Source organism: Kribbella koreensis (assembly GCF_039525325.1).
Taxonomy (GTDB): domain Bacteria; phylum Actinomycetota; class Actinomycetes; order Propionibacteriales; family Kribbellaceae; genus Kribbella; species Kribbella koreensis.
Window position 1 is genome coordinate 194,157 of record NZ_BAAAHK010000022.1, and the last position, 54,804, is coordinate 248,960.

A 54,804-nucleotide genomic window follows, 5' to 3' on the forward strand; every position below is an offset into this window, starting at 1 on the left:
CGCGGAGCGCGCGGCGGCGTCCAGGTCTTGTACTGATGTCGAATTCACCGCGATCAGCTACCGGTGCCGATCGACGCGGCCTTGGTCTGGATCGCCTTCGCGGTGTCCGCGGGGGACTGGCCGGACTTCGCCATCTTCTCCACCTCGGCATCGAACGCGGTGGCGACCTGCTCCCAGTTCACGATCGCCGGCGGCGCCTTCGCGTCCTCGAGCTGCTTACCGAAGACCGGCAGCAACGGATCGCTCGCGATGCTCGGGTCCTCCCAAGCGCTCTTCACAGCCGGCAGATCCGTCGACAACTTGAACCACTGCGCCTGCGTCTTCGCGTCGGACAACCACTTGACCAGCTTCCAGGCGCTGTCCTTGTTCTTGCTGTTCTTGAAGACCACGAAGTTGCTGCCGCCGACGAACGAGGTCGCCGTCTTGTTCTTCGGCAACTGGAAGACCCCGATGTTCGGCTTGATCTTCTCGCCACCGAGCTTGGCCACCGACCCGGCCATCCACGGCCCGGAGATGAACATCGGCACCTGACCGCTGACGAACTGCGCCTCGGTCTGGTTCGGCGGCAGATCGGTCCCGGCCAGCTTGTCGGTGAAGAAGCTCTGGTAGTACTTCAGCCCCTCCTGCATCTGCGGGGTGTCGAAGGTGAACTCCTTCTGATCGTCCCCGGTGATCGCCGCACCCGCCGACCACGCGAACGGCATCACGGTCTGCCAGGACCCGGTACCACCAGGCTGCAGGTTGATCCCGTACTTCGCGCCCGCCTTCTCCTTCATCGCCTTGGCCATCGCCTTGAGCCCGTCCCAGTCGGTCGGGGGAGTGGTGATGCCGGCCTTCGCGGCGAGATCTTTGCGGTAGTAGACCAGCCGCGTCTCGACGTACCAGGGCACGCCGTAGCTGGTGTCGCCGACCTTGGTCGTCTCGTTGGCGCCCTCGAAGAAGCCGCTCGTGTCGATGCTGCCCGGCGTCGGGTCGAGCGCGCCCAGATCGGCGAACTCACCCATCCAGGTGGTACCGACCATCGCCGCGTCCGGCACCGTCTGCGCGGTGATCGCGGTGGTGAACTTGCTGTGCGCGGCGTCCCACGGGATCGGCGTGACCTTCACCTTGACGCCCGGGTTGGCCTGCTCGAACGCGGCGGTCAGCTTGGGCAGGTTCTCACCCTCGGTGCCCATCGCCCACACGGTCAGGTCTCCGGTGGCCGGCCCGTCGCCGATGCTGGTGGTTGCCTTGGGCGCCGAATCGCCGCTGTCCGCGGAGCGACCACAGCCTGTCAGTGCCAGAGCGGTCGCGGTCAGTGCCGCACCGCCGATCACCAGTCGGCGGCGGGTGGTGTGGGTGAACATCAGTTGTTTCTCCTCAACCGGTTGATCGTGTTGCCTTTGTTTCCCCCGGTCCTGTGCCGCAGCTGCCCCGCAGCACAAGTTCAGTCCCCAGTACGTCGTTACGCGCCCGCGTCCGCTCCCCGGTGATCCGCTCGTGCAACCGCTGAGCCGCCAACCGCCCCAGCTCAGCCATCGGCTGCCGCACGGTCGTCAACCCCGGCCTCACGTACCGAGCCGCCATCACGTCGTCCCACCCGGTCACCACGACGTCATCAGGTACGACGACGCCCCCGTCCCCCAGCGTGTTGAGAATCGCCAGCCCCAACTCGTCGTTGGCGCAAACCAGGCCGTCGACCCGAATGCTTGCCTCAAGCAACTTATTGGCATACGCCTCGCCGGCCGTCTCCGTCAGCGGCACCCGCTCCGGCTTCGGTACCTCCAGTCCGCGAGACCTGAAGGCGGCGGAGAATCCCACGTAACGTTCGGAAACGTCGTACGAGCTGTCTGGATCACCGACGAACAGCAGTTTCGGCCGCCCGTGCTCGAGCAGCCGGCTCGTCAACTGCTCGGCACTGGAGGCGCTCTCGGTGCGGACCGAGTCGCAGCCGGTCACCGGCGGATGCGCGACCAGCACGATCGGAACATTGGCCCGCCGCAGGTCCTGCACCACGGCAAGCTCGAGAGCATTGCCATGGACAACGATTCCGTCCACCCGGCCGGCCAGGTCGCGAATGGTGCGGGACGGATCGGGGTTGCCGTGTGTGACGGTCAGGATGACGCTCTGCCCGTGTTCGCCGGCCCAGCGTTCGTACCCCATCAGCAGGTCCCCGTAGAACGGGCCGGCCAGGTCGGGCAGCACGAGCCCGTGCGCCTCATGACGTTGCACCGCGAGGCTTCGGGCGGCTCGCAGTGGCACGTAGTTCAGCTCGTGCGCCGCCTGGTCGACCCGGGCCCTGGCCTTCGCCGATACCGGCCCGGTCCCTTGCAGGACACGTGAAACCGTCGCGATCGACAGCTTCGCCAGCGCCGCGACGTCATAGATCGTCGCGGGCCTGCCGGTCGGTCCGGACCCCATCCGTCGGTCTCCTCGAGTCAAAATGGAAGCGCTTACAGTTTCCGACCCTGCCTTGTGCCGGTGCTGTTGGTCAAGGGCTCGCGGTGGGTGGATCGGCTTTTCTGCGACGATGTCCGGGTGAGCACACACGCAGAGTCAGCGGAGCGGAAGGACCGGCTCTGGCTGGTTCGCCACGGCGAGACCGAGTGGAGCAAGTCGGGGCGGCACACGTCCACGACGGACCTGCCGCTGACCGCGGAGGGCGAGCGGATCGCGGCGTCGCTGGCCGAGCGGCTGACCGGCCACGACTTCGACCTCGTCCTCACCAGCCCGCGGCAGCGGGCCCGGCGTACGGCAGAACTGGCCGGCTTCCCGAAGGCCGAGGTCGATGACGACCTGGTCGAATGGGACTACGGCGACTACGAAGGCATCACCACCGCGGACATCCGCAAGACTGTCCCCGGTTGGACAGTCTGGGCAGACCCCGTACCCAACGGCGAAACCCCCGCCCAGGTCTCATCTCGCCTGGACCGAGTCAACGCCCGCATCGCCGCGGTGGACGGCGACGTCCTGGTCTTCGGCCACTCCCACGCCCTACGCGCCCTGACCGCCCGCTGGCTGGAACTGGACGTCACCGAAGGCCGCCACTTCGTCCTCAACACAGCCACCATCTCCATCCTCGGCTGGGAACGAGGCTCCCCAGCCATCCACCAATGGAACGCCTGACCGCTCAGCCCCCGGGCCCGATGTCAGTAGCTGCAACAAGGCCACCCAAGCCTTGTTGCGGCCGCCCGAACCCGCCTACTGTCCCCGCACGCCGAGCGTCGTGGGGGAACGATGAACCTGTCCCGCTGCACCACCATCCTGGCCGCCACCTTGTTGGTGGCGGTAGGCATCGACCTACCAACCACCGCCCCTGCCACCGCAACCCGAAGCAGCACGCCATCGCCCGCAACCGCAGCAACTCCCACTGCCGGTCAGCGGGCCGCGGTCGGGTCAGCTGAGGGTGAACCTGAGGTCGCGGTCGGCATTGCGGTCGACGCTGACCAACGGACCTATCGGCTGCGAATCACTCCCCGCCGATCAGTCCCGGCCGCCGACGTCACGCTCCGGATCTTCAGTGGCGACAAGATCGTCTTCACCCGCAAGACCGGCCTCGGCGCCCTCACCGCCGGTCACGCGATCACGAAGCTGCTCCGCGCCGGCGCGCCGCCCTCACCCACCTTCACTGTCACCGCCGAGATCACCAACTCCCAGAGCGCCGTAGCCGGCGGAGCGTCGGTCGTGGCAGGCAAGGTCCGAACCACCCTCCTGACGGCGGCAACCTCCGAACTGCTGGAACAGACGAAGATCGAGTACGCCGTACGCCGCGGCTGGCTCACCAAGCCCGCCGGCGACGAACAACTGGCCGCCATCCGCAGAGCGCGAGGCAAGTCAACGCCTGGCAAGGTCGCGCAGACCGCGGCAGCCGGCATCACTGTCTCTGGAACGGCGAAGTACACCGACGGTCGCGGAGTCCAACTGCCGGTACGTAATGCTCCGATCCAGCTCTGGCTGGGCTCCGCCCTCCGCGGAACCACCCGCTCGTCGTCCACCGGCGCCTACTCGATCTCGCTGTCCACCGCGACGACCGGCACCTACTCGGTCCGGATGGTCGCCGACATGGGCAACGGCGGCGTCACCTACCCCGACAACCGGCAGTACGTCGCCGTCGGCCCGTCCAAGAGCCTGTCCGACGGCATGTCGTGGACCGGGGCGAACGTGCTCTCGGACCGCGATTCCGACACCGGGCACGCATTCGCCGCGCTGGACGCGTTGAAGACCATGTCCGACTACTACCTGAGCAAGAAGCCGGGGGGCTGGGAGGCGGGCCTCATCATCCGCTATCCGAGCGGCGACGACCGGAGCTATACGTCGGGTCTGGACAACACCATCTACATCGGCGGCGGAAATGTGCGCTGCGGTACCAGGTGGTGCGAGGAGGATGCCCTCGACTGGGACGTGATCGCGCATGAGGTCGGGCATGTCGTCGCCCATCGAGCTGACATGGACAGCTCGCCGGCCTTCGGTCACTACGTCTGCGAGGACGCCTGGACAGCCGGCGTGTCCAAGCCGGACGCGGCGCGGCTGGCCTGGAGCGAGGGATGGGCGAGCTTCTGGGGCCAGGTCGCCTTGCACGACGTCGCGAAACCGGCCGGTGTCGCCCCCGACATCGGCGATGGCCGGTACGACGACAAGTCGTGGCCGCCGAACAGCGCGGGCGGCTCGTTCAGCTACTCGATGGAAGACGGCGGAGCAGCGTACTGCGGGAGCGTCGGCCTGCCGAAGCCGCAAGGCGAGACCAGCGAGATGGCTGTTCAGGCCGTGCTGTGGGATCTGTGGGACAGTCCGGTCGACGGCGAGTCCGCGACCTGGGCCGCGACCCGGATCTACTCCACCCTCTGGTCGGCGAAACCCAAGACCCTCACGCCTGCACTGCAAGCCTTGCTGGCCGGTGCTTCGTCGACCGAGCGTGAACTGGCCGCCTCGGCCCTGCAACTCAGTGGACTGACCCCGCTGATCACCTCCCACACCTCAGGTCCGGCCAGCGCGTCGACAGCGCCCGAGTTCCGATGGGCACCCGGTGGCGCCGCCGGCCATCTGTACGACGAGTTCTCCCTGGTGATCCGCCACGTCGGCCAAACGGCAGCGCTGGCGAACATCTATCTGGGTAACAAGACCAAGTTCCATCCGGCCGACGAGGACTGGCAGTTGTGGGCGGCCGGTGGTCCACTCGCCATCGAGGTCGAGGGTGGCGACTCGGATGCTCCCGCGACCGGTCCCTTCACCTCGCCGCCGGTCAAGCTGACCTTCTCGACCACTGTCACCAAGGTGATGGTGGTCGGGGACTCGATCAGCCAGGGACACGAGGGCGACTACACCTGGCGCTACCGGCTGGCGAACCATCTCCGGCAGGAGGTGGACTTCGTCGGGCCCTGGAGCGGTACGACGAACCTGCCGGCGACCCTGCCGGACGGCTGGCCGGACGTGCCGGTCCCGCCGGCCTATGAGGGTTCTTACCGGCCGGGCATCAGCTTCGACAGCGAGCACTACGCCCGCTGGGGTCGTCAGCTGGCCGAGGCGAAGGACAACATCCGCGCGACGGTCGCCGCGCAGAATCCGAAGTACATCCTGCTCGAGCTCGGCTTCAACGACCTGGGCTGGGGGATCTCCGATCCGAATGGGCTGTGGACCAACCTCCAGACCTTCATCCGGGAGGCACGGGCCGCGCGGCCGGACCTCAACTTCCTGGTCGCGAACGTCACCCAGCGCACCCCGCTCGGCAGCAATCCGGGACTGCCGGCCGCCATCTCGTCGTACAACTCGATCTTGGCCAACTCACTGAGCACCTTGAGCACGGCCGGATCGACGGTCGCGCTGGTGGACATCGACGGGCCGATGGGAGTCGCCGACACCTACGACGGGCTGCACCCCAACGGGGTCGGCGAGTACAAGATCGCCAAGGCCTTCGCCACGGTGCTGTCGTCCCGGTTCGGTCTGGGCGGGGCGTTCCCGGCGATCCCCGCGACGGTGACGGATCTGACGCCTGCCGCTCCGACCGGCGTCCAGGCAGTGGCTACCGATGCCGGCATCACGATTTCGTGGAACCACAGTTTCGGCGTCAGCGGCTACTGGCTCTACCAGCGCAATGTGACGGTCAACGGCGCCTGGGAGCGCTCAGCGATCCAGATCCCGGCGGACACTTGGAAGATCACCTGGGTCTTCCGCAGCCATACCTATGAGTTCAAGGTGGCGGCGGCGCATGGCGACTACGAGTCGGGGCCGTCGCAGACCGCTTCGGCTGTCGCGAATCCGAAGACGGCGAACGGTCCGAACGTGACCAAGGTGCTGCCCGGCTCGAACTTCGTCGACCTGACCTGGACGCGACCGACCGGCGACTACAGCGAGACCGTCTCGTCATTCATCGTCTACGCGGTGGACGAGAACGTCCCCGGCGCCTGGCTGACCGCCTACAAGACCCCGGCGACGAACTACAGGATCACGAATCTGATTCCGGGGCATCGCTACAACCTCGCGGTCGCATCGGTCAACTACTACGGCGACGGCCTGCCCAACGGCGCGATGCCGGTCGTCCCCGGAGCCGGTACGCCGGGTGTCCCGGCCAACTTCACCGCGACGATTCCATCGGACAACGTGTACGCCGCGACGATGTCCTGGTCCGCGGTGAGCGGTGCGGCGGGCTACATCGTGCAGTACCGCAACTGGGTCCGGAACGAGCCGTACCACGATCTGTTCTTCCCCGTCGTCGGCCGGACCACAGAGCGGGTGGACATGCTGTATCCGGATGGAGCCGCGGCTCATACCTTCTGCGTGAAGGCCTTCAACGGAACGCTGTCCTCGGCCTGGTCCAACTGCGTGACCCCGGCCAACCCAGCACCCCTCGTCCCACAGCAGCCGTCCGTCCTCTCGCGGCAACAGCAGTCGCCCGTGCCTGTTCGGCAACTGCCGACGTATCCGCGGCAACTACCTTCGCCGCGCTGGGACAGCCTGCGCCTGCAAACCGTCCGATTGCCCTCAGGCGGAGAGTCGGCTGGGCTCGGCCGATGACCTGGATCAGCTGGTGACCCGGGTCAGCCGGTGACCCGGGTCAGCCGGTGACCCGGGTCAGCCGGTGATCAGGGCGATCAGGTGGTTGACTCGGTGGTGCTGGTGATCCGGGCGGAGACGGGAGCCTGCTTGCAGGGTGGCCAGGCCGTGGAGTGAGCTCCAGAAGAGTTCGGTGAGGGTTTCGGCGTCGTCCTTGGCGAAGGGGGTGACGCCGGCGCGGAGGGACGCGAAGGCTGCGCGCAGGGCGGGTGGGATGTCGCCGGTGGCGAAGGTCAGGTCGGTCGGGCGGACGAACATCGCTTGGTACACAGCGGGATGGTCGGCCGCGTAGGACAGGTAGGTGTCCGCCAGACCGCGAAGGCCGGTGGCCTTCGACAGGAGGCCGCCGAGTTCTTCGATTCCTTCGAGGGCGACCGCGGCGGCGATCGCGTCCATGTTCTTGAAGTGGCTGTAGAGGACGGGCTGGCTGTACTCGACCTTGTCGGCGAGTTTGCGGGTGGTGACTGCCTCCCAGCCCTCGGCCTCGGCCAGCTCGCGGGCGGCCGCGACGATCAGGCGGCCACGCTCGTGGCGGGCCTTCGCTTTTCTCTGCTCTGCTGGCATGAGTTGATGCTAGCACTGCTAGACAATCTAGCGACGGCAGTGTTAGCGTTGCTAAGAAAGCTAGCAACGCTAGAAATTGGAGTCCGAAATGAACCTTCGCCGCATCACCACCATCCTCACCGTCCTCCTCGCGCTGGCGCCGATCAGCTTCGGGCTGAACTTCCTGTTCAACCCGCTGGGCGCCGCGAGCGGATTCGGCATCGACCCCTGGCCGACCGGCAACGCGGGCGGCTACTACCTGGTCAAGGCCGGTCGCGACCTCTTCCTGGGGCTCAACCTGCTGGTTCTGCTCGCGCTCGGTCAGCGCCGGGCGACCGGCATCGCGATGGCCCTCGTCACGATCGTCCCGGTCTTCGACATGGTCGCCGTCCTCACCCACGGCGGCTCGGTCGCCACCGCCCTCGGCATCCACGGCCTGACCGCCGTCATCGTCGCGGCGGTCGCGGTTCTACTCCTCCGGGAGCGCCCACTCGTACAGGTGAACGGCGCAGAGCTCCCGAAATCCGAGGCGCGCATAAATTGACCGGCCGGCAGGGGAGGCGCCCAGTACGGCGTACTCGACGCCTGAGTGCCGCGCTTCCCGTAGTACGGCGGCCGTGATCGCAGCGCCGATCCCGCGCCGCCGGGCCTCGGGCACGGTCATCACGAAGTACAACCCAGCGACGCCGGCCGCCAGCAAGACGGTCGCGGTGGCAACCGGTTCATCGTCGAGATAGCCGACGTAGTGCCGCCACGGATCGGCAAGCCCGAGCTGCCTGTACACGGAGGCCACCCACTCCGCTTCCTTCACACCTTCGCCGAAGCCCCGACCAAGTGTCTGAGCCCAGACCTCCAGCTGATCGACCTCTGTGAGCCGCTCGATCCGCAGCCCGTCCGCCTCGGCCTCGCGCAAGTCAGCGAGCCGAACCGCCATACCGGGCTCAGGCCCGCCGTACGAGAACCCAGCGGCCAGGAGACGATCGCCAAGATCCAACGGCCGCATCGACGGCCCCACATGCCAACACCCCGGTACGCCGGAATCCCTCAATTCCTGCAGGGATTCCGCAACCACCCGATCCGCCGCAGCGCCGTCCTCGACCAAGCACCCGACCACCGCGTTGTGATAGTCGAGCGGCGACCCACCGATACTCCACAGCACCCCATCGGAGCGTTGACGGCCGCCGCCGGCCTCGCCCATTGTGAGCAGCAGTTCGGCTGTGTTGTCCTCGATCGCCCGGATCAGCTCCGCGTCGTCCATGCCCGCCAGTCTCCGCCAGCCCGTCGCCAGGGTTCGACCTAATTAACCCGGCAGCGCGTTCCACTGGGCCAGGGTGGAGGCGAGCAGCGTCGAGGTCGGGAGGTTCTCGAACTCCTCGCGGTTCACGAAGCGCGCGTCCAGGGCGTCGTCGCCGGCCGTCAGGGTGCCACCGACCGACTCCGCCTGGTAGTCGCGGATCACGTACAGCTTGCCGTTCGGGGCGTCCCGTTCGACCTCGCCGACGAACTCACCGACCTCGACCCGCAGCCCGGTCTCCTCGGCGACCTCCCGCGCCACCGCGGTCGGATCGTCCTCACCCGGCTCGACCCGCCCACCAGGCAACGACCACAGCCCGCGGCCGGGCTCGTTGGCCCGCTGAATGACGAGCAGCCGGTGCTGTTCGTCGTACACAAGAGCCCCGACACACTCGACCCGTTCGGTCTCTGGCGGCTGTTCCATGTGGAAAACGATAGGGCTGAGGGCAAGCACCGATAGCATCACTGCTGACAGTTGTCCAGAGAAGGGATCCCGATCACTCGTGCGCATCGACCTGCACACCCATTCGAACCGCTCGGACGGCACCGACCCGGTCGACGTCCTGATCGCACATGCGAAGCGGGACGGCCTGGACGTGATCGCGCTGACCGATCACGACACGGCCGACGGCTGGGGCGAGGGCCGCCGTGCCGCCGAGGACCTCGGGATCGGTTTCGTGCCGGGCATCGAGATCTCCTGCAAGCTGAACGGCATCAGCGTCCACCTCCTCGGGTACCTCCCCGACCCGTCGTACCAGCCGCTGGCCGCCGAGCTCGCCACGGTCCGCGACGGCCGTACCGACCGGATCCCGTCGATCGTGGCCCGGCTCAACGGCATGGGCGTCGCGCTGACCGTCGACGAGGTGCTTGCCCAAGCCACCGGTACTCCGTCGGTCGGCCGCCCGCACGTCGCCGACGCGCTGGTCGCCAACGGCACGGTCGCGAACCGGAGCGAGGCCTTCGACCGATTCCTGGCCGACGGGCGTCCGGGGCACGTGTCGCACTACGCGATCGAGCCGGGTCACGCGATCGACCTGGTCCGCGAAGCCGGCGGCGTACCGGTGATCGCCCATCCGTGGGGCCGTTCCAGTTACAAGGTGATGGACGCCGAGCGGATCGCTCAGCTCGTCGCCGACCACGGCCTGGCCGGCATCGAGGTCGACCATCAGGACCACTCGCCCGAGTCCCGTACTGCGTTGCGCGCGATCGCCAACGACCTCGGCATCATCTACACGGGCTCCAGCGACCACCACGGCATCGGCAAGATCGACCACGACCTGGGTGTGAACACGACCGAGCCGGAGCAGTTCCAGCGACTCCTCGACGTCGCCAAGTCGAACGCGGCGGCTGCCCCCGGCGCGACGGTGCCCGAGGCCTACCTGCCGTGAACAGCATCATCAACCTCTCGCTGCTCAGCTCGGTCTTCGTCACGCTGTTCGTGATCATGGACCCGCCGGGCACCGTCCCGGTGTTCATCTCGCTGACGGCCGGGCAGTCGCGCGCGGTCCGGAAGAAGGCCGCCTGGCAGGCGGTTCTGGTCGCCTTCGGCGTGATCGTCGCGTTCGCCGCCTTCGGCCAGCAGATCCTCAGCCACCTGGGCATCTCGCTGCCGGCCCTGCAATGCGCGGGCGGTCTGCTGCTCCTGCTGATCGCGCTGCAACTGCTGACCGACACCGCCGAGGACCCGGTCCAGACGAAGAACGTGAACATCGCCTTCGTCCCACTCGGTACGCCGCTGCTGGCCGGCCCCGGCGCGATCGTCGCCACCATGGTGTTCGTCCAGCAGGCCGACGGCAGGCTGCGGGACGTGGTCGCGATCTCGGTCGGGATCGTGCTGATCCACCTGGTGATGTGGCTGACGCTGCGGTTCTCCGGGCTGATCATGCGGGTGCTGGGAGAGAACGGGGTCTTGCTCGTCACCCGGATCGCGGGTCTGCTGCTGAGCGCGATCGCCGTACAGCTCGTGGCGGATGCGGTGACCGACTTCATCAAGGCGGGTTGATGAGCGACACCCTGCCGGGGATGCCGACGAAGCTGTTCGTGGCGACGCCGACGAAACTGCTCAACTTCGCCGACTGCAAGCGGAAGTACCGGTACACGTATCTCGAGACGCCGCGCCCGCCGAAGGGACCGCCGTGGGCGCACAACACGGTCGGCGGGATCGTGCATGAGGTGCTGGCCGAGTTCTTCGGACGATGGCCGGCGTCCCGGCGTACGCCGGACGAGGTCGTCGCCAAGATCCGCTCGAGCTGGCGGCAGGAGGGATTCCGCGACGAGCAGCAGGCGCTCACCTGGCGCGAGCGCTCCACGGAGATGGTCCTCGGCTACCTCCGAGACAGCGACCCGTACTACGAACCGCTCGGCGTCGAGCGCACTGTCGCCTTCACCACGGAGCGCGCCAGCCTGCGCGGCCGCGTGGACCGCATCGACGAGCGCCCGGCCCGCGACGGCAGCGGCGGGACCGAACTGGTCATCGTCGACTACAAGACCGGCCGCCACCCGCTGACCAGCGCGGACGCGCGATCGTCCCTCGCCATGGCGCTCTACGTGCTGGGCGCTCGTCGTGTCCTGCGCCGGCCGTCGACGCGGGTCGAGCTGCATCACCTGCCGACCAACACCGTCGCCGCGGCCGACCATGACGACGCGTCGCTGGCTCGTCACCAGCGTCGCGCCGAGTCGATCGCGGACGACGCCGCGGCCGCCGAGGCGCGGTGGCACAGCGGGCTCACGCCTGCCGAGGCCGACGAGTACTTCCCGCCAGAGCCGTCCGCGTTGTGCGGCTGGTGCGACTTCGCCCGGATCTGCCCGCAAGGCCGCCGGGTGGCCGCCCCGCGAGACCCCTGGGCCGCGCTCGAAGGCCCCGACGCGGACTCGGATTCGGCGGACGGCGCCTCGGGGGACGCCGCTTAGGGAGGCGCTGGCACGGTCGGGCGGCTCATGCCAGCCGGATGTGCGCGGCGTACCAGCGCTGTTCAGCAGTCTGTAGTCACCACCTTTTCGAAGCGAGGGTGGCTGCTGATCCGAGGGGTGACTGGATGACCGTGAAGACCGTCGGCCGGGTGGCTGTGCCCGGCGCCGCGCTGTACTACGAAACGACCGGCACCGGCCCGGTCCTGCTGCTGATCGCCGGGGGCGGTACCGACGCGGCGGTGTTCGACGGCATCGTGCCGCAGCTCGCGGCGCAGTACACGGTCGTCGCCTACGACCCGCGCGGCAACTCGCGCAGCCCGTACGACGGTGAGCCGGCCGACGAACGCGTCGACGTCGCCGCCGAGGACGCGCTGGCCGTGCTCGACGCGGTCGCCGGGTCGGAATCGGCGTACGTGTTCGGCAGCAGCTCCGGAGCGATCACGGCGATGGAACTGCTGATCCGCCACCCGGACCGGATCCGGCTGGCGATCGCGCACGAGCCGCCGGCCGTCGAACTGTTGCCGGACGCAACTTCAGCGCGGGCGTTCTTCCGGTCGGTCTACGACACGTACCGGCGGGACGGCCGGCTGGCCGCCGACAAGCTGTTCCTCGGTGGGATCGGGATCGACGAGGACGACCAGTTGCCGCCGACCGAAGACCTGCCGCCGGAGTTCCGCGAGGTCGCCGAGCGGATGGACGCCAACAGCGAGATCTTCTACGCCCACAAGCTTCTGCCGTTCACGAGCTGGGTTCCCGACGTCGCCGCGCTGGTAGAGCTCGAAGACAAGCTCGTACCGGCCGTAGGCAGCGAATCGTCGAAGGTCCTCCCGGCCGAACCCATCCTCGCCCTGGCCGACCGCGTCGGCTGGGATGTCGTCGCGTTCCCTGGCGGGCATGGCGGCTATGCCAGCGACCCCTTCGAATTCGCCACGCTGCTGCAGCGCGTACTGACGGGATCCCTGCGATGACCGCCCGCACCTTGAACCGACTCCCCGTCCCCGGCGCCACCCTCCACTACGAGGTCACCGGCACCGGTCCTCTACTCCTCCTCATCGCCGACGGAGACAGCGACGCAGGCGCCTTCGACAGCATGATCGACCTGTTGGCCGCCACCCACACAGTCGTCGCCTACGACCCGCGTGGCAACTCCCGCAGCCAGTACACAGCCGAGCCAACCGGTGACGCAGTAGCAACCTCAACAGCCGATGCTCTGGCCCTCATAGACCTACTGTCTCCGAACGCCCCAGCCTTCGTCTTCGGCACCGGAACAGGCGCCATCACCGGCCTCGACCTGATCACCCACCACCCGGACCGCGTCCGCATGCTCGTAGCCCACGAGCCGCCCTGCATCGAACTGTTGCCAGACGCAACCGACGCCCGCGCGTTCTTCGAAGACGTCCACGAAACGTACCTCCGAGAAGGCGCCCCGATGGCCCAACTTCTCTACGCCGGCGGCACCGGCCTGGACGAAGACGACCTCCCCGCCCCCGAAGACCTACGCCCCGAATACCGAGACCTCCTGGACCGCACCCACAAAAACACCGAAACCTACTTCGCCCACACCCTGATCCCCTTCACCACCTACCGCCCCAACCTCCAAGCCCTCGTCCCACACACCAACAAAATCGTCCCCGCCGCCGGCCGCCAAGCCTCCGCCCACCTCCCCGCCCGCCCAGTAGCCGTCCTCTCCACCCACCTCGGCTGGCCAGTAGTAACCTTCCCCGGCCCCCACACCGGCTACGCCAGCCACCCCACCCCCTTCGCCACCCTCCTAACCCAAGTCCTAGAAGCCGAACTAACGTAAACAAAGAACAAGAGCAAAGAGCAAAGAACAAAGAACAAAGAACAAAGAACAAAGAACAAAGAACAAAGAACAAAGAACAAAGAATAGTGCGCCTCTTCGGCTTGTGGTTGGCGAGGTGCCGCGCGCTCGGGCAGCGCGGGGTGAATCGGTGGCAGGGACGCTGCGAAGTGCAGGAGCGGTTGAGGGCAGCAGTGTGGGTTGAGATTGGCGGTAGCTGACCGCGGCTTGGCGCCCGGCATGAGTTATCCACAGATCCGAAAACCCACCCCACAGCTCTATCTCAACTCAGTACGGTCGGAGTTCGACGACGTACTGGGGGATTCATGGCACTCAACGGTTCGCCTCCGGACCCGCTGCCCGAACCTCGTGACCTGCTGCGTGCCTTCGAAGTCCACGGGCAGGTCGACTGGGGAGAGGATCCGGGTACCGCGGCGGAGATCGTGGAGCAGTACGGCCAGAAGGTAGCGGAGCGGAGTCTGCGGACGTTGGAGCGCCTGGTGGCATCGGAGCCTCGGGTCACCGCAGAGTTCCTGGCCGCGATGCCATCGACAGGGTCGGCCTACCACCTCGCCTCGCGCATCAAGTCGCCGGCATCTCTGGCGAGGAAACTCGCGGATCGGCAGCGCGGCAGAGCTTGGAATCAGCCGATCGAGGATGTACTCCGGTACACGGTGCTGACCGAACACCCGCAAACAGTCGTCGCAGCCACTCGGCGTACGACTGATGGGCTGGATCGCGCCGGGTGGCGGGTCGGCTCGGCCATGCACTCGTACACGGAAGGCTCACGCTACAAGGGAATCCACGCGTGGATGAAGGCGTCGACGGGTGATCCGGTCGAGGTGCAGTTCCACTCCGCGCAGTCGGTGGCGGTCAAGGAGGCGACCACGCCGCACTACGAGATCGAGCGCAGCGCAGACGCCGCGGCCGAGGAGCGCACCGCTGCGCGACGCGAATGCATCCGGCTCTCTGCGACCTTGATCGACCCACCTGGCATCGCGGATCTGACCGAGATCGGTGGTCGCCGAGTGGTGGTCAACAACTACAGTGACTCCCGCGCGAAGACCGGCTCGGGCCACCAGGCCGGCGGAACGGCTCCGGATCAGCGAGCCTCGAGCCAAGGCATTGCACCGACGAGACGAGATGGAATGAGCCGATGAAGCTCTACCTGGTCAAGCACGAGGGCGAGCCCGTGTGGGTCGCGGCGCTGGCGAACGAAACGATGTACGGCTACGTCCCGAACACGGGGATGTTCCATGACAACAATGCCTTGCGCAACGACTTCTACATGGAGCGCTACTTCAGCTACGAACCGATCGGCAGTGCCGAAGCGCGTCGGCTGATCAACGACGTCATCACCCCGTTCGACGAAGACGACTACGCCGACGCCTTGGCCGAGTGGCGCGCCGACCCCACCCCTCTCAACCCAGCCGAAGTCCTCTCCATGGCTGCCGGTTTCAATCCCTGAGCGGTTATCCACAGATCCAAATCTCCACCCCACAGCCCGCTCCCTGCTGACTACGGTCGAAGTATCGACCGAAGCAGGGGGAAGAGATGCCGCCCACCTCACCCAATCTGGAAGGGCTCCCAGAGCCCCGCGAGTTGCATGCGCGGTTCTCCGCTGAGTATCCGTTGGACTGGGGGGAACCGCTCTGGAGTAAGGCGCAGATCGCAGCGGAGTACGGCGTCCGGGCGACCAGGCTGGCCCTGCTCCAATTGGAGGCGATCGGTTGGCGGAATGCCGAGGCGACCAAGGAGTTGCTCGGCTCGGTGGCGGACGGCGCGAAGTTGTATCAGCTGGAGCGGCGGATCAAATCTCCGCAGTCGTTGGCGCGGAAGCTCAAGAAGCAGATCGGTAGTAGCCGTCGGCAACCGTCACTCGAGGACCTGCAGCGCTACACGATGATGACCGGCGATCACACACGCTTGGTCGACCTGCTGAAGGAGACGGCCTCGCGGCTCCAGGACCGCGGCTGGGAGTTGAAGCGCATCCGCAACTCGTATGTGCCCGGCAGCCGGTACAAGGGAATTCACCTCGATACCCACGATCCCCGGGGGCAGCGCATTGAGGTCCAGGTGCACTCGGCGGCGTCGATCGCCGTCAAGGAGGCGACCACCCGACCGTACGAGGTAGAGCGCGACGAGCGGCGCTCCAAACCGGAGCGGGAGCTGGCGAGGCGCGAATGCATCCGGCTTTCGGAGAGCCTGCCCACGCCGTACGGGCTCGATCGGCTGACCGAACTCGGCGGCTGTCCTGTGACCGCACGTGGCTATGGTCTTGACCGTAACCCGGATCGACCCAACGCAACCATGAGTCCCCAGCAGTCCAGCAATCGCCGCGCAGGCATCGTGCGGTGGGCCGACAGGAAAGGTCAGGAGCTATGAGTCTTTATCTGGTCAAGGACGGCGGGCGATTCGTCTGGGTGGCGGCACTGATCGGCGAGGACATCTACACCTACGTTCCGGACACCGGCAAGTTCCATCGCAACGAAGGCCTGCGGGACGACTACTTCATGGCCCAGGATCTGCAGTACGAACGGGTGACCGTCAGCAAGGCCAGAGCTGTGATCGACGCCGGCCTCGAACCGCTGGACGAAGACCTGATGGGCGACCACCTCGACGACTGGCGCCGAGACGCCGAAGCGCTCGCTCCGGAGCAGGTGTTTGCTTCACACGTTGCTGATCTTGCCTGAGGTGGCGTAGAGGCGGGCGATTATTGATTCGATGGTGGGGTCGGAGATGGAGAGGTCTACCAGGGGGTAGGAGGCGGCGATCTGGGCTACCAGGGGGGCGGCGCTGGTGGTGGGAGGGAAGGTTAGGTGCTGGCGGGGGCCTTCGGTTCTGGTGACTGTGGTGCCGGGGATTGAGATGGGTGGGTGGGGGGTGGCCAGGTCGACGATCAGGGTTCGAGGGGCGGACTGGCTGGAGCGGAGGCGGTCTAGGGTGCCGTCGAAGACCTGGTGGCCGTGGTCTATGACCATTACCCGGGAGCAGAGGGCTTCGATGTCGTCCAGGTCGTGGGTGGTGAGGATGATGGTGGTGCCGCGGTCTTTGTTGATCTGGGCGAGGAATTCGCGGAGGCGGGACTTGCTGATGATGTCCAGGCCGATGGTGGGTTCGTCCAGGTAGACGATCTCGGGGTCGTGGAGCAGGGCGGCGGCTATGTCGCCTCGCATGCGTTGGCCCAATGAGAGCTGGCGGACGGGGACGTCCAGTAGGTCGCCTAGGTCCAGTAGGTCTACGAAGGTGGCGAGGTTTTCGCGGTGGCGCGCGCGGGGGACGCCGTACATCTTCTGGAGGACGGCGAAGGAGTCCTTCAGGGGGAGGTCCCACCACAGGGTGGTGCGCTGGCCGAAGACGACGCCGATCCGGCGGGCGAGGCGGAGGCGGTTGCGGGACGGGTCCACGCCGGCAACGCGGATCGAACCACCGGTCGGGACCAGGATGCCGGTGAGCATCTTGATGGTGGTGGATTTGCCGGCGCCGTTGGGGCCGATGTAGCCCATCACCTCGCCGGGCTCGACGGTGAAGGTCAGGTCGTCGACCGCCCGGACCTCCCGGCGAGTACGCCGCAACCCGGCGCGGCTCGACACGGTGAAGGCCCGGGAGACGTTGGAGAGTTCGATCACTGACATGTTCAGCTCCCTGTACTGCGGTAGCGGCGGAGCCCGCCGCGCCAGGCCAGCGACGCCACCGTGATCATCACGACGGCGACCAGCGGCGCGAGCAGGCCGATCCAGGACGGCAGCCCCAGCGGGGCGGGTTTGCCCAGCACGTACAGCACCGGGTAGTAGTTCACGAAGGCCAGCGGGACCACGAAGGTGACGGCCCGGACGATGTTCTTGCCGAAGATCGACAGCGGGTACTGCGTGAGCTGCTGCCCGCCGTAGGTGAACGAGTTGGCCAGCTCGGCCGAGTCGATCGAGATGAACTGGAACGCCGCGCCGAGCACGAAGATGCACGCGAAGATGATCGTCCCGGTCAGGATCGACACCGCCAGAACGATGCCCTTGGCAACGGTCCAGTCGAGCGGCAGATGGGTCAGGGCGAGCACCAGGATGATCGTCGCCTGCAACGGCCGCCCGAGCCGCCGCAGCGCGAAGTTGTCGGCGATCGCCTGGATGAAGGCCGGCGCCGGCCGGACCAGCCAGACGTCGAGTTCACCGGTCCGGATCCGCTGCCCGACCCGTTCGATCGACCCGGTGAGCAGATCGGCCAGCCCGAGCGCCGCGGACGTCGTGCCGTAGAGCAGCGCCATCTCGGCCAGGCTGAAGCCGCCGAAGGACTCGATGTGGCTGAACATCAGCAGGACCGCGGCGAAGTCGCCGACGGTGATCAGCGCCGTGCTGACGAGATTGAGCAGGAACGACATCGGATAGACCATCGACGACCTGATCCACATCGTCACCAGCATCCAGTACTGCCCCGGCCACCCCAGGGCCCTCCGGAGGATCGACTCATCCACCGGCGATCACCACCTTCCGGGTCGCGAACGAAGTGGCCACCCAGCCGGCCAGCCCGAGCAGCACGATCCACATCACCTGGAACCCCAGCGCGGACCAGGCTCCACCCGGATTCCGCCCCAGCCAGACATCGATCGGCACCTGCAGTGTCGCCGCCCACGGAGTGGCCCGCGCGACCTCACCGATCCACCCAGGGAAAACCACCAGCGGCAAGGTCGCGCCGGAGAAGAACAGTGACAGCACCAGCGCCGCCGCCTCCGTACCTCGCGAGTCGGTGATCCAGAACCCGGACAGCGCCACCAGGTACCTGACCCCGAAACTCACCAGCACGGCGAACACCAGCGACACCGCGACAGCCAGCCATTGCACCGCCGAGGACGGCCAACTCAGATCGAAGACCAGCGCGCCGACGAGCAACGGCAGCCCACCCCGCGCCAGCAACTGGAAGAACGCCCGCCCCGCGTCGACCGACATCCACCAGATCATCAGCTGCGTCGGCCGGTACAGATCGACCGCGATCTCACCCGACCGGACCCGCTCGCCGAGCTCGATCGTGGTGGTCGCGCCGAAGATCCCGACCGGCATCAGCAGCCCCTGCTGGAGCCAGACGAAGGTGAGCGCGTCGGCCGTGTCGTACCCACCGAGGCCGGGCCGCGCGTGCCACAGCGTCAGATAGACGCCGCAGAAGATGAAACCGAACACTGTGTTGGTGAAAGCACCGGACAAGGTGGCGATCCGGTATGTCGAGAACCGGCGGAACGACCGCACCGCGATCGCCCAGTAAACGCCCACGAAACCCCCTTCGAATCAGCCCAGGGATGTCCGAACAGGTCAGTGGCACACGCAGAACCGCCCCCGATCCGGAACGGGCGGGGGGTTCGGACACCACTGTGCAGGCACGCCGAAGCGCACCCGTTTGTCAAGGCAAGGATCGCGACGGTACGCCGATCCGCCGGGTACGGTCAACCCAATTGAACCAAGGCTGTGACTCGCGAAGACCATGACTTGGCAAGGCCGCTCTCGTTGACCTTGCCGGAGGGCCCCAACCGGACGGCTGTTCCCGGGGTAGACAAGGTATGCCGACGATGACGAACGAGCCGGTGCCGGCGCAGGCCCCGCCCGCGGACGGGGCCGGGTTCGTCGAGTGGGTGCGGCCGCACCTGCCCGCGATGGCCAGGCTGGCCGCGCGGCTCGCGGTCGGCGCCGACCGCGACGACATCGTCCAGGAGGCGCTCACCCGGGCCTGGATCAAGCGCGACCAGTACGACGGGACCCGTGGCACCGCGTCATCGTGGCTGCTCGCGATCACCGCCGACCAGGCCCGCAAGGCGGTACGCCGGCTGCGCCCGGTCGCGGAGCTGGTGGAGCACGACGAGGCCGTGGCCCGGCCCGACGTCGAGGGACAGGTCGACGTCAACCAGGCGCTCGGCACCCTGTCCTCCCGGCAGCGGCTGGCGGTCGACTGCTTCTACTTCGCCGACCTGTCGATCGCTGACACCGCAGCGGTGATGGATTGCTCCGAAGGCACCGTCAAATCAACTCTTTCCGACGCGCGGGCCCGCCTGCGCTCCCTGCTGGAGGTCAGCGAATGAACCCGACCGACAAGGTCGACGACCTGCTGGCGGAGGCCGGCGCCCAGTGGCGCGCGACCCAGCCGTCGGCTCCCGAGCCGGATCTCGACCGGATCATGAGCGCCAAGAACACACCGAAGCGTCGCTGGCTGATCCCGACCCTGGCCGCCGCCAGCGTCGCCGCGATCGCCGTCGCCGCGCTGACCATCCTCCCGGACCACAACGAGCCGGCCGTCGCCCCACCGGCGAGCAAGCCGACCCCTCAGGCTGCCGAGGGCACCGGCGCGGCGGGCAAACCGACCGCCGACGACCTGCTGGTGCGCAACGGCGACAAGGTGGAGGTCAACGGCGACGTCGTCGCTGCGCCCGGCAAGGACGCGATGTTCTGCCCGCCGGTGATGAGCACGCTGCCCGTGGTCGACCCGGCCCTCCAGCCGGCACCGAGCTGCGACCAGAACGGGGTCAAGCTGATTGGGTTCGACCCGGCCCGGATGACCGGCGCGAAGACGGTCAAGGGAGTCAGCGTCGGCAATGCGCATGTGGTCGGGGTCTGGAACGACAAGACGATCACGGTCGAGGAGCAGACGGCGTACCGGACGCCACCACCGGTGGACCTGGATGCGCTCGCCTGCCCGGCGCCGGCCGGGGGCTGGCCGTCGAAGCCGGGCAACTTCGAGTCGAAGACCGTGCAGACCTTCCTGGCGGCCAGGCAGGACGAGATCGCGGGGACCCGGTTCAAGTATCCCGAAGGGCGGAGCCGCAAGGCGCCGGTGGTGATCGCGGTCGGCGTCGCGCACGGTGACCTCGGCGCCTTCCGGAAGGCGTTCGAGACGGTCTACCAGGGCAATCTGTGTGTGTACCGGGGCAAGGTCAGCCTGACCGACAACTACCGGATCACCGATGCCGTCAACAATCTGCTGGTCGGCCGGAACGATCTCGGTATCACCGCCAGCGGCGGCCAGGGGCCGGACGACGGCACCGTGCCGATCAGCCTGCTGGTGCTCGACGAGAAGGCCACAGACACCTTCGCACCGCTCGGCCTGGCCAACTTCGAGTTCGACGTGGACGTCCGCCCGGTCCGCTGACTCCCTTTGCCAACAGCAACAACCACCGGCGGCGACAGCCGTCAACGACCAACGGCAACGACCGGCGGCACGACTGATAGCAACAAGCGGCGATGACCTCGCGGCTGGGTTATCTTTTCCATCGGGGACGAGACAGCCCTGGCGCCCAGACCATCGCCAGGCCTGTTGCACCAGGCCGGCGATTTGAAGACGCGCCGGGCAGCAGCTCCCATTCTGCCCGGCGCGTCGTTAAATCTCAGCTCAGCAGGTCGACCAGCGCATCGCCCCGCGGCGTCCGCTGGATGTGCACCTCGCGGCCGGCTCGCTGGCGCAGTACGAGCCCGGCCGAGGCCAGTTGACTGCAGTGGTACGTCGCTGTGCTCGGCCCGGCGTCGAGGTGGTCGGCCAGCCGGCCCATGCTGCTCGGCCGGTCCAGAGCGCGCAGGATCGACGCGCGGATGGGCCCGATCAGCAGCGTCAGACTGTCGTCCACGGACTGCGGCGTACCGGAGCCCAGCCGGCTGAGCCCGGGTACTGCGTAGCCGAGCCAGGCGCGGTCCGGCTCGTCAAGGTTGAAGATCGACGCGGCCGACCCGGAGACGAGCGGGACGAGCACGATCGGCCGGTCGCCCAACTCCATCCGGTACGGGTGCCGGTCAGACAAGTAGAGCGTCTCCGCCTGGTACCTGACCCGGTTGCTCAAGCCCGCGAAGAGAACGTCCAGCCCGCCCGTCACCACGGCCGCACCGATGCGCTCGGTCTCGCGGGTCCGGAGCGCGGTGGACTGCTGCCAGATCGGCGAGTACGCCTTCCAGGCCGCCGACAGCAGCCGCGCGTACAGGCCCAGCCACCGGCGCGGCTGCCGCATGGCGCTCCGCCAGGGAACGGGCGGCTCACCAGGCGCTAGTAGCGCGACACCCTCGCTCAGGTCGTCGGGGGATACGTCGGCGACCCGGGCGAGTTGCTCCGAGACCGGCGCGCCGTCGATACCGAGCGGCGTGAGGCAGGCCGGCAGTAGTGCGCGGGTCCGGTCGAACATCGGGATCACGGCCTGCGCCGCATCCACCGGCAGCCCCCGCCGGACACTCCTGATCCAGTCCGGCGCGATGCCCTGGCGCGGTCCGCCGAGGGCGTCCACGACCAGCGACAGCAGGCTGGCCATCGGCGCGGGCGCCACCGAGATCCGGACCCGGTCCAGCGGACCCAGGCCAAGCTCCGAGTGCCGTGGGCTCCGGGTGGGTGGTGCCATCACGCCCGCGGTCATCGTCTGATCCCGCCATAGGTCCGCTCGGACATGATTGGCCTTCCCCCTCGGTAACCGCGGTCTAGACCACGTTAGGCCGGGGAGAGGCCAGAGCGCAGACCTTCAGTTCTGATGGAAATGGTGTGCCGCGGCGCCGGCTCAGTGCTTGTGGAAGAAGTCCACCAGGAGGCGGGCGGTCGCGGCGGGCTGGTCGATCGCGGGGGAGTGGCCGGCGTCCGGCACGACCTGAGCCCGTACGCCGAGCCGCTCGGCCATCTCGTCCTGCACAGCCAGCGGCCAGCCGTCATCCGTCTCGCCGTAAACGACCTGCGTCCGAACACCCGCCTTGGTCAGCTTCTCGGTCCGATCGTCGGAGTCCATCAACCGCCGGGTGATCGCGGCCAGCCCGGCCGGGGTGTTGCCGGTGAATCGCTTGCGCAGGAAGGCGGCGACCTCGTCGGTGGGCCGCACGTAGCGGGCCTCCTTGACGTCGTGCTCGAGCTTGAGGTCGTACACCTGCTCGATCGGCAGGTTGTCCAGCCCCATCGCGAGCATCTGCAAGCCCTGCAGTTTCGCCTCGTCGCTGAACGCGCCCGGCCCCGAGCAGAGCAGCGTGATCGTCGAGAACACGCTCGGATCGGTCAGCACCGCCTCGCGCGCGACCAGCCCGCCGAACGAGTGCCCGACCAATTGGCTGTAGCCGCCGAGCGCCTTGCTCATCGCCACCACGTCGGCCCCGAACTCGGCCAGCGTGTACGCCGCGGGGTCATCCGGCCCCGGCGTTTCGAACTGGCCGCGCTGGTCCACCGCGACCGTCCGCCACCCGTAGCGGGCCAAGTGGTCTACCAGGGGAGTGAAATCCTCCTTGCTCCCGGTCCAGCCGGGAACGAGCAGGACGGTACCCAGTGGGGTGCCGATATCGGGCTGGGCCTGCAAGGTGGCGAAGCTGCCACGATCGGTCTCCAGAGTCGCGGGGTGAACCCCGTCGGGCAGTGTCAGCGTCCGTGGCGTACTCACGCGTCCACGGTAGCCGGTCGCCCGGATCAGGCTGATACCTCAACAATGCTTCAAGTGTGGGCTCGCCCCGCCGGGCCGGGCATTCCACGGTGCGGCACAATGGCCGGGTGCCTCGCACGATTGCGGTTGCGAACCAGAAAGGCGGCGTGGCCAAGACGACCACGGTTGCGTCGCTCGGCGCTGCCCTGGCCGAGCTCGGACAGCGGGTCCTGCTGGTCGATCTGGACCCCCAAGCCTGCTTGACGTTCTCGGTCGGGCTCGACCCCGAGGACCTGGACAAGTCGATCCATCACGTCCTGCTCGGCGGGGTGAAGGCACGCGATGTGATCGTGCCGTCCGACGAAGGCCCGGACTTGTTGCCCGCCACGATCGAGTTGGCCGCGGCCGAGTCGAGCCTGGCGGCCGAGAGCAATCCACAGCACTTGGTCCGTACCGCGCTGCGCCCGGTCGAAGCGGCGTACGACTGGATCCTGATCGACTGCCCGCCCACCCTCGGGCTGCTGACCGTCAACGGGTTGTCCGCGGCGACCGACGTACTGATCCCCCTGCAATGCGAGACGCTCGCGCATCGGGGCGTCGGCCAGTTGCTGGACACCGTCCACGATGTCCAGCGCCTGACCAACCCGAGTCTCGAAGTACTGGGTGTCCTGCCGACCCTGTACGACGGCCGCACCACGCACGCGCGAGCCGTCCTGGAGACGATCGCCGAGACCTACGCGCTGACCGTGCTCGCCCCGGCGATCCCGAAGTCCATCCGGTTCGCCGAGGCGCCCGCGATCGGCCAGACGATCCTCACCACCTCACCCCGCTCGGCAGGCGCGAAGGCCTACCGAGCGCTAGCGCTCTCCCTGCTCTAAGGTCCCGCGGGCGTGTTCGGGTGCTTCGGCAGCGGCGGGGTGGTGTTGCCCGGCGTACCGGCGGTGGCGACGGCCGGGGCCGGTGGGCGGCGGAAGCGGTGGCGGAAGCGCCAGATCGGGTAGCCGATCAGGGCCAGGGCGATCAGGAACGGGAGCATCGCGCCGACCGCTGTCGCCAGCGCCGAGAAGGTCGCGGTGAACGCGTCCCAGCCGTCGCGCAGCCCGGACAGGAAGCCGTGGCCCTCGGCCTTGGCCGGTTCGGGCGCCTTGCCCTTCTCCGCCAGCGTCAGGTTGAGGGTCGCCAGCTCGGTCTGCAGGGAGAGGTTCTTCTGCTTGGCGAGCAGCGCCTCGAGGTCGGCCTCGCGGCGGGTCAGTTCGCTCTCCACCGAGACGATCTCGCCGATCGTGGTCGCTTTGGCGAGTAGAGCGCGCATCCGGTCGAGGCTGGCGCGCTGCGACGAGATCCGGCTGTCGACGTCGACCACCTGCTCGGTCACGTCGCTGGACTCCTGATGGATCGCGGTCCGGTCACCGAGTCCGGACAGCCGGTCGATCGCCGTCTCGTACGACGCCGTCGGCACCTTCACGACCAGGTTCGACAAGGTGATCTTGCCGTCCTGGTTGCTGCTGGAGTCCTCGGACGCGACCTGGCCGCGCAGAGCGGTGACGATGCCGATCGCCTTCTGGCGCTGGGCGTTGACGTCCTCGTTCTTGACCTCGACGGTGAGCGAGCCGGTCTTGATGATCGCCCGGGTGACGGTGGGCTGGGCCGCGCCGCTCTCCGGTGCCGCGGGGGCAGCCGGCTTGCCGCCCGCATCGGCCTTGTTCGGGACCTTGGAGTCGGCCGCGCCGTCGGCCTGCTGTGGAGCTGCTGCCCCTGAGCTGCTGCCCGCCTCGTCGTTGCCGCTCGCCCCGCAGCCGGACAACAGCACGGCCGCGGTCAGGATCACTCCTGCGACCGCGGCCGACGTACGCGTCCTCGTCATCGCCACACCCTTCCCTCCACGATGGTTGCCTTCGTGGAAGGACGGGAGCGCGAAGCCGGGCGTTGCGCTCCGGCGGTCACCTTTCAGGCACGGGCAGGTGACGCGCCGGTCACAATCTATTCAGGTGCGGTGAAGGTCGGCACGACCACACCGGCCGCACTCTTCTTCACCGCGGCTTTCTTCACCGTCTTCTTGGCAGTCGACTTCTTCGGCGCGACCTCGTCCTCGGCCGCGGTCTTCTTGACCGCGGTCTTCTTGGCAGCAGCCTTCTTCGCCGCCGCCTTCTTGACCGGCTTCTCAGCCTGTACTTCGACCGCCGGCGCCTCAGCAGCCGGCGCCTCGACCGAAGCCTGTGCGGCAACTGTTTCGACCGCAGGCGTACCTGCCTGAGCCACAGCGCTGGTGTCGCTCGACTCGGCCGACCGCTCGCTCACACGCCGGCGACTCCGCGTCCGCTTCGCCGGTGCCTCAGCCGTCTCAGCAGCAGCCTCGACCGGCGCAGCCTTGACCGGCGCGGCCTCGACCGGTGCAGCCTCGGCTACGACCGGAGTCTCGGCCGTCTCGGTCTCAGCCCCGCGGCGACGCCGGGTGCGGGAGCGCGGCTTGCGCTCGCCCGTCGGCGCCTCGGTGACCTCGGCCGGAGAGTCGACGACCGCCGGTACGACGGTGTTGGTGGTGACGTCGGCCTCGGACTTCTGCTCGGTCGACTCGCCGCCCTCGAGCGGCTGACCGGCACGCAACCGGCGACGGTTGCGGTTCGGCCGCTTCCGGGCCGGACGGTCCGATCCACCATGCGCGGCAGCGCCGTCGCCCGCGGGCTTCGAGTCACCGTCATGGCTGCGAACGCGGTTCCGGTCCTGCTCGCCACGGCGTCCGGACGGCTTGTCGCCGCGCGACGGACGGTCGGTGCGCTCCTGCCGCTCGACGGCCTCGCGCGGCGGCTTGATCCGGCCCTTCGCCTCGGTCGGGATGCCGAGGTCGTGGTAGAGCTCGGGCGACGTCGAGTAGATCTCCTGCGGCTCGTCGTACGGCAGGTCGAGCGCCTTGTTGATCGTCTTCCAGCGGACCAGGTCCGGCCAGTCGACGAAGGTGACGGCGATACCGCTCGCGCCGGCCCGGCCGGTCCGGCCGATCCGGTGGATGTAGGCCTTCTCGTCCTCGGGGCAGGTGTTGTTGATGACGTGCGTGACGCCCTCGACATCGATACCCCGGGCCGCGACGTCGGTACAGATCAGGACGTCGATCTTGTCACCGCGGAACCGGGTCAGCGCCCGCTCGCGGGCCTGCTGGTTCAGGTCACCGTGGATCGCGGCGGCCCGGAAGCCGCGGTCGATCAGGTCGTCGGTGAGCCGGGACGCCTCGCGCTTGGTCCGGCAGAAGATCATCACCCGGCCGCGGTCCTCGGCCTGCAGGATCCGGGCGACCACCTCGGGCTTGTCCAGATCGTGCGCCCGGTAGACGAACTGCGCCGTCGTCGGGACCATCTGGGTGTCCTCGTGCGACTCGGCCCGGATGTTCAGCGGGTGCCGCATGTGGGTGCGCGCCAGGCCGATCACGGCCGACGGCATCGTTGCCGAGAACAACATGGTCTGCCGCAGCTCGGGGGTCTTGCGCAGGATCCGCTCGACGTCGGGCAGGAAGCCGAGGTCCAGCATCTCGTCGGCCTCGTCCAGGACGAGCACCTTGATGTGGCTCAGGTCGAGCACGCCGCGGTTGGCGAGGTCGAGCAGCCGGCCCGGCGTACCGACGACGACGTCGACGCCTGCCTTCAGCTGGTCGAGCTGCGGGTCGTACGCGACACCGCCGTAGATGGTGAGGATCCGGACCGAGCGCACGGTGGACGCGGTCACCAGGTCCTTGGCGACCTGGATGGTCAGCTCGCGGGTCGGGGTGACGACCAGCGCCTGGGGCTTGCCGGGTGCGGCCAGCTCCTCGTAGTCGGCTTCGCCGGGGGAGATGGTGCGCTGCAGCAGCGGGATGCCGAACCCGAGGGTCTTGCCGGTCCCGGTACGAGCCTGGCCGATCAGGTCGGTCCCCATCAACGCGACGGGGAGCGTCATCTCCTGGATCGGGAAAGGCTCTTTGATGTTGACGCGGTCGAGCGCGTCGCAGATCTCGGGCAGGACGCCGAGCTCTCGGAAGGTGGTCAGGCTGATCGCCTCTCACATGCTTGTACGGACAGTTGCATCAGTGGCCGGGTGGGCGTGGAATGCCCTACTTTTCACGGCGCGGGACACTGTGCAAGCGGCTCGCACCAGCTGCCCATCTGGGCGCGTCACCGGCGAAACACGGTCCAGTGTAGCCGGAATACCCGGCACGGCCGCTTCGTTGCATTTCCGCCGCCGCAAGCCCGGGCCCGATAGTGTGCGCAGCATGACCGAGATGACGGCCTTCGATGATCCCGCCTACCGGGCCGCGGCGGTGGATCTGCTGGGAGTTCTGGCGTACGGCGAACTGACCGCGTTCGAGCGGATCGCCGAGGACGCCAAGCTCGCCCCGACGCTCGACGACAAGGCCCAGCTGGCCCAGCTGGCGACCACCGAGTTCGGCCATTTCGTCCAGTTGCGGGACCGGCTCGTCACCCTCGGGGTGGATCCGATGGACGCGATGCAGCCGTTCGTCACCCCGCTGGACGCCTTCCACGACCACACCGCGCCGTCGGACTGGCTCGAGGGATTGGTCAAGGCCTACGTCGGCGATGGGCTCGCGAACGACTTCTACCGCGAGGTCGCGGCGTACGTCGACGCCGAGACCCGGGCGCTGGTGCTGGAGGTCTTCGCCGACTCCGGCCAGGCCGAGTTCGTCGTGGACCGGGTCCGGGCCGCGATCGAGGAGGACCCGAAGCTGGGTGGCCGGCTAGCGCTGTGGGGACGCCGCCTGGTGGGCGAGGCCCTCAGCCAGGCCCAGCGGATCGCCGCCGACCGTGACCCGCTCGCCGCCTTGCTGGCCGGCAGCGTCGACCGCCCCGGCCTCGACCTGGCCGCGATCGGCCGGATGTTCACCCGGCTGACCGAGGCCCACACCGCCCGGATGACGGCGCTCGGCCTGCAAGCCTGACCTGAACGGGCCTGGAACGCAGAGCGGCCGCCCGCCCCTGATCGGGGTGGCGGCCGCTCTGAGGATCTTGCTCAGACTCTGGCTTTACCGCTGTTGCGCGACGAGATGATCGCGACGACGATCGCGGCACAGATGATCTGGATCAGGTACTGGATCCAGTCCGGACCGCTGGTGTCCTTCACGCCGAGCGCGTAGGCGATCACACCGCCGATGAAGGCGCCGATCCCGCCGCCGAGAATGGTCCAGCCAAGGCTGATGTTCTGCTTGCCCGGAAGTACGAGTCGCGCGAGCGGCCCGAAGATGATTCCGGCAATGAGGCTCACGATGATCATCCAGACCCAGAAACCCACGATTCCTCCTTGAGCGATGACTGACCTGCCGCCGACTGGTGCCCAGCGCTAAACCTGACCACCAGTCATACAGGTCTACAACTCATCGTCCTCGGTTCGTGGCACACCGCAACCAGGACACGCAGGTGTCCTCAGATCGCGCCGAAACCGACCTTGCGGATCGCGACCTCGCCGATCTCCACGTAGGCCAGCTTCTCGGCCGGGATGAGCACTCGGCGGCCCTTCTCGTCCGTCAGCTGCAACAGACCGGTCTTGCCACCCAGTGCGTCCGCGACGGCCTTCTCGACCTCTTCGGGGCTCTGCTCGCTCTCGAGCACCAACTCGCGATTGGCGTGCTGAACGCCGATCTTGACCTCCACGAAACCCTCCCGGGCACGTTCCGACCGGCGGCTCTCGCCGGTAACCGATTCGAGCCTATCCGCTGCGGCCATCGGGTTCTCACCCGTCCGCCCAGAGCAGAACCCCAGCAGCTGGTACGACGAGTTGCCGCGGCCGGCCCTCAGTGCGGGCTAGCCCTCTGTGCGAGGGAAGCCCCGGATGCCGCGCCAGGCGAGGCTGGCGACCAGGTCGGCGGCCTGCTCCTGCATCAGCGTCGGGTTGTCCGAGGCGAGCCAGTACCGCGCGCTGACCTGCGCCATCCCGACCAGGCTGACGGCGAGCACCATCGACTGCTCCTTGTTCAGCCCGGCGTCCGCGCTGATCACCTCGGAACAGGCCTCGGCGCACGCGTGGGTGACCCGGTCGACCCGCTCGCGGACGGCGGGCTCGTTGGTCAGGTCGGACTCGAACACCAGCCGGAAGGCGCCCTGCGCGTTGGCGACGTAGTCGTAGAACGCGTGGATCGTCGCGCCGACCCGCTCCTTGTTGTCCTCGGTCGAGCGCAGCGCGCCCCGGACCGAGGCGACGATCGCCTCGCAGGACGAGTCGAGCAGGGCCAGGTACAGCTCGAGCTTGCCGGGGAAGTGCTGGTAGAGCACGGGCTTGGAGACACCGGCGCGGTCGGCGATGTCGTCCATCGCGGCGGCGTGGTAGCCGTTCGCGACGAACACTTCCTGGGCCGCCTCGAGCAGCTGCGCGCGGCGGGCCAGCCGCGGCAGGCGGCTGCCGCGCTTGGGCGCGGTCTCCGGTGTCGTCGACACGTCGGGCTCCTTCGATGGTGCGGCACCGGAGCTGTACCCCCGGTAGTTGAACCGAATCCTACCTAGCGGTAGTCGGACTCGTCCGGCTCACCGGCCGATTGGTGCTGTTCGACCACATCGGCGGCGTCTGCCTCGGCGGGTACGACGATGTCGCCGGTGTCCTCCTCGTCGAGTTCGAGCGGGTCCGTCGGCAGGTCGTCAGGGCTGCTCGTCATCTCGTTCTCCTCGCCTCGGTGCGGTCCGTTACGACGGTAGTGGGCGTGGGTCGTCGTACAAGCCTTCGAGGACGTCGCCGTACTCGTCGATCCGGGCCAGCACGTCGTGGGGAAGGAAGGTCAGGTCGGCGGGTTCGGTGGCGCCGGCGACCTCGTCCCAGTCGATCGGGGTGGAGACCCGCGGCTCCTCGGCGCCACGCAGCGAGTACGGCGCCAGCGTGGTCTTCGCGCTGGCGTTCTGGCTCCAGTCGATGAAGACCTTGCCCGGGCGGAGCGCCTTGGTCATGTTCGCGGTGACGTTCTCCGGCAGCGCCTCGGCCAGTTGCTCGGCCAGCAGCTTGGCGAAGGCACTGGTTGCGCGCGACGAGGCGGGTTCGATCGGGACGTACAGGTGCATGCCTTTGTTGCCGGAGGTCTTGGGCCAGCCTTCGAGGCCGAAGTGGTTCAGCAGTTCGCGCAGGGCCAGCGCGACGTCGCAGCACTCGACGATCGTCGTACCGGGGCCCGGGTCGAGGTCGAAGACGATCAGGTCGGCCATCGGGTTCCTGCCCTGGTCGGACAGCCCGATCCGCCACTGCGGGACGTGGAGTTCGAGGGCGGCCAGGTTGGCGAGCCAGACGATCGTCTGGATGTCGTCGGCGACCACGAACTCGGCCTCGTCCCGCCCGGTGGAACTCCCGGGGGTCGGCAGTACCACCGTGCGGACCCAGTCCGGCGTACCGCGCGGTGCGTTCTTCTCGAAGAAGTACGCCGCTCCGGTGCCGTCCGGCCAGCGCTTTCGGGTCAGCGGCCGGTCCGACAGGTGGGGGAGCAGTACCGGCGCGACCTGGTGGTAGAAGTCGATCACCTCGGCCTTGGTGAACCCGGTCTGTGGATACAGCACCTTGTCGAGGTTGGTGAGCTTCATCGTCTGCCCATCCACCTCGGTGGTCAGCTGCTTCGGTCCCGGCGCCATGCGTCCTACCATGCACTAATGGAGAGTTACGCGGCAGTAACCGGGGATTCGGGGCCCGGGGGGACGCAGGAATGGCCGGCCCGGACGGTGCCGGTCGCTGGGGTGGATCTGCTGGTTCGGGACGTGCCGGAGGCGGACAAGAAGCTTCCGCCGGCGTTGTTCGTCCACGGACTGGGAGGCTCCTCACTGAACTGGACCTCGCTGGGCTGGTTGCTGAACGACACCGTCCGTGGCGTCGCGCCTGACCTGCCGGGATTCGGCCGGACGCCGCCGCTGGCCGGGATGGGCGGGATCAGCGAGCAGGCCGATGTGCTCGGTGAGCTGATGGACGCGGAGTTCGACGAACCGGTCCACGTGTTCGGCAACTCCATGGGTGGCGCGGCCGCGGTGGCCCTGGCCGCCCGGCGACCGACTGCCGTGGCCTCGCTGACCTTGATCTCGCCGGCGCTGCCGCATCCGCGGGTCTCGGCCAGCGCGGTCTGGTTCACCGCTCTGGCCACGCCGCGACTGGGCAAGGTCGTCCTGGAGCGCACCCGGCGGATGCCGTTCGAGCGCCGGTTCAAGGCTTCGCTGTCGATGATCTTCGGCGAACCGCAGGCGCTGCCGGCCGAGGTGCTCGAGGCGTACGAGGCCGAGTTGCACCGGCGGGACACCCAACCGTGGGGAACGCAGGCGACATTGGAAGGTGCCCGGAGCATCCTTTCGTCGCAGCTCGCCCCGCCGCGCCGGTCGCTGTGGGCCGATGCCGCCAAGGTCCGCTGTCCGGTGCTGCTGGTGTACGGCGGCCGGGACCGGCTGGTCGACTCGAAGATCAGGACCAAGGCCCAGCAGGCCTTCCCCGACGCCCGGCTGCTCTACCTGCCGAAGTCCGGTCACGTCGCGCAGATGGAGCACCCGCAAGAGGTCGAGCGGGCATTCCGTCAGTTGATCGCATAACTGCAATCAACCTGCCATCAGATCCTCACAATTGCAGCGCGTTCAGCCCGCACTATTGGCAGTCGACGACTGACGTACGAACAGTTCGGCGCGGCCGGGGGTACCTACTCAGGTAGCAGGCCGGGGCCAGAAGATCATCCCCAGGGATGATCTTCGGCCGATTTCGCCGAATCCGACAACCTGCCGCCAAAGCCGGGAGTCAGTCGAGGTGATCTGTCTGCTGACGAGAGGACCGCTGTGCGGGTATTCGGAAGAGCGGGGATGGCTGTCGCGCTGCTCGGTGGAGCGCTGCTTTCCCCGGTGGGGCTTGCGCACGCAGCGCCGCCGGAACCAGGGCAATCAGTTGCCCAAGGCAAGAATTGGACAGTGCGCCCGGTAGGTGACGGGTACGAGGTGACGTTGCGGCTGGACACGCCGGCGCCGATGCGCAACGCGCTGCCGCTGATCGCGGTGAACGGCGAACCGGTGGGGGTGGCCAAGCAGTCTGCTGACCAGCGCACCGTCTCGCTGGTCAGCCCGGATCCGACGTTGCTGCAAGCAAAGAACGTCGAGCTGGTCTGGTCGGGGGATCTCGGCCGCAACGACGGGAAGAAAGGCAAGAGCCTGGCCGGTGGTGTGACCACCGACAAGGACTGGCTGAAGGCACCGCTCGGCCCGAAGCTGGCCGTCGATCCCGGTGCCACCGGCAAATATGCCGTCGAGACCGCGGAGTACAACCTGGGTGACCAGGCGGTCTACCTGCCGGGTCTCGGCCAGAAGTCAGAGGTCGTCGGCAAGGTCTATTCGCCCAAGGGTGCCGTCGGCGCCCGGCCGCTGGTGATCTTCCTGCACGGCCGGCACTCGGTCTGCTACGGCACTCCGACCGATGAGCCGGCCAACCCGTGGCCGTGTGCCAAGGGCGAGAAGGCGATCCCGAGCTACCGGGGCTACGACGGCCCGGCGAAGGCGCTCGCGAGCAACGGCTACCAGGTCGTCTCGATCAGCGCGAACGCGATCAACGCCTACGACGGCGGCGTCTTCGACACCGGCGCGCAGGCCCGGGCCGAGCTGATCCTCGACCACCTCGACCTGTGGAAGAAGTGGTCCACGGTCGGCGGCGGGCCGTTCGGCAAGAAGTTCGTCGGCAAGGTCGACCTGAACAACGTCGGCCTGATGGGTCACTCGCGAGGTGGCGAGGGCGTCGCTCGCGCGGCAGTGCTCAACGCCGATCGCGGCGGGAAGTACGGGATCCGCGCGGTGCTGCCACTCGCCCCGACCGACTTCGCCCGGGCCACGGTGCCCGGCGTCGCGATGAGCGTCATCCTGCCGTACTGCGACGGCGACGTCTCCGATCTGCAGGGGCAGAAGTTCTACGACGACACCCGGTACTCCGTGACCGGTGACGCCGCGACCCGCTCGACCGTCACGGTCCTCGGCGCGAACCACAACTTCTTCAACACCGAGTGGACCCCGGGCCAGTCGGTGGCGCCGTCGAACGACGACTGGTACAGCGACAACGACAAGGCCGCGCCGTGCGGAGCCAAGTACGCGGGCCGGTTGACGCCGAAGCAGCAGCAGGCCGTCGGTACGGCGTACGTGGCCGGCTTCTTCCGGTTGCAGCTCGGCCACGAGACGAAGCTGCTCCCGCTGCTCGACGGCTCGAACGCGCACCCCGCCTCGATCGGCAAGGCTGTCACCCGGGTCGTGTCGCAGGCCCCGGTGGCGACTCGGCGGGACATCAACAAGCTCGACGCGGCGCTGCCGAAGGGCTCGGTCACGGGGAGCGCCAAGGCGACAGTGTGTGGCGGGGTCGACGAGGCCACGCAACGTGCGGCTGCTGTCGCCACTTGCCTCAAGACCGACAACGGCTCGGACTCGCCGCACTGGGTGACGGCGTACCTCGCCTCGAAGACGCCGACCACGGCGGTCACCAAGCTCACCTGGACCGGCAAGACCGGCGTCGTACGGATCAAGCTCAGCGCGTACCAGCGGGATGTCCGCCGTTACTCCGCGCTGACGTTCCGGGCGACTCCCGACCCGTCGGGTGCGCCCAAGACGGATCTGAGCGTCCGGGTGGTCGACGGGCATAGCCGCAAGGCCGTAGTACCGGTGTCAGCGGTCAGCGACGCGCTGCTGCGGATGCCGGGAGCGCATGACAGCGGCCTGCCGAAGAACCTGCTGCGGACGGTACGGATCCCGACCAGCTCGCTGAAGGGCATCGACCTGCGCGACGTCCGGGCGATCGAGCTGGCGACCGACAAGGTCGCGACCGGTTCGGTGTTCGTCAGCGACCTGGCGTTCGCGACCCCTGGTCTGGGAGTGTCGGCGCCGTCGAAGCTGCCGCAGGTGTCGGCGTCCAACGTCGGCAAGGTCGCGGAGGGCAACTCGGGCGTCAAGAACCTCGACTTCTGGGTGACGCTGTCGCGGCCGAGCATCCGCCCGATCAGCGTGTACGCCGAGTCGAACAGCGACTCCCCGGCGGTCGCCTCGATCGCCAAGCACCTGGTCTTCAAGCCGGGCCAGACCAAGCAGAAGGTCACCGTGGCGGTCACCGGCAACACCCGGGACAGCTACGACACCCCCTTCGGCCTGGTGCTGTCCGTACCGCACGACGCGCTGCTCGGCCAGTCGATCGGCAATGCCGAGGTGATCGACGACGACCCGACGCCGACCCTGACGATCGGGTCGCCGACGGCGGCCGAGAACGCGGGCACGATCAAGTTCCCGCTGAAGCTGTCGGCGCCGAGCGACAAGTACGTCTGGCTCGGTGGTGACCTGAAGGACGGCACGGCCGTGATCCGCAAGGACTTCACGACCCTGGACGACGACGGCACCCAGAACCCGCCCGACACCTCCGTCTACGGCCAGATCGAGCCCGGCAAGACGACGGCCGACATCGAGGTCAAGCTGGTCGACGATCACGTCAAGGAACCGGCCGAGACCTTCTCGGTCAACCTGACCAGCGTCGAAGGCGTCGACTACTCGGTGCCCGCGCTGATCAAGGCGACGATCACCGACAACGACTGATATCTGCTCCACCTGATCCGGCGGCGTCCACCACCTCCCAAAGGGTGGACGTCGCCTTTCGGTCTGTCCGGGGCTGAAATATGAGACGCGGGGTCCGCCATGCGGACCCGGCGGGGGTGCGCTGGAGTCGTGCGGGAACATGGAGGAGGAACGAGGGGTTGTAACCGGAGTTCCGCGAAGTTTCCCGCTGACGAGGAGTGTCACGTGCCACAGCTGCCACCGCTGGTCGAGCCGGCCGACGAGCTGACCATCGACGAGGTCCGCCGGTATTCACGGCACCTGATCATTCCCGAGGTCGGGATGGCCGGCCAGAAGCGGCTGAAGAACGCCAAGGTGCTGGTGATCGGTGCCGGCGGCCTGGGCAGCCCCGCGCTGCTCTACCTGGCCGCGGCCGGGGTCGGAACCCTCGGCATCGTCGAGTTCGACACCGTCGACGAGTCGAACCTGCAGCGCCAGATCATCCACGGGCAGTCCGACGTGGGCAAGTCCAAGGCGCAGTCGGCCAAGGAGTCGATCCTCGAGACCAACCCGTACACGAACGTCGTCCTGCACGAGACCCGGCTGGACAACGACAACGTCTTCGAGATCTTCGAGCAGTACGACCTGATCGTCGACGGCACCGACAACTTCGCCACCCGATACCTGGTGAACGACGCCGCGGTACTGCTCGGCAAGCCCTACGTCTGGGGCTCGATCTTCCGCTTCGACGGCCAGATCAGTGTCTTCTGGGCGGAGCACGGTCCCTGCTACCGCTGCCTGTACCCCGAGCCGCCGCCACCCGGCATGGTCCCGTCCTGCGCCGAAGGCGGCGTACTGGGCGTGCTGTGCGCGTCGGTCGGCGCCGCCCAGGTGACCGAGGCGATCAAGCTGCTCACCGGCATCGGCGACGTGTCGCTCGGCCGGCTGAACATCTACGAGGCGCTCGACCTGAACTGGCGCGCGCTGAAGGTCCGCAAGGACCCGAACTGCGCGATCTGCGGCGAGAACCCGACCGTCACCGAGCTGATCGACTACGAGAACTTCTGCGGCGCACTGACCGAGGAAGCGGCCGACGCGGCCGTCGGCTCGACCATCTCGGTGAAGACGCTGAGCGAGTGGATCAAGCTCAAGGACAACGGCGAGAAGGACTTCCAGCTGATCGACGTCCGCGAGCCGAACGAGTACGAGATCAACCGGATCCCGGGCTCGGTGCTGATCCCCAAGGACCAGTTCCTGACCGGTGCCGCGCTGGAGAAGCTCCCGCAGGACAAGCAGCTGGTCTTCCACTGCAAGTCCGGCGTCCGCTCGGCGGAGGTCCTGGCTATCGCCAAGGCCGCCGGCTTCGCCAACGCGGTCCACGTCGGCGGCGGCGTGGTCGCCTGGGTCGACCAGATCGACCCGTCGCAGCCCGCGTACTGAGTTCCCTGCCCCGCCCCTTTGTGGGGCGGGGCATTTCATTTGCTGGCCAGAGTCCGTTGCCAGCGGCGGAGGAGGTACTTCGCCAGGCCGAGTCCGCGGGCTTCGGGGAGTACGCCGAGGCGGCCGACGTAGCCGCAGTCGTCGGTCTCGACGAAGGCGTGGTTGCAGTCGCTGCCGGCGATGACGCGGCCGTCGCGCTCGACCATCGTCAGTTGCGACCAGTCGAAGCCGTCGCGCTTCTCGTGGGTTTCGAGCCATTCGCCGTACGGCGCGAGCGCGGCACTGTCCTGGCCGGCGAACGCCTTGGTCATCATCGTGTGGAAAGCCCGCCGGGTCTGGTCGTCGTGGGCACCTTGGCGGATCGTCGTACCGGTTGGGGGTTCGGGCAGGGGGAGTGGGCCTGCGTGGTCGATCCGCATCCGCTGGTACGACGTAGCGAACTCGAAGCCTTGCTCGGCGGCCACCTCGCGCAGTGCATCGTCGGCGCGGAACATGCCGACCTCGACGATCACCTCGGGATGCCCGTTCTCTGCACCCAGCTCACGAGCGCGCCCGGTGCAGGTGGCGAGCAGCCAGGCCGAGATCGCCGGATCGTCGGCGACAACGCTCGCCTGGACGAACTTCACTGGCCCGACCGCCTCTATCGAGAACCAGCCAGCCGTACTGCCAAGCGCCCTGCGCTTGTTCAGAAGGGCATGCGGCAGGTGGCGACGGCTTCGGCGCCGGTTGGGTCGCCGTCGATCAGTACTACGGTCGGCTGGTCGTCGCGGCCGGAGAGGGTGCGCATGTACCCGACCGCGTCGGTGCTGACGGTGGCGATCGGGTCGCCCTGGCCGAGGCGGTAGGTGCCGCCGCCCTGGCCGGTGAGGGTGAGGACTACCGGCGTACCGGACCAGAACGGGCCGTCCACGATGTCGCGCATCACCTGGGCCACCAGCTCATCGGCGTACGGGCCGGCGTCGAACTCGCGGCCGAGCGCCTGGCAGACGTCGTCGCGATGCATCCACAGGTCGCGGGCGAGCAGGATGTCCTGGATGTAGCCGAGATCCAGCTTGTCGAAGCCGGGCATGCCCTCGATCTTCACCTGCATCCTGCGGATCAGCGCCGGGTTGCGGCTGATCGTCTTGGTGGCTTTGGCCCAGAGCTTGTCGAAGCGCTGTTGCAGGACGTCGTGCGGCGTACCGCGGTGGTCGTCGGCCTGGATCATCATGTGCGCGTCGAGCAGCGGAGTGGTCGGGTAGACGCGCCGGGCGCGCCGGTCGCGGAGTGGGAAGGACCAGGGTTTGTTGACGTCCTCGGCCTGTCCGCACAGGTGGCCGACGATGTCGGCGACGTCCCACTCGGTGCAGACCGTGCGTTGTTGCCAGTCGGTGCCGTCGAGGCTGGCCATCAGGTCGTCCCAGGCCGCTACCTCGGCGTCGCGGTGACGGCGGGCGGCGGTCCGGTCGGCGCGGGCGATGTCCCGCGCGGCTGTCGCTGTGGTGGTCATTTCTCTTTCCCCCTGGTTGGTTGGTAGCGCTGGTAGAACATCTCGAGCACGACCGGCATCAGCTTCATGAACCGGCCGTTCTCGAACGTCGCCTGTGGTTCGTTGGCCATCTGCTGCGACAGCACACCGGCGGTCATCGCCGTGAACAGGGCGATGCCGTCGTCGCTGGTCGCCCCCGGATCCAGTTGCCCGGAGTCGACCTCCTGCTGGAGAAAGGCCTTCAGGTCCGCCAGGCCCTCGACCGCCGGGGCGAATGCCTCCGGCGACGGCTCGAAGCCGGGAATCGGTCGCCAGAAGAGCAGTTGGGTGAGCACCTGGTTGGCCATGCACCAGCGGCTGAAGGCGTTCATGGCGGCGCTCAGTTGGTCCGCGGGTTCGGCGCCGTCGCGGGCTTCTCGCTGGGCGTCGCGGATCTGCTCGGCTCCGCGCTGGAAGAGGGCGTCGTAGATGGCGAGCTTCGACGGGAAGTACTGGTAGAGCGACGGTGGTTGCATCCCGAGCCGCCGGGCCACCGCGGACAGGCTCAGCGCCGCGACGCCCTCGGTCTCCATCAGCGCCACCGAGACGTCGAGGATCTCGTCGATGGTCTGCTGCCGGCGCCGCGACCTGCGATCCGGGGCTGCTGCTGTGCTCATAGCTAGAGGAAAACCTAATGGTCGTAGGTAAGTCAACAGCTCGTAGCGTTTTGGGTTCGCTGTCCCTGGCGGCACGTACTGTTTTCTCATGTGCAGAAACATCACCGTTCTTCGTGGACTTGAGCCGGCGGCGACCTCGGAAGAGATCTACGCGGCGGCGCTGCAGTACGTGCGCAAGGTGACCGGCGTCGGCTCGCTCAGCGCGACCACCCGCGGCCCGATCGAGCGCGCCGCAGCCGAGGTTGCCAAGATCACCGAGGCGCTCCTGGAGGAGATGCCGGAGCGCCGAGTTCCTCCGCAAACCGTGCCGCCGCTGCGTCGCCCCGAAGTACGGGCCCGTCTCGGCCTGGACTGACCACTCCGGTGGGGGGATCGTCCGGCCGGCGTCGGCAGCTGCTGGTGTTCGGCCTGATGGTGGCCGGGGTGGTGGTCGCGCTGCTCTGCGTGAATGCCGAAGCAGAGTTGGTACGCCGGCGCTCGGCGTCCTGCGACGCGTCGCTCGGGCTGCCGATGAGCGTCGACGTACTGAGCGTGATCGGGGTGCTCGCCGGCCTCGCCGCGATCGTCTTGCTGGGCCGCTGGTTCGGCCGCGACCGCCGCGCGATCGTCACCGTCCTGTTCGTCACCGCGGTGGCGGGCGTGGTGTTCGAGCTGTTCGCCCTGGTCACCGTCTTCCACGATCCCGGGGCGCCGGTTTGCTGAGGTAGATTGCCGGGTGGAAAACCCTTACCGAGGAGGCAGCGGATGCGGTTCGCGATCAAGACCAGGCCCGAGCACACGAGCTGGCAGCAGTTGCGGGACGTGTGGATCGCGGCCGACGAGTACGAGGTCTTCGAGTCGGCCTGGCACTGGGACCACTTCTACCCGCTGAGCGGCGACATGGCCGGCCCGAACCTCGAGGCCTGGACGACGCTGGCCGCCCTCGCCCAGGCGACCAAGCGGATCCGGGTGGGCTGCCAGGTCACCGGGATGATCTACCGCCACCCCGCCGTACTGGCGAACATGGCGGCCACCACCGACATCATCTCCGGCGGCCGCCTCGAGCTCGGCATCGGCGCCGGCTGGAACCAGATGGAGTGCGACGCCTACGGCATCGAACTCCCGCCGCTGAAGGAACGCTTCGACCGCTTCGACGAGGGCACCCAGGCGCTGATCGCCCTGCTCACCGAGAAGGTCGCCAACTTCGACGGCCAGTACGTCAAACTCACCGACGCGTACTGCGAACCGAAGCCGGTCCAAACCCCCCACCCACCCATCACCATCGGCGGCAAGGGCCCCAAGCGAACCCTCCGCGCGGTCGCCCGCTGGGCCCAGCACTGGAACGTCATCGTCGCCACCCCCGAAGAGTGGAAGCCCCTCAAGGACATCCTCGTCGCCCACTGCGAAGACCTGGGCCGGGACGTCTCCGAAATCACCTGCTCGGTCAACGTCCGCATAGACCCCGACGTCCCCCTCGACCAAGCCATCGACACCGCGATCACCACCGCCGCGGCGTACGGCGACGCCGGCGTAGACCTGGTAGTCCTCAACCTCCCCCTGGACACCCCGCCGACCATCCTCGAGCCCCTCGCCAAAGCCCTCGCCTGAGCCGCCTACGGTCGCTCCTGCTCGGCCAGTTCGCCGACGATCGCGACAGCGATCCGGTCCAGCAGCTCGACCTCGCCACTGCTCAACGGCCCGAAGATCTGCTGCCGGATCGCTTCCGACTGGATCGGCGCCACCCGGCGCAGAACGTCCAGTCCGGCGGCCGTCACCGTCGCCTGAAAGGCCTTGCCGACCTGGGGCACGGGTGAGCGGACAACCAGGCCGAGCCCTTCGAGCCGGGTCACCGCATGAGAGATCCGGCTGATCGAGAACTGCAGCGTCTGCGCCAGCGCCTTGAGTTGGAGGGTGCGGTCGGGAGAGTCGCCCAGCAGCACCAGGATCTTGTAGTGCGCGTGCGAGATGCCCGCCTCCCGCTGCACCTGCCGCTCGAGCATGGTCTCCACCAGGTGGAGCATCATCGCCACGTTTCGCCAGGCGCGGCTCTCTGCCTCGTTGAGCATCGGCTCCTCGATCCGGCCTGGTGATCCCACGGAAATGGACAGGGCTTGCGCGGAACACTGTAGGCGACTTGAATGTTCAAGTCACTACGTGGCCCCACCGGCCACCCAGTCCAAGGAGCACCCCGTGTCCCTGCCAGCGTCCTTCACTCCGGTCGGCAAGTCGTTCAGATTCGATCTCGGCGCCCTGCGGATCCGCTACACCTTCGACAGCACCGACTCGGCGACCTTCGTCGTGGAGAACGGCGGCGGCCTGGCCCCGGACGGGCACACCGAACAAGTCTCGATCGAGCTGCACGAGATCCGCCCGGGCGTCTTCCTGAACTCCTGGCGCGAGGCGACCGGAGCGACCGTGTCGCACCTCGAGGATTTCGGCACCGGCAAGCTCTACTCGAACATCACCGTCGAGGGCCGGCTCCACCGCTTCGTCGGCGCCATCCAGGAGGCCTGATGAACGACACGACCGATGCCGGCTCGCTCGAGAAGCGCAACACGGAGATCGTGCTCAGGGCTATGCGCGAGCTCTTCGCGGAGAAGGATCCGACCGCCGTGGACCGCTACTGGGCCGAGCCCTACATCCAGCACAACCCCACCATGCCCGACGGGCTGGAAGGACTTCGGACGGTCGCCCCTCGACTCGAGGGGTTCTCCTGGACCCCTGCTCGCATCGCGGCCCAGGGCGACCTGGTGATGACCCACAGCAGGGTGCTCGGCTGGGCGCCGGAGCCGGCGATCATCGTCGACATCTTCAGACTCGAGAACGGCCGCATCGTCGAGCACTGGGACGTCGTCCAGAGCGAGGTGCCGTCGGCGGAGTCGGTCAACGGACACCCGATGGTCTGACCGCAGAAAGACAACCATGACCGATCTCGTGCCGTCACGGTACGAGTACCACGAAGGAACGGACCACATGACCTCGCTCGAGAAGCTCGTCGAAACCCACCTCAACACTTGGAACTCCCCGGCCGGGGCCACCCGGGACCAGCTGATCTCGGCCACGTACTCACCGGACGTCTTCATCGGAGAACCCGACAGCGCACATGAAGGCCACGCCGGAATGGAAGAAGCGATCTCCGCCCTCCAAGGGCAGCTTCCCGGCACGGCACTGTCCCGCTCCGGACCCATCCAGGTCGCTCAGGATCTCGTCACCTACGCCTGGACGCTGGGCCCCACCGGACAGCCACCGATCGTTTCAGGCCGCGACGTGCTCCTGGTCCGCGACAATCAGATCACCAGCCTGTACGTCGTGATCGACGCCCCGAGCGAGCCACCGGCCGATGCCCGGTCCTGACGGCGCGACCGCAACCTGAGCTGGCCCGTCGCCAGCGCCGCCGGATAACGTAGGCGCGTGGATCGGGAGGAGTACGTAGAGGCCGTGCTGGTGGCCGTGGAGTCGATCCCACCCGGCCGGGTAGCGACGTACGGAGACATCGCCGAGTACGTCGGTCAGGGCGGCCCGCGTCAGGTCGGCGCCGTCATGCGCGAGTACGGCGGAGCCGTCGGCTGGTGGCGAGTCATCCGAGCCAGCGGCATCCCCGCCGACGAGGTAGTCGACCAACAAATCCAACTCCTCCGTGGCGACGGCGTCCGGGTAACCAACGGCAAAGTCAACCTCCGCGAAGTCCGCTGGAACCCGGATGAGCGGCAGTAGATCGACGGCCGTTCAGGGCATCCCGTCGATGAGGATTCTCCCGAGCTCATCGCCGAACGCGGGGATGTACCGGCCCTTCGCCATCTGCTCTGCTAGCTCGATGGCTGTCTTCTTCGGCTGCTGATGGCGGCGCGACATGCCTTCCACGGCCTTCACGACCTGCTTGGGAGCCGCGGTCAGCAGGTCTAGCAGAAACCTGTCGGGCGATACCACGGCGAGCCCGAGCGGTACCGACCTCGGTGGGAAGTCGCGCGCGTTCTCCGTCACCAGATGACTCGCCTCGGCGCCGATCGCGACGGCGAGTACATGGCGGTCCTTCTCTTCGCAGGTGAGGCGTGGTACCCAGGGAACCCATACGGCGGTTGGCTGGCAGGCGCTGGGGAACGTCTCGCGCATCTGATCGAGAAGCTGGGTCGCTGCGACTGCGGCCGCGTCGCTGCTCAGGCCGGCGCGATCCTTCAGCAGCCGCACCGAGTTACGAAGGACCTCGTCGAGGATCTCGTCCTGCCAGATGGGGTGGAACGCAGACTCGTGCGCGCAGGAGAGCAATACGTCGCGGAGGCTGGGCGGAATCAGTACGCAAGCATCGAGAACGCCGATCGGTGGATCGGAACAAGCCGTTGGCATCGGTCAGAAATCTCCGTCCACGTAGCCACCTTCGGGCATCATCGCGGCCAGCAGCTTCTCGCGTTTGAGGTACTGAGCCTGGCGGAAGGCCTCGACGTCGGAGAGTAGGAAGCGGTGGCGGTTGCCGACCAGTCGGTGTGCGAGCTGCCCCTCGCGGGCGATCTTGATGACGTAGGGCCGTGAGACGTTGAGGAGGTCGGCGGCCTCCTGGCTGGAGATTTCGGGGTCCTGGCTCTCGTCGACGATCATCCTGAGTGGACCGGCTCCGAGTGTGGCGATGATCTGACGTAGCGCGGCCAGCGTGTTGCCGGTGACCTTCACGCTGCTCTTGCCCTGGACGATCGTGACCGAGGTGCCCCGGTTGATGAGCTCTTCGACCTCGCGGAGCTGCTTGTTGTTCGGTGGCAGCACCGAGACCACCAAGTGTTCTCGGCGCTCTCGTCCATCTCCAGCAGGCGGTTCGTGGGGCGGCCGATGAGCTGCCTTCTTGCCCGTGGCAGGTCGGCCTGCCACGGACTTCGCCGTACCAGCGGTGCTCCCTCTGCTGCGGTTGGGCTGGTCAGCGGATGCCGCATGCTTGCGGGCGCCTGCCGCTTTGGCCTTGGTGGCTGGTCCGGAGGTGGTCTTGCTGTTCTTGCTGATCGCCATGTCAAACTCCTCTCACTCAGAGGCTATCCGAAACATCAGAAACTGTCGAAGCAATCGAATCGGCGGATCGCGGTGCCGAACGAGTGCCGACTCGGATTTGTCGGTGGGGTCTGGTGGGATGGGGGGATGGTCAGTAGAACGGGTTCCAGGTATCGGCTGGTTCGGGGGGACGGGCATCAGGCTCGGGTCACCGAGGCGCCGGTGCTGGATGCTGATCAGCGGGCCGTGGTGGAGCACGGGAGTGGGCCGTTGCTGGTGCTGGCGGGGCCGGGGACGGGGAAGACGACGACGTTGGTCGAGGCCGTTGTCGATCGGGTGGGGAATCGTGGGCTGAAGCCTGATGAGGTTCTGGTGCTGACCTTCGGGCGGAAGGCGGCGACCGAGCTCAGGGACCGGATCACGGCTCGGCTCGGGCGGACTACCCGGGCGATGCCGTCGATGACCTTTCATTCGTTTTGTTATGCGTTGCTGCGGCGGTTCACGCCGGCGGATGCGTTCGATGTACCGCTCCGGCTGCCATCGGGTCCCGAGCAGACACTGAGGCTCAGCGAGTCGCTCGAAGGTAGTCGTGAGGTCGGGGTGACGAAGTGGCCGGCCAGTCTGCATCCGGCGCTGAAGACGCGCGGGTTCACCGAGGAAGTACAGGCCGTGATCGGCAAGGCGCGGCAGCTCGGGCTCGACCCGGAGAATCTGTCCGCGATCGGGCATTCGGCCAGCCGGCCCGAGTGGGTCGCGGTCGGTGACTTCTTCGAGGAGTACCTGCAGATCCTCGACCACGAGCAGGTGCTGGACTACTCCGAGCTGATCCACCGCGCGGTCATCCTGGCCGAGCAGCCGCACGTGAAGGCGCGGCTCCGCGAGGAGTTCAAGGCCGTCTTCGTCGACGAGTACCAGGACACCGACCCCGGCCAGACCAAGCTGCTCCAGGCGATCGCCGGCGACGGCCGCGACCTCGTCGTGGTCGGCGATCCGGACCAGTCCATCTACACGTTCCGCGGCGCCGACGTCCGCGGCCTGCTCCGCTTCACAGACGAGTTCCGTACTACGGAAGGCGCCGAAGCAGCCCAGATCGCGCTGGCCACCACCCGCCGGTTCGGCACCACCCTGCAGCGCGTCTCGCGCAACGTCGTCAACCGCCTCGGCGTCCCCGGCACCCTCGACCGCGACACCTTCGAGCGCTTCCGCAACCCCGACGCGAGCTCCTGCGTCTACGGCCCGGGCAAGGTCGAGGCCAACCTGTACTCGACCAGCGGCGCCGAATTGGAGCACATCGCCGACATCCTCCGTCGCGCCCACGTGCAGGACGGCGTCGGCTGGCACGAGATGGCGGTGCTGGTCAGATCGGGCAGCTGGTCGATCCCACCGTTGCGTCGCGCCCTGGCCGCCGCCGGCATCCCCGTCGACGTCGCCGGCGACGAGTTGCCGCTGTCGCGCGAGCCCGCAGTCCGGCCGATGCTGCTGGCGCTGAGAGCTGTCGCCGACCCGGCCACGTTGACGGTCGACGTCGTCCGCGCGCTCGCCTTGTCACCGCTCGGCGCGATGGATGCCGGCCAGTTGCGCCGCCTCGCCCGCGTACTCCGCAAGCGCGACCGCGAGGCAGCCGGTGGCCAGCGGCTGCCGCGCTCATCCGACGACCTGCTCCGCGAAGCACTGATGAACCCCCTGTTGCTCGACGAGCAGGCCTCGCCCGCCGAAGCCCGCTTCGTCGCTCTCGGCGAAAGGTTGCTCAAGGCAAGAAACATCGTCACGGCCGGCGCCGCCCCCGACGAGGTGATGTGGTCGCTCTGGTCGGAGTCGCCCTGGCTCAGACGCCTGCGAGGCCAGGCGAACAGCGGCGGCGAAGTAGCCCGTACTGCGAACCGCGACCTCGACTCGCTCTGCGCCCTCTTCGACACCGCGAGCCGGGCCGAGGAGCAGATCGGCTTCAAGGGCGTGTCGACGTTCCTCGCCGAGCTGGAGGCGCTGGACATCGCCGGCGACAACCGCTTCGACGCGACGTACCGGGAAGCCGGGGTCCAGCTGATGACCGCGCACCGGTCGAAGGGACTGCAGTGGCGGCTGGTCGTCGTGGCGAGCGTGCAGGAAGGGCAGTGGCCCGATCTGCGCCGACGCGGTTCGTTGCTGGAACCGGATCGGCTCGGGCCCGACGGTCTGGTGGATCCGCTGTCGGCCGGGGCCATGCTCGCGGAGGAGAGACGGCTCTTCTACGTGGCGATCACGAGAGCCCGGGAGCGGCTGATCGTGACAGCCGTCCAAGCCCCCGAGGCCGACGGCGATCAGCCTTCCCGATTGCTTGCTGAGCTCGACATTCCTTTGAAGTTGGTGGCCGGACGACCGCGTCGCCCCTTGTCGCTGCCCGGTCTGGTGGCCGACCTCCGCTGCGTACTGGCCGACCCGGCCTCGTCGCCCGCCTTGAAGCGAGTCGCGGCCGACCGGTTGGCGCAGCTCGCCGATGCCGTCGACGACCGGGAGTACGCGCTGGTCCCGACCGCCGACCCGCAACGCTGGTGGGGCGTGCGCGAGCGGACCAAGTCGGAGCGCCCGATCACCGACCCCGAGCTGCCGGTGCCGTTGTCCGGGAGCGCGCTGACGACGATCGTCGACTGTCCGCTGCGCTGGTTCCTGCAGCGTCGCGCGGGTGGCGAGACACCCAGTACTTCGGCCATCGGCTTCGGCATGGTGCTCCACACGCTCGCCGACGCCGTCGCGACCGGGACGCTGCCGCCCGACATCGACGAGCTGAACGGCTGGCTCGACAAGGTGTGGACGCAGCTCGAGTTCGAGTCGTCCTGGATCTCCGATCGGGAGCGGGTCGAGGCGGAGCAGGCGTTGCGGCGGTTCGTCGCGTGGCACCAGGGGCGGCCGGACCGGACGCTGCTCGGCACCGAGGTGGAGTTCGACGTACTGCTGCCGGACGAGGACAAGCCCGCAGTTCGGGTCAAGGGCCGGATGGACCGGTTGGAGCAGGATGGTGACGGCGCGATCCGGGTGGTCGACCTGAAGACCGGCCGCAACATGCCGACCAAACCGGCGTTGGAGCGGCACGTCCAGCTGGCGATCTACCAGCGCGCGATCGAGTCCCGGCAGATGAAGAAGCTGGGCGAGGAGCCGCGCAGTGGTGGCGCCGAGCTGGTCCAGTTGCGGCACGACGACGTCGGGCTCCCGAAGGTCCAAGGACAGGCTCCGCTGGAGGCTGACGAGGACGGCCGGACCTGGCTGGACGAGGCGGTCGAGGACGCCGAGTCGATGGTCCGCTCGGAGGAGTTCATCGCCAAGCGCAACGCCGGTTGTGACCGCTGCGACGTCCGCGGCCTCTGCCCCATCCAGCCCGAAGGCCGGGAGATCGTCTGATGCGCGCCAACCTGCGACGGCCGGCCGGCCGGCTGATGCGCGCCAACTGCCAAGGCTTGGAGGTCGTCCGATGAGAGCGAAGCTGGAGACGACTGCTGAGCTGTGTGATCTGCTCGGGATTCCGTTCAGTGATCAGCAGCTGCAAGCGATCACCGCGCCGCTCGCACCGGGCGTGATCGTGGCCGGTGCCGGGTCGGGCAAGACGACGGCAATGGCGGCGCGCGTCGTCTGGCTGATCTGCACCGGACAGGTCCAGCCGGAGGAGGTACTAGGTCTGACGTTCACCAAGAAGGCGGCCAACGAGCTCGACGTACGGATCCGCGACGACCTCACCAAGGCCGGCGTGCTCGGCTCCACCCTGCCGCGCGACCAGCACCCGATCCTCGCCGCGCACCTGCGCAGCAACGTCCCCAACTGGGAGCCCGAGGAGCCGGGCGAGCCCGTCGTCTCGACGTACCACGCGTTCGCCGGCACGCTCATCGCCGAGCACGGCCTGCGTCTCGGTCTCGAGCCCGACGTCCGGGTGCTTGCCGACGCGACCAGGTTCCAGCTCGCCGGCCGGGTCGTACGCCGGTCCAACGGGCCGATCCGATTCGCGTCCCATCACGTGCCGACGCTGGTCAACAGCCTGCTCGCCCTCGACGGTGAGCTCGCCGATCACCTGCTCGGCGCGAACGACGTACGGGCTCATGACGAGGCCGTGCGGGCCGAGGTCGCGGCGGCGCGCAAGCAGACGGTCGAGGTGAAGAAGCTCGCCGAGACGGCGCTGAAGCGTGGCGAGATCCTGCAACTCGTCGAGGAGTACCAGGCCTACAAGGGCGAGCGCGGTGTCGTCGACTTCGCCGACCAGATGGCGCTCGGTGCCCGGCTGGCCGAGGAGTGTCCCGAGGTCCCGGTGATCGAGCGCGGTCGGTACAAGGTCGTCCTGCTCGACGAATACCAGGACACCTCGGTCTCGCAGCGTCGGATGCTGACCGCGCTGTTCGGCGTCGACGGTCACCCCGTCACCGCGGTCGGCGACCCGTGCCAGGCGATCTACGGCTGGCGCGGCGCCTCGGTCGCGAACCTCGACGAATTCCCCGACCACTTCAAGAACGCGGACGGTACGCCGGCCCGGCGGTACGTCCTGAGTGTGAACCGGCGCTGTGGCAGCCGAATCCTCGCGGCCGCCAACCAGCACGCGGCCGAGCTCTACCAGCAACACCCCGGGGTGATCCCGCTGGAGGCGCCGCCCGAGGCACCCGAGGGCGCGATCACGGTCGGCCTGTTCGAGACGCGCTCGAAGGAGATCGAGTGGGTCGCGGACGCGATCGTCGCCGCGCACAAGATGCCGAACCGCCGATGGAAGGACATCGGCATCCTGATGCGCACGAACACCGACCTCAGCGCGGTCCACGAGGCGCTGATCGCGCGCAAGGTCCCGGTCGAGGTGGTCGGCCTGGGCGGGCTGCTCGCGCTGCCCGAGGTCGTCGACGTCGTCGCCACTCTGCAAGCGGTCAACGATCTGACCGCCAACGCGGCAATGCTCCGGATCCTCACCGGTCCGCGCTACCGGATCGGCCATCGCGACCTCGCCTTGCTGGCCAACCGTTCCCGGACGCTCGCCGACGCCGGTGATCGCCCGGCCGCGGATGATCTTGTCGCGGCGCTCGACGCGGCGGTCGCGGGGATGGACTCCACCGAGGTCATCTCGCTGGCTGAGGCCGTCGACGATCCGGGGCCGGCCGGGTGGGGTTACTCGGCTGAGGCGCTGGAGCGGTTCAGGGAGTTGTCGACCGAGCTGCGTGAATTGCGTGCGCACTCGGGCGAGCCGTTGCTCGACCTGGTCCGCCGGGTGATCAGCACCATCGGGCTCGATGTCGAGCTGACCGCGACACCCGATCACGTCGACTCCGGCCGTCGCGATCACCTGGCCGCGTTCTTGGATGCCGTGGGCAACTTCGTGTCGACGGAGTCGAGTGGGTCGCTGGACGGGTTGCTGGCGTATCTGGCGGCGGAGGAGGAGTACGCGGCGGGGCTCGACCTCGCAGTACCGAGTGAAGCGGACTCGGTGAAGCTGCTGACCACGCACCGGTCGAAGGGGCTCGAGTGGCCGATCGTGTTCGTACCGACCCTGGTGAACAAGGTGTTCCCGTCGGATCGCGGCCGGGACAAGTGGACGACCAACGCGAAGGTGCTGCCGTGGCCGTTGCGCGGCGACGCCGACACGCTGCCCGACTTCCACGACCTGTCGAACGCTGGGCTGAAGGCTTTTGCGGACGAGTGCAAGGACGTCAACGCGCTGGAGGAGAGACGTCTCGGGTACGTCGCTTTCACCCGCGCGAAGGAGATCCTGGTCGCGACCGGGCACTGGTGGGGGCCGACGCAGAAGCGGCCGCGCGGGCCCTCGTCGTACCTGGAGACGTTGAAGCAGCACGCGGGGGAGCGGGTCATCGACTGGACACCGCAGCCTGACCTCAACGAGGAGAACCCGGAGCTCGCCGAGCAGCAGCTCGCGCCCTGGCCCGCGCCGTACGACGCAGCGGCGTACCAGCGTCGGCTCGAATCGGTGGCGCTGGTCGAGCAGTCGCGCGCGGAAGGTCCGTCGCAGGAGGCCGAGGACTCGCTGCTGCTGGACGAGCAGGCGACGGTCGCGCGGTGGGACTCCGAGCTGGAACGATTGTTGTCGGAGGCAAGGGAGAGCCGGAGCCGGAAGGCGTACGACGTCGCGCTGCCGGCCTCGCTGTCGGCGACCCAGGTGATGCGGCTGGCGAAGGACCCGGACGGCTTGGCGGCCGACCTGGCTCGCCCGATGCCGCGGAAACCCAACCGGGCGGCGCGATTCGGCACCCGCTTCCATGCGTGGGTGGAGAGCTACTTCGGCCAGCAGTTCCTGCTCGACCCGGATGACCTGCCGGGGGCGGCCGACGAGGGCATCGTCGACGACACCGACCTGACCGAGCTGATGGATGCCTTCCGCGTCGGACCGTACGGTGAGCAGATGCCGTACGAGATCGAGGCTCCCTTCGCCCTCGCGATCGGCGGCCGGATGGTTCGCGGCCGGATCGACGCCGTCTACCAGGTGATCCGCCCCGACGGCTCCCGCGGGTACGACGTCGTCGACTGGAAAACCAGCCGCAGCGAGACCGCCGACCCGCTCCAGCTGGCCATCTATCGGGTGGCCTGGGCCGAACTCCTCGGCATCCCGGTCGAGCAGGTCGGCGCCGCGTTCTACTACGTCCGTACCGGCGATGTCGTCCGGCCCGAGAACCTCCCGGACCGCCCCGCTCTGATCACGCTGCTCAACGGCTGAACCTTCCGCGACAACATTTCCAGCAGTCTCGAAAGGGTGTTTCGCGCGCGCTGAACCTCCTACGTTGGAGGTGTCAAACAAGCGATTGAAGGAGTCATTTCGTGCGAGCGTTCCTGAAACTTGCCCTCGGTACCGTCCTGACCGCGACCGCGCTGACCGCCGCCGCGACCGGCCCGGCCCAGGCGACCACCACGTCAGGTACCTGCGGCGCCAACTTCGTCTGCATGTGGGAAGACCCGGGCTTCAACGGCACGAAGTACGTCGACGTGGTCGGCCAGCCCGGCTTCATCGACATCGACTGGTGGGAAGGCGACAACGAGATCAGCAGCGTGAACAACCGCACCGGCTACTGGGTCCGGATGTACGCCAACGACGACGCCACCGGCTTCTTCGGCTGCGTAGCCCCCAACCAGTCCATCGCCGCCCTCACCTTCGACAACGAAATGGAAAGCTTCAGCCTCAACACCACCTGCAACTGACAACGTGCTGGGGCCCGTCGCCAAGTTGGCGGGCCCTATCCAACAAGCTCCGCCGGAACCACTCGAACTGAGAAGGGCACCTCAGCCTCGAACGCCTCCTCGGCCTTCACCACGGCCCGCTCCACATACCGGCCGTCCTCCAACTCGAGAACGGTCAGGATCTCGGCCTCAGGATCGAAGATCCAGTAGGCTGCGACACCTGCCTCTTCGTAGAGGTTCCGCTTGAGGACCAGATCTTTGGAGCGGGTCGCGGGGGAGAGCACTTCTACCGCCAGCAGTAACGGAAGGCGAAGCGCGTCCGGTCCCGGATCGTCGCGCGTCGCGACGAGCACATCGGGCTGCAGGGAACGCCCGGCCGTTGGCTGATAGTCCATCGGCGCCGTGATGACGCGGTATCTCGCCGGGCAGTTCTGCTGCAGTGCATAGTTGAGCGCAGCCACTGCCACTTGATGCAGCAGAGTGGGGGACGGAGTCACCAGAAAAATCCCGTCGACGAGTTCGTACTGGCTGCCGTCGTCAGGGAGAGCGTCGAGATCGGCCAAGGTGAAGTTGTTGGGCTCGATGTGCTGCACGAGTTCCATGGTGCCTCCTTCGGTGTCACCTGACCAGCATGGTGCTTGTCGGCAGGCCGTTCGGCTGGTTCGGTGGATCTGCCCGCAACTGCCCTCGATCTGCCCCGCATCTGCCCGCTCACCCCATGAGTGCCGAGGGGGTGAGGCTGATGGGGAAGGGGGTTGTGGTGTGGAAGTTTTCTTCGCCTTGGATTACGGCTTCGCAGGTGTAGTGGTCTTGGTTCAGGTGCAGGACCGTGAGCTCCTGGGCGGCGGGGTCCAGGAGCCAGTACGCCGGTACGCCGTGTTCCGCGTAGAGGGCGCGTTTGGTTACCACGTCGGTGGTTCTGGTGGTGGGGGAGAGGACTTCGACTGCCAGGAGTGCGTTTTGGACGTATTGGGGGCCGGCATCGGCGCGCGGGGTGACCAGGATGTCGGGGCGGAGGGAGAGGCGGCGGGTGGGGCGGAAGTCGAGGGAGCCGACGGAGACGAGGAGGTCTGGTGGGCAGGCGTGTTTGAGGGCGACCATCAGCGCGACCACGGCCGCTTGGTGTGCAGGCGGTTGCACGCCGGTCACCACCAGCCGGCCGTCGATCACCTCGTACCGCCGCGCATCCGGTGGCCGGACCGAGCTACCGGGGAGGCCGGCGGGCACGGCGAAGGTAAGGCCAGCTGCTTCGAGTCTCGCGGTTCGATCGCTCACCTGACCAGCATCGCGGAAACGGCACGTACCCCGCGAAAGTTATCCACAGCATCTGCCCCAACTCCTCGGCTAGGCGAAAGCGGGCATCGGGCGGTTGTCGGTGGTGATGGCCACGAAGGCCGGCTCCTTCGACGCGGTGCTGACTGCGTCCCACAGCTCCAGGCCGGCTGCAGCTGAGAGCGGTGCGGAGACGACGGCGCCGGTGAAGATGACGCGGCGCGGGGCGTAGCAAGCGAGCGGCTGTGCGGGAGCGTCGCCGACCAGCGTCGGTACGAGCGGTTCTGGTCCGGCAAGCGCGGCAAGCTTCGCCGTCGACGCCTCGATCGCGGCATCCCAGTACACGTCGTCAGCAGCCGTCAGGAACCCCTCCAGTCCGGCGGCCACCAGCAATTCCTCCACCAAGGTCGGCGACGGCGGAGTCGGCGGCCCCGGCTGGAAGACGCGATCACCCCAAGCCAGGTACAGCGGCTCGATCTCACTAGCCCGCCCCTGCGCCCGCAGCGCCTCGAAGACCCGTAGCAACCGCAGCGACTGCTTGCTCGTGGCAACGGCCAGTTCGCGGAACATCGGCGGCATCCCGACCGCCTGCTCGTCACCAGACCGCAACCAGAGGCTGAGCGACCGTAACCGCAGCGGCAGCTCCCGCTTGGCGGCGACCCTGAGGAGCCAGCGCGCGGCCAGCCAGCTCCACGGACAGGCGGGATCGACGTACAACTCGTACTCCGGCGCGCGGGCCGGACTCTGGCGACGGGTATTCATCAGATCTCAACTCTCTTCGTCATAGTATGACTATGATGAAGAGAGTGCTAGATTCCCACCGTGGCTGTCAAGGGCATTCCGGGGCATCGCGAGCGGCAGGCGCTGGCGACCAAGGCGCAGGTCGCGGCGGCCGCGCGGCGGCTGTTCGCCGAGCAGGGCTATGTCGCCACCACGATCGCGGCGATCTCGGCCGCCGCCGAGATCCCGGCGCAGACGATCTACTCCGCGTTCGGCAACAAGGCCGCCATCCTGGGCGAGATCTCCAAGACCTGGATGCGCGACGCCGAGACACGCAGGCTGTCGGACGACGCGCTCACCGCCGACGACCCGATCGACCGCCTCCGCCAGACCGCGCATTGGCATCGGCGCCAGTTCGAGGCCGGGTACGACGTGATCGTCATCTACCAGGAGGCCGCGCGCGCCGATCCGGCGATGGCCGAGGAGATGCGCCGGGTGTGGGCGGCCAGGGAGCACGAGCTCACGAAGTACCTGGCTGCTTTCGAAGGCGAGTTGAAGGTGACCGCGGAGCGCGCGCTGGACATCCTGCTCGCCTGCACGGTCCCCGAGGCCTACCGGACCCTCGTCATCGAGCGCGGCTGGTCGCTCGACGAGTACGAGGTCTGGCTGGGCGACGCCCTCATCGCCCAGCTGCTCTAGGCCTCTGCCAGCGGATTCCGCAACGTTCCGACGAACTGCAGGGAGCCGGCCATGTCCGCCAGATCGACCATGCTCTGGTTGTTCTTCAACTGCAGCCGGTTCAAGCAGGACAAGGCGAATTCAGGACTGAACAGGTCGTACTTCGCAAACGCCGCCGCCAACTCCGGCGTCGCCTCCTGATAATCGCGCACCGATGACGCGACGACCGCCCAGAACTCCGCCGGCGACAACAGCCCTTCTCCGGCAAGCAATGGCGACAGGAACCGGAAGATGCAGTCGAACACATCGGTGAAGATGCTCAACAACTTCTCGTCGTCAGGCACGTTGGTGACGCGCACCCGCTCGATCTCGGGCGGCAGTGCGGTCGCCGTGCTCAACACCGCGATCTCCTCCGCGATGTCCTTCATCAGCACGCGAACCGGCACGCCATCACGCAGTACCAGGATCAGGTTCTCGCCATGCGGCATGAAGACGAGCTCGTACGCGTAGAAGCAATGCAGCAACGGCACCAGATACGCATCGAGATAAGAGCGCAGCCATTCGCGAGCACCCAATCCGGACGACTTGATCAACGCCCCTGCCAGCGACGATCCCCGCCGATCGACATGCAGCAGCGAAGCCATCGTCGCGAGCCGCTCGCCTTCACCCAAAGTCGGCACCGGGCTCTCGCGCCACAACGCGGACAGCATCTTCCGGTACGCCGAACCAGGGCTCGTCGCCGCTTCGTAGTACCGGTTGTGGTAGCCGATTGCGGCGATCTCGCGCAGCACGGAAAACCCGTAGCGCTTGAGGATCGCGTCGTTCTCGACCAGGTCGTGCACCCAGTCGTTGATCGCCGGCGTCTTCGCCATGTACGCCGGGGAGAGCCCGCGCATGAAGCCCATGTTGAGCACCGACAATGCCGTCTTCACGTAGTTCCGCGATGGCTGAGTCCGATTGAAGAAGGTGCGGATCGACTGCTGCGGCTGGTACTCGTCATCGCTGGTGCCGAGAAAGACAATGTGCCGCTGAGCGATGTCCGCGGCGAACGTGATCGTGGTCTTGTTCTCCCACTGCCACGGATGCATGGGCATCAGGTGGTAGTCGGCCGGGTCGCCGCCGACCGCCCGGATGCGCTCGCTGAACCGTTGCAGCACTGGCGTTCCGAGCTCGTCGCGCAGCATGTCGTCGTACGTGATCGTCTTGCTGTGCGAGACCGTCGCGCGATCCCGGCGTACCGCGATCCAGACCAGCCGAACCGCCGAGCCGGTCTCGGGTGCGAACGCACGATAGTCCTCGACGCCGAACCCGAGCCGCCCGTTGTTCGCCACGAAACAAGGGTGTCCCTCGGTCATCGCCGACTCGATCGCCTGGAAGTCGGCGGTGACCAACTCGGCCGCGGTCAGGTCGTCCTTCGTCAGCTTGTACGCCGAACTGGCGAGCGTACTGCTGATCTCCTCGAGGTAGACCGGCAACATCTCGGCGCCGATCCCCAACTGTTCGTGGAACTCGGTGATGAAGTCCAGGGCGTCGACCGGCGCGTCGATGCCGGCGCGCGTGCGGGTGATGCTCGCCGCGTCGACCTCCCAATGATTCAAGGGATAGCGGTCAGCCTTGAAGTAGTACGAGCTCGTGTCGTTGGCGACCGTGTAGCCCTCGCCCGAGGTGACGGGTTCGAAGAGCCGCTCGTGGGTGAACTCGGCGAGCGCCTTGCGGACCAGTGCGCGGTTCGCGACGGCCCAGGTGTCCGGCTGGAGGTGTGTGGTGGTCATGGTCAGCCTGCCTCGTTCATCCGGGTCGCATCGGCGTACTGCTCGCGGGTGCAGAAGCTCAGCCAGGCCTGCTTGTCGGGCAGCGTCACGATGCTGTGCTTGCGGAAACCCATGCGCTGGTTGAGTTCCTGGATCTTGGTGTTGCGGACGTCGGGCTCGACCACGACGCGATCGACCAGCGGATCGCTGAACAGGTAGTCGAGGATCGTCTCGAACACCGCCCCGGTGAAGCCGGGCACGCGCCGCTCGGGCGGCGCGACCAGGACGTGCATGCCGATATCGCCCACTGCCGGTTGGTACACACCGCCGACCGGGTCGTGCTCAGGCTGGTACCGCTCC

58 protein-coding genes (1 of these 58 cut by a window edge) are annotated in these 54,804 nt (G+C 67.8%); 30 read left to right on the forward strand and 28 right to left on the reverse strand.

All coding sequences use genetic code 11. From position 1 onward, the window contains the following. Nucleotides 1-53: 53 nt before the first annotated feature. The gene (locus ABD116_RS38825) at nucleotides 54-1,346 is read right to left on the reverse strand and encodes a sugar ABC transporter substrate-binding protein (protein ID WP_343982814.1); all 1,293 of its coding nucleotides are present in this window, start codon (nucleotides 1,344-1,346) and stop codon (nucleotides 54-56) included. 13 nt (nucleotides 1,347-1,359) lie between these two features. Beyond that, nucleotides 1,360-2,400, reverse strand: coding sequence for a LacI family DNA-binding transcriptional regulator (locus tag ABD116_RS38830; protein WP_343982816.1), 1,041 nt, complete (start codon nucleotides 2,398-2,400; stop codon nucleotides 1,360-1,362). Nucleotides 2,401-2,517: 117 nt separating this feature from the next. On the opposite strand from ABD116_RS38830, the gene ABD116_RS38835 reads away from it, so the two are divergent. Beyond that, on the forward strand, nucleotides 2,518-3,105 hold the full coding sequence (locus ABD116_RS38835; RefSeq protein ID WP_343982818.1) for a histidine phosphatase family protein: 588 nt from the start codon (nucleotides 2,518-2,520) through the stop codon (nucleotides 3,103-3,105). Nucleotides 3,106-3,216: 111 nt separating this feature from the next. Then, on the forward strand, nucleotides 3,217-6,987 hold the full coding sequence (locus tag ABD116_RS38840; protein ID WP_343982820.1) for an SGNH/GDSL hydrolase family protein: 3,771 nt from the start codon (nucleotides 3,217-3,219) through the stop codon (nucleotides 6,985-6,987). Nucleotides 6,988-7,044: 57 nt separating this feature from the next. Here ABD116_RS38840 and ABD116_RS38845 read toward each other — a convergent pair whose 3' ends face one another. Beyond that, nucleotides 7,045-7,590, reverse strand: coding sequence for a TetR-like C-terminal domain-containing protein (locus ABD116_RS38845; protein ID WP_343982822.1), 546 nt, complete (start codon nucleotides 7,588-7,590; stop codon nucleotides 7,045-7,047). Between the two features lie 88 nt (nucleotides 7,591-7,678). On the opposite strand from ABD116_RS38845, the gene ABD116_RS38850 reads away from it, so the two are divergent. Continuing rightward, complete coding sequence (locus tag ABD116_RS38850; RefSeq protein ID WP_343982824.1) at nucleotides 7,679-8,113, forward strand: DUF4267 domain-containing protein; 435 nt, start codon at nucleotides 7,679-7,681, stop codon at nucleotides 8,111-8,113. Here ABD116_RS38850 and ABD116_RS38855 read toward each other — a convergent pair. Together ABD116_RS38855 and ABD116_RS38860 are read right to left on the reverse strand one after the other, a co-directional pair. Then, nucleotides 8,039-8,827 (reverse strand): GNAT family N-acetyltransferase, encoded by a 789-nt coding sequence (locus ABD116_RS38855; RefSeq protein WP_343982826.1) that lies wholly within the window; start codon nucleotides 8,825-8,827, stop codon nucleotides 8,039-8,041. The two genes, ABD116_RS38850 and ABD116_RS38855, sit on opposite strands and share 75 nt — an antisense overlap. Nucleotides 8,828-8,869: 42 nt before the next feature. Beyond that, nucleotides 8,870-9,286: an NUDIX hydrolase gene (locus ABD116_RS38860; RefSeq protein ID WP_343982828.1), complete on the reverse strand. Its 417-nt coding sequence runs from the start codon at nucleotides 9,284-9,286 to the stop codon at nucleotides 8,870-8,872. Nucleotides 9,287-9,365: 79 nt separating this feature from the next. Between ABD116_RS38860 and ABD116_RS38865 the strand changes: the two genes are divergently transcribed. The 9 genes from ABD116_RS38865 (at nucleotide 9,366) to ABD116_RS38905 (ending at nucleotide 16,266) form a co-directional block, all read left to right on the forward strand. Further along, on the forward strand, nucleotides 9,366-10,250 hold the full coding sequence (locus tag ABD116_RS38865; RefSeq protein WP_343982831.1) for a PHP domain-containing protein: 885 nt from the start codon (nucleotides 9,366-9,368) through the stop codon (nucleotides 10,248-10,250). Continuing rightward, nucleotides 10,247-10,864: a MarC family protein gene (locus tag ABD116_RS38870; protein WP_343982834.1), complete on the forward strand. Its 618-nt coding sequence runs from the start codon at nucleotides 10,247-10,249 to the stop codon at nucleotides 10,862-10,864. The genes ABD116_RS38865 and ABD116_RS38870 overlap by 4 nt, the downstream gene beginning before the upstream one ends. Then, nucleotides 10,864-11,772: a RecB family exonuclease gene (locus tag ABD116_RS38875; protein ID WP_343982837.1), complete on the forward strand. Its 909-nt coding sequence runs from the start codon at nucleotides 10,864-10,866 to the stop codon at nucleotides 11,770-11,772. The genes ABD116_RS38870 and ABD116_RS38875 overlap by 1 nt, the downstream gene beginning before the upstream one ends. A 125-nt stretch (nucleotides 11,773-11,897) precedes the next feature. Then, nucleotides 11,898-12,740, forward strand: coding sequence for an alpha/beta fold hydrolase (locus ABD116_RS38880; protein WP_343982839.1), 843 nt, complete (start codon nucleotides 11,898-11,900; stop codon nucleotides 12,738-12,740). Next, nucleotides 12,737-13,576, forward strand: coding sequence for an alpha/beta fold hydrolase (locus ABD116_RS38885; RefSeq protein ID WP_343982841.1), 840 nt, complete (start codon nucleotides 12,737-12,739; stop codon nucleotides 13,574-13,576). Before ABD116_RS38880 ends, ABD116_RS38885 begins: the two co-directional genes overlap by 4 nt. Before the next feature lie 323 nt (nucleotides 13,577-13,899). Then, nucleotides 13,900-14,733, forward strand: a complete 834-nt coding sequence (locus ABD116_RS38890; protein WP_343982844.1) for a hypothetical protein — start codon at nucleotides 13,900-13,902, stop codon at nucleotides 14,731-14,733. Beyond that, a complete protein-coding gene (locus tag ABD116_RS38895) occupies nucleotides 14,730-15,041 on the forward strand; it encodes a hypothetical protein (RefSeq protein ID WP_343982848.1) in 312 nt (103 codons plus the stop codon). Before ABD116_RS38890 ends, ABD116_RS38895 begins: the two co-directional genes overlap by 4 nt. Nucleotides 15,042-15,289: 248 nt before the next feature. Next, nucleotides 15,290-15,958, forward strand: a complete 669-nt coding sequence (locus ABD116_RS38900; protein ID WP_343982851.1) for a hypothetical protein — start codon at nucleotides 15,290-15,292, stop codon at nucleotides 15,956-15,958. After that, nucleotides 15,955-16,266, forward strand: a complete 312-nt coding sequence (locus ABD116_RS38905; protein ID WP_343982853.1) for an exonuclease/endonuclease/phosphatase family protein — start codon at nucleotides 15,955-15,957, stop codon at nucleotides 16,264-16,266. The genes ABD116_RS38900 and ABD116_RS38905 overlap by 4 nt, the downstream gene beginning before the upstream one ends. Here the strand turns inward: ABD116_RS38905 and ABD116_RS38910 are convergent. From ABD116_RS38910 to ABD116_RS38920, 3 genes are read right to left on the reverse strand one after another with little or no spacing between them, the layout of a single operon-like run. Continuing rightward, on the reverse strand, nucleotides 16,243-17,208 hold the full coding sequence (locus ABD116_RS38910; RefSeq protein ID WP_343982856.1) for an ABC transporter ATP-binding protein: 966 nt from the start codon (nucleotides 17,206-17,208) through the stop codon (nucleotides 16,243-16,245). The two genes, ABD116_RS38905 and ABD116_RS38910, sit on opposite strands and share 24 nt — an antisense overlap. A 2-nt stretch (nucleotides 17,209-17,210) precedes the next feature. Next, nucleotides 17,211-18,038, reverse strand: a complete 828-nt coding sequence (locus ABD116_RS38915; RefSeq protein WP_343982859.1) for an ABC transporter permease — start codon at nucleotides 18,036-18,038, stop codon at nucleotides 17,211-17,213. After that, nucleotides 18,031-18,828, reverse strand: coding sequence for an ABC transporter permease (locus ABD116_RS38920; RefSeq protein WP_343982863.1), 798 nt, complete (start codon nucleotides 18,826-18,828; stop codon nucleotides 18,031-18,033). The genes ABD116_RS38915 and ABD116_RS38920 overlap by 8 nt, the downstream gene beginning before the upstream one ends. A gap of 293 nt (nucleotides 18,829-19,121) precedes the next feature. Here ABD116_RS38920 and ABD116_RS38925 point away from each other — a divergent pair, with 293 nt between their 5' ends. Together ABD116_RS38925 and ABD116_RS38930 are read left to right on the forward strand one after the other, a co-directional pair. Continuing rightward, on the forward strand, nucleotides 19,122-19,628 hold the full coding sequence (locus tag ABD116_RS38925) for an RNA polymerase sigma factor (RefSeq protein WP_343982867.1): 507 nt from the start codon (nucleotides 19,122-19,124) through the stop codon (nucleotides 19,626-19,628). Further along, entirely contained in the window at nucleotides 19,625-20,692 is a 1,068-nt protein-coding gene (locus ABD116_RS38930; protein ID WP_343982871.1) for a hypothetical protein, read from the forward strand. The genes ABD116_RS38925 and ABD116_RS38930 overlap by 4 nt, the downstream gene beginning before the upstream one ends. A gap of 235 nt (nucleotides 20,693-20,927) precedes the next feature. Here ABD116_RS38930 and ABD116_RS38935 read toward each other — a convergent pair whose 3' ends face one another. Together ABD116_RS38935 and ABD116_RS38940 are read right to left on the reverse strand one after the other, a co-directional pair. Beyond that, nucleotides 20,928-21,935 carry a winged helix-turn-helix domain-containing protein gene (locus tag ABD116_RS38935; RefSeq protein ID WP_343982874.1) on the reverse strand — a complete coding sequence of 336 codons (1,008 nt, stop codon included), beginning with the start codon at nucleotides 21,933-21,935 and terminating at the stop codon, nucleotides 20,928-20,930. A 138-nt stretch (nucleotides 21,936-22,073) separates the two neighbouring features. Then, nucleotides 22,074-22,931 carry an alpha/beta fold hydrolase gene (locus tag ABD116_RS38940; protein WP_343982876.1) on the reverse strand — a complete coding sequence of 286 codons (858 nt, stop codon included), beginning with the start codon at nucleotides 22,929-22,931 and terminating at the stop codon, nucleotides 22,074-22,076. Between the two features lie 107 nt (nucleotides 22,932-23,038). Between ABD116_RS38940 and ABD116_RS38945 the strand changes: the two genes are divergently transcribed. Further along, on the forward strand, nucleotides 23,039-23,788 hold the full coding sequence (locus tag ABD116_RS38945; RefSeq protein WP_343982878.1) for a ParA family protein: 750 nt from the start codon (nucleotides 23,039-23,041) through the stop codon (nucleotides 23,786-23,788). On the opposite strand, the gene ABD116_RS38950 is transcribed toward ABD116_RS38945, so the two are convergent. Continuing rightward, nucleotides 23,785-24,774 carry a DUF4349 domain-containing protein gene (locus ABD116_RS38950; protein WP_343982882.1) on the reverse strand — a complete coding sequence of 330 codons (990 nt, stop codon included), beginning with the start codon at nucleotides 24,772-24,774 and terminating at the stop codon, nucleotides 23,785-23,787. The two genes, ABD116_RS38945 and ABD116_RS38950, sit on opposite strands and share 4 nt — an antisense overlap. 116 nt (nucleotides 24,775-24,890) lie before the next feature. After that, nucleotides 24,891-26,834: a DEAD/DEAH box helicase gene (locus ABD116_RS38955; RefSeq protein WP_343982885.1), complete on the reverse strand. Its 1,944-nt coding sequence runs from the start codon at nucleotides 26,832-26,834 to the stop codon at nucleotides 24,891-24,893. A 322-nt stretch (nucleotides 26,835-27,156) separates the two neighbouring features. Between ABD116_RS38955 and ABD116_RS38960 the strand changes: the two genes are divergently transcribed. Next, on the forward strand, nucleotides 27,157-27,831 hold the full coding sequence (locus ABD116_RS38960; protein ID WP_328335020.1) for a ferritin-like fold-containing protein: 675 nt from the start codon (nucleotides 27,157-27,159) through the stop codon (nucleotides 27,829-27,831). A gap of 71 nt (nucleotides 27,832-27,902) precedes the next feature. Here ABD116_RS38960 and ABD116_RS38965 read toward each other — a convergent pair whose 3' ends face one another. The 5 genes from ABD116_RS38965 to ligD all read right to left on the reverse strand — a co-directional run bounded on the left by ABD116_RS38965 (nucleotide 27,903) and on the right by ligD (nucleotide 30,490). Beyond that, a complete protein-coding gene (locus tag ABD116_RS38965; protein WP_343982889.1) occupies nucleotides 27,903-28,181 on the reverse strand; it encodes a GlsB/YeaQ/YmgE family stress response membrane protein in 279 nt (92 codons plus the stop codon). A gap of 131 nt (nucleotides 28,182-28,312) precedes the next feature. Continuing rightward, nucleotides 28,313-28,540: a DUF3107 domain-containing protein gene (locus ABD116_RS38970; RefSeq protein ID WP_328327787.1), complete on the reverse strand. Its 228-nt coding sequence runs from the start codon at nucleotides 28,538-28,540 to the stop codon at nucleotides 28,313-28,315. Nucleotides 28,541-28,690: 150 nt separating this feature from the next. Next, a complete protein-coding gene (locus ABD116_RS38975) occupies nucleotides 28,691-29,320 on the reverse strand; it encodes a TetR/AcrR family transcriptional regulator (RefSeq protein ID WP_343982892.1) in 630 nt (209 codons plus the stop codon). Nucleotides 29,321-29,382: 62 nt separating this feature from the next. Continuing rightward, complete coding sequence (locus ABD116_RS38980) at nucleotides 29,383-29,535, reverse strand: hypothetical protein (protein WP_343982895.1); 153 nt, start codon at nucleotides 29,533-29,535, stop codon at nucleotides 29,383-29,385. A gap of 28 nt (nucleotides 29,536-29,563) precedes the next feature. Beyond that, nucleotides 29,564-30,490 carry a non-homologous end-joining DNA ligase gene (gene ligD / locus ABD116_RS38985; RefSeq protein ID WP_343982898.1) on the reverse strand — a complete coding sequence of 309 codons (927 nt, stop codon included), beginning with the start codon at nucleotides 30,488-30,490 and terminating at the stop codon, nucleotides 29,564-29,566. A gap of 18 nt (nucleotides 30,491-30,508) precedes the next feature. Here ligD and ABD116_RS38990 point away from each other — a divergent pair, with 18 nt between their 5' ends. From ABD116_RS38990 to moeZ, 3 genes are all read left to right on the forward strand, one after another. Further along, complete coding sequence (locus ABD116_RS38990; RefSeq protein WP_343982901.1) at nucleotides 30,509-31,426, forward strand: alpha/beta fold hydrolase; 918 nt, start codon at nucleotides 30,509-30,511, stop codon at nucleotides 31,424-31,426. A gap of 366 nt (nucleotides 31,427-31,792) precedes the next feature. Further along, entirely contained in the window at nucleotides 31,793-34,432 is a 2,640-nt protein-coding gene (locus tag ABD116_RS38995; RefSeq protein ID WP_343982904.1) for a Calx-beta domain-containing protein, read from the forward strand. Nucleotides 34,433-34,636: 204 nt separating this feature from the next. After that, nucleotides 34,637-35,830 (forward strand): adenylyltransferase/sulfurtransferase MoeZ, encoded by a 1,194-nt coding sequence (gene moeZ, locus ABD116_RS39000; RefSeq protein ID WP_425552245.1) that lies wholly within the window; start codon nucleotides 34,637-34,639, stop codon nucleotides 35,828-35,830. 35 nt (nucleotides 35,831-35,865) lie between these two features. On the opposite strand, the gene ABD116_RS39005 is transcribed toward moeZ, so the two are convergent. Genes ABD116_RS39005 through ABD116_RS39015 form a run of 3 tightly spaced genes read right to left on the reverse strand, consistent with a single transcriptional unit; the run spans nucleotide 35,866 to nucleotide 37,954 of the window. Beyond that, the gene (locus ABD116_RS39005; protein ID WP_343982908.1) at nucleotides 35,866-36,456 is read right to left on the reverse strand and encodes a GNAT family N-acetyltransferase; all 591 of its coding nucleotides are present in this window, start codon (nucleotides 36,454-36,456) and stop codon (nucleotides 35,866-35,868) included. A gap of 59 nt (nucleotides 36,457-36,515) precedes the next feature. Next, the gene (locus tag ABD116_RS39010; RefSeq protein ID WP_343982910.1) at nucleotides 36,516-37,319 is read right to left on the reverse strand and encodes a maleylpyruvate isomerase family mycothiol-dependent enzyme; all 804 of its coding nucleotides are present in this window, start codon (nucleotides 37,317-37,319) and stop codon (nucleotides 36,516-36,518) included. After that, the gene (locus ABD116_RS39015) at nucleotides 37,316-37,954 is read right to left on the reverse strand and encodes a TetR/AcrR family transcriptional regulator (protein ID WP_343982913.1); all 639 of its coding nucleotides are present in this window, start codon (nucleotides 37,952-37,954) and stop codon (nucleotides 37,316-37,318) included. Before ABD116_RS39015 ends, ABD116_RS39010 begins: the two co-directional genes overlap by 4 nt. Before the next feature lie 88 nt (nucleotides 37,955-38,042). Here ABD116_RS39015 and ABD116_RS39020 point away from each other — a divergent pair, with 88 nt between their 5' ends. Genes ABD116_RS39020 through ABD116_RS39030 form a run of 3 tightly spaced genes read left to right on the forward strand, consistent with a single transcriptional unit; the run spans nucleotide 38,043 to nucleotide 39,541 of the window. After that, the gene (locus ABD116_RS39020; protein WP_020385754.1) at nucleotides 38,043-38,309 is read left to right on the forward strand and encodes a DUF2277 domain-containing protein; all 267 of its coding nucleotides are present in this window, start codon (nucleotides 38,043-38,045) and stop codon (nucleotides 38,307-38,309) included. 8 nt (nucleotides 38,310-38,317) lie between these two features. After that, nucleotides 38,318-38,656 carry a hypothetical protein gene (locus ABD116_RS39025; protein ID WP_343982918.1) on the forward strand — a complete coding sequence of 113 codons (339 nt, stop codon included), beginning with the start codon at nucleotides 38,318-38,320 and terminating at the stop codon, nucleotides 38,654-38,656. A gap of 42 nt (nucleotides 38,657-38,698) precedes the next feature. Further along, nucleotides 38,699-39,541, forward strand: coding sequence for an LLM class F420-dependent oxidoreductase (locus ABD116_RS39030; protein WP_343982920.1), 843 nt, complete (start codon nucleotides 38,699-38,701; stop codon nucleotides 39,539-39,541). Between the two features lie 5 nt (nucleotides 39,542-39,546). Here ABD116_RS39030 and ABD116_RS39035 read toward each other — a convergent pair whose 3' ends face one another. Continuing rightward, the gene (locus ABD116_RS39035) at nucleotides 39,547-39,999 is read right to left on the reverse strand and encodes a MarR family winged helix-turn-helix transcriptional regulator (protein WP_343982923.1); all 453 of its coding nucleotides are present in this window, start codon (nucleotides 39,997-39,999) and stop codon (nucleotides 39,547-39,549) included. A gap of 124 nt (nucleotides 40,000-40,123) precedes the next feature. Between ABD116_RS39035 and ABD116_RS39040 the strand changes: the two genes are divergently transcribed. Genes ABD116_RS39040 through ABD116_RS39055 form a run of 4 tightly spaced genes read left to right on the forward strand, consistent with a single transcriptional unit; the run spans nucleotide 40,124 to nucleotide 41,647 of the window. After that, nucleotides 40,124-40,447, forward strand: coding sequence for a MoaF-related domain-containing protein (locus tag ABD116_RS39040; protein WP_343982926.1), 324 nt, complete (start codon nucleotides 40,124-40,126; stop codon nucleotides 40,445-40,447). Further along, on the forward strand, nucleotides 40,447-40,839 hold the full coding sequence (locus ABD116_RS39045; RefSeq protein WP_343982929.1) for a nuclear transport factor 2 family protein: 393 nt from the start codon (nucleotides 40,447-40,449) through the stop codon (nucleotides 40,837-40,839). Before ABD116_RS39040 ends, ABD116_RS39045 begins: the two co-directional genes overlap by 1 nt. A 16-nt stretch (nucleotides 40,840-40,855) precedes the next feature. Continuing rightward, nucleotides 40,856-41,287, forward strand: a complete 432-nt coding sequence (locus ABD116_RS39050) for a hypothetical protein (RefSeq protein ID WP_343982932.1) — start codon at nucleotides 40,856-40,858, stop codon at nucleotides 41,285-41,287. A 57-nt stretch (nucleotides 41,288-41,344) separates the two neighbouring features. Then, the gene (locus ABD116_RS39055) at nucleotides 41,345-41,647 is read left to right on the forward strand and encodes an MGMT family protein (RefSeq protein WP_343982934.1); all 303 of its coding nucleotides are present in this window, start codon (nucleotides 41,345-41,347) and stop codon (nucleotides 41,645-41,647) included. Between the two features lie 12 nt (nucleotides 41,648-41,659). Here ABD116_RS39055 and ABD116_RS39060 read toward each other — a convergent pair whose 3' ends face one another. After that, nucleotides 41,660-42,274: a VapC50 family PIN domain-containing toxin gene (locus tag ABD116_RS39060; RefSeq protein ID WP_343982937.1), complete on the reverse strand. Its 615-nt coding sequence runs from the start codon at nucleotides 42,272-42,274 to the stop codon at nucleotides 41,660-41,662. 3 nt (nucleotides 42,275-42,277) lie between these two features. Next, nucleotides 42,278-42,922 (reverse strand): helix-turn-helix domain-containing protein, encoded by a 645-nt coding sequence (locus ABD116_RS39065; protein WP_343982940.1) that lies wholly within the window; start codon nucleotides 42,920-42,922, stop codon nucleotides 42,278-42,280. 126 nt (nucleotides 42,923-43,048) lie between these two features. Between ABD116_RS39065 and ABD116_RS39070 the strand changes: the two genes are divergently transcribed. The 3 genes from ABD116_RS39070 (at nucleotide 43,049) to ABD116_RS39080 (ending at nucleotide 50,044) form a co-directional block, all read left to right on the forward strand. Beyond that, nucleotides 43,049-46,273 carry an ATP-dependent helicase gene (locus tag ABD116_RS39070; RefSeq protein ID WP_343982943.1) on the forward strand — a complete coding sequence of 1,075 codons (3,225 nt, stop codon included), beginning with the start codon at nucleotides 43,049-43,051 and terminating at the stop codon, nucleotides 46,271-46,273. A gap of 70 nt (nucleotides 46,274-46,343) precedes the next feature. Then, entirely contained in the window at nucleotides 46,344-49,565 is a 3,222-nt protein-coding gene (locus ABD116_RS39075; protein WP_343982946.1) for an ATP-dependent helicase, read from the forward strand. 101 nt (nucleotides 49,566-49,666) lie between these two features. Next, nucleotides 49,667-50,044 carry a peptidase inhibitor family I36 protein gene (locus ABD116_RS39080; RefSeq protein ID WP_343982950.1) on the forward strand — a complete coding sequence of 126 codons (378 nt, stop codon included), beginning with the start codon at nucleotides 49,667-49,669 and terminating at the stop codon, nucleotides 50,042-50,044. 35 nt (nucleotides 50,045-50,079) lie between these two features. On the opposite strand, the gene ABD116_RS39085 is transcribed toward ABD116_RS39080, so the two are convergent. The 3 genes from ABD116_RS39085 to ABD116_RS39095 form a co-directional block, all read right to left on the reverse strand. Next, complete coding sequence (locus ABD116_RS39085) at nucleotides 50,080-50,625, reverse strand: Uma2 family endonuclease (RefSeq protein WP_343982953.1); 546 nt, start codon at nucleotides 50,623-50,625, stop codon at nucleotides 50,080-50,082. A 109-nt stretch (nucleotides 50,626-50,734) separates the two neighbouring features. After that, entirely contained in the window at nucleotides 50,735-51,298 is a 564-nt protein-coding gene (locus ABD116_RS39090; protein ID WP_343982958.1) for a Uma2 family endonuclease, read from the reverse strand. A 69-nt stretch (nucleotides 51,299-51,367) separates the two neighbouring features. Continuing rightward, nucleotides 51,368-52,057: a mycothiol-dependent nitroreductase Rv2466c family protein gene (locus ABD116_RS39095; protein WP_343982961.1), complete on the reverse strand. Its 690-nt coding sequence runs from the start codon at nucleotides 52,055-52,057 to the stop codon at nucleotides 51,368-51,370. A 60-nt stretch (nucleotides 52,058-52,117) separates the two neighbouring features. Here ABD116_RS39095 and ABD116_RS39100 point away from each other — a divergent pair, with 60 nt between their 5' ends. Beyond that, nucleotides 52,118-52,714 carry a TetR/AcrR family transcriptional regulator gene (locus tag ABD116_RS39100; RefSeq protein WP_343982964.1) on the forward strand — a complete coding sequence of 199 codons (597 nt, stop codon included), beginning with the start codon at nucleotides 52,118-52,120 and terminating at the stop codon, nucleotides 52,712-52,714. Here ABD116_RS39100 and ABD116_RS39105 read toward each other — a convergent pair. Both ABD116_RS39105 and ABD116_RS39110 read right to left on the reverse strand, forming a co-directional pair. After that, nucleotides 52,711-54,465 (reverse strand): IucA/IucC family protein, encoded by a 1,755-nt coding sequence (locus tag ABD116_RS39105; protein ID WP_343982967.1) that lies wholly within the window; start codon nucleotides 54,463-54,465, stop codon nucleotides 52,711-52,713. The two genes, ABD116_RS39100 and ABD116_RS39105, sit on opposite strands and share 4 nt — an antisense overlap. Nucleotides 54,466-54,467: 2 nt before the next feature. Continuing rightward, nucleotides 54,468-54,804, reverse strand: the 3' portion of a protein-coding gene (locus ABD116_RS39110) for a GNAT family N-acetyltransferase (RefSeq protein ID WP_343982971.1). It continues 233 nt past the right edge of the window; the window shows 337 of its 570 coding nt (coding positions 234-570); its start codon lies off the right edge, out of view; the stop codon is at nucleotides 54,468-54,470.

Excerpts from the sequence above, each read along its gene's own strand:
- ABD116_RS38825 (WP_343982814.1), bottom strand. The coding sequence starts at position 1,346 with ATGTTCACCCACACCACCCGCCGCCGACTGGTGATCGGCGGTGCGGCA.
- ABD116_RS38830 (WP_343982816.1), bottom strand. The coding sequence starts at position 2,400 with ATGGGGTCCGGACCGACCGGCAGGCCCGCGACGATCTATGACGTCGCG.
- ABD116_RS38840 (WP_343982820.1), top strand. The coding sequence starts at position 3,217 with ATGAACCTGTCCCGCTGCACCACCATCCTGGCCGCCACCTTGTTGGTG.
- ABD116_RS38845 (WP_343982822.1), bottom strand. The coding sequence starts at position 7,590 with ATGCCAGCAGAGCAGAGAAAAGCGAAGGCCCGCCACGAGCGTGGCCGC.
- ABD116_RS38850 (WP_343982824.1), top strand. The coding sequence starts at position 7,679 with ATGAACCTTCGCCGCATCACCACCATCCTCACCGTCCTCCTCGCGCTG.
- ABD116_RS38855 (WP_343982826.1), bottom strand. The coding sequence starts at position 8,827 with ATGGACGACGCGGAGCTGATCCGGGCGATCGAGGACAACACAGCCGAA.
- ABD116_RS38860 (WP_343982828.1), bottom strand. The coding sequence starts at position 9,286 with ATGGAACAGCCGCCAGAGACCGAACGGGTCGAGTGTGTCGGGGCTCTT.
- ABD116_RS38875 (WP_343982837.1), top strand. The coding sequence starts at position 10,864 with ATGAGCGACACCCTGCCGGGGATGCCGACGAAGCTGTTCGTGGCGACG.
- ABD116_RS38880 (WP_343982839.1), top strand. The coding sequence starts at position 11,898 with ATGACCGTGAAGACCGTCGGCCGGGTGGCTGTGCCCGGCGCCGCGCTG.
- ABD116_RS38885 (WP_343982841.1), top strand. The coding sequence starts at position 12,737 with ATGACCGCCCGCACCTTGAACCGACTCCCCGTCCCCGGCGCCACCCTC.
- ABD116_RS38890 (WP_343982844.1), top strand. The coding sequence starts at position 13,900 with ATGGCACTCAACGGTTCGCCTCCGGACCCGCTGCCCGAACCTCGTGAC.
- ABD116_RS38895 (WP_343982848.1), top strand. The coding sequence starts at position 14,730 with ATGAAGCTCTACCTGGTCAAGCACGAGGGCGAGCCCGTGTGGGTCGCG.
- ABD116_RS38905 (WP_343982853.1), top strand. The coding sequence starts at position 15,955 with ATGAGTCTTTATCTGGTCAAGGACGGCGGGCGATTCGTCTGGGTGGCG.
- ABD116_RS38910 (WP_343982856.1), bottom strand. The coding sequence starts at position 17,208 with ATGTCAGTGATCGAACTCTCCAACGTCTCCCGGGCCTTCACCGTGTCG.
- ABD116_RS38925 (WP_343982867.1), top strand. The coding sequence starts at position 19,122 with ATGACGAACGAGCCGGTGCCGGCGCAGGCCCCGCCCGCGGACGGGGCC.
- ABD116_RS38930 (WP_343982871.1), top strand. The coding sequence starts at position 19,625 with ATGAACCCGACCGACAAGGTCGACGACCTGCTGGCGGAGGCCGGCGCC.
- ABD116_RS38935 (WP_343982874.1), bottom strand. The coding sequence starts at position 21,935 with ATGACCGCGGGCGTGATGGCACCACCCACCCGGAGCCCACGGCACTCG.
- ABD116_RS38950 (WP_343982882.1), bottom strand. The coding sequence starts at position 24,774 with ATGACGAGGACGCGTACGTCGGCCGCGGTCGCAGGAGTGATCCTGACC.
- ABD116_RS38955 (WP_343982885.1), bottom strand. The coding sequence starts at position 26,834 with ATGACGCTCCCCGTCGCGTTGATGGGGACCGACCTGATCGGCCAGGCT.
- ABD116_RS38960 (WP_328335020.1), top strand. The coding sequence starts at position 27,157 with ATGACGGCCTTCGATGATCCCGCCTACCGGGCCGCGGCGGTGGATCTG.
- ABD116_RS38980 (WP_343982895.1), bottom strand. The coding sequence starts at position 29,535 with ATGACGAGCAGCCCTGACGACCTGCCGACGGACCCGCTCGAACTCGAC.
- ligD (WP_343982898.1), bottom strand. The coding sequence starts at position 30,490 with ATGGCGCCGGGACCGAAGCAGCTGACCACCGAGGTGGATGGGCAGACG.
- ABD116_RS38990 (WP_343982901.1), top strand. The coding sequence starts at position 30,509 with ATGGAGAGTTACGCGGCAGTAACCGGGGATTCGGGGCCCGGGGGGACG.
- ABD116_RS39010 (WP_343982910.1), bottom strand. The coding sequence starts at position 37,319 with ATGACCACCACAGCGACAGCCGCGCGGGACATCGCCCGCGCCGACCGG.
- ABD116_RS39015 (WP_343982913.1), bottom strand. The coding sequence starts at position 37,954 with ATGAGCACAGCAGCAGCCCCGGATCGCAGGTCGCGGCGCCGGCAGCAG.
- ABD116_RS39020 (WP_020385754.1), top strand. The coding sequence starts at position 38,043 with ATGTGCAGAAACATCACCGTTCTTCGTGGACTTGAGCCGGCGGCGACC.
- ABD116_RS39030 (WP_343982920.1), top strand. The coding sequence starts at position 38,699 with ATGCGGTTCGCGATCAAGACCAGGCCCGAGCACACGAGCTGGCAGCAG.
- ABD116_RS39035 (WP_343982923.1), bottom strand. The coding sequence starts at position 39,999 with ATGCTCAACGAGGCAGAGAGCCGCGCCTGGCGAAACGTGGCGATGATG.
- ABD116_RS39045 (WP_343982929.1), top strand. The coding sequence starts at position 40,447 with ATGAACGACACGACCGATGCCGGCTCGCTCGAGAAGCGCAACACGGAG.
- ABD116_RS39050 (WP_343982932.1), top strand. The coding sequence starts at position 40,856 with ATGACCGATCTCGTGCCGTCACGGTACGAGTACCACGAAGGAACGGAC.
- ABD116_RS39060 (WP_343982937.1), bottom strand. The coding sequence starts at position 42,274 with ATGCCAACGGCTTGTTCCGATCCACCGATCGGCGTTCTCGATGCTTGC.
- ABD116_RS39065 (WP_343982940.1), bottom strand. The coding sequence starts at position 42,922 with ATGGCGATCAGCAAGAACAGCAAGACCACCTCCGGACCAGCCACCAAG.
- ABD116_RS39070 (WP_343982943.1), top strand. The coding sequence starts at position 43,049 with ATGGTCAGTAGAACGGGTTCCAGGTATCGGCTGGTTCGGGGGGACGGG.
- ABD116_RS39075 (WP_343982946.1), top strand. The coding sequence starts at position 46,344 with ATGAGAGCGAAGCTGGAGACGACTGCTGAGCTGTGTGATCTGCTCGGG.
- ABD116_RS39085 (WP_343982953.1), bottom strand. The coding sequence starts at position 50,625 with ATGGAACTCGTGCAGCACATCGAGCCCAACAACTTCACCTTGGCCGAT.
- ABD116_RS39095 (WP_343982961.1), bottom strand. The coding sequence starts at position 52,057 with ATGAATACCCGTCGCCAGAGTCCGGCCCGCGCGCCGGAGTACGAGTTG.
- ABD116_RS39105 (WP_343982967.1), bottom strand. The coding sequence starts at position 54,465 with ATGACCACCACACACCTCCAGCCGGACACCTGGGCCGTCGCGAACCGC.